The 57,671-nt window shown below is 65.3% G+C and carries 45 protein-coding genes and 1 pseudogene (1 of these 46 cut by a window edge); 39 read left to right on the forward strand and 7 right to left on the reverse strand.

What is annotated here, in order from left to right:
• Positions 1-62 precede the first annotated feature (62 nt).
• The 21 genes and pseudogenes from npdG (at position 63) to V5F77_RS00365 (ending at position 23,392) form a co-directional block, all read left to right on the forward strand.
• On the forward strand, positions 63-728 hold the full coding sequence (gene npdG / locus V5F77_RS00265; RefSeq protein WP_429003309.1) for an NADPH-dependent F420 reductase: 666 nt from the start codon (positions 63-65) through the stop codon (positions 726-728).
• A gap of 7 nt (positions 729-735) precedes the next feature.
• Positions 736-1,503 (forward strand): coenzyme F420-0:L-glutamate ligase, encoded by a 768-nt coding sequence (gene cofE / locus V5F77_RS00270; protein ID WP_429003310.1) that lies wholly within the window; start codon positions 736-738, stop codon positions 1,501-1,503.
• Between the two features lie 8 nt (positions 1,504-1,511).
• The gene (gene cofD / locus V5F77_RS00275) at positions 1,512-2,522 is read left to right on the forward strand and encodes a 2-phospho-L-lactate transferase (RefSeq protein WP_429003311.1); all 1,011 of its coding nucleotides are present in this window, start codon (positions 1,512-1,514) and stop codon (positions 2,520-2,522) included.
• Positions 2,519-3,232: a 2-phospho-L-lactate guanylyltransferase gene (gene cofC, locus V5F77_RS00280; protein ID WP_429003312.1), complete on the forward strand. Its 714-nt coding sequence runs from the start codon at positions 2,519-2,521 to the stop codon at positions 3,230-3,232. The genes cofD and cofC overlap by 4 nt, the downstream gene beginning before the upstream one ends.
• Positions 3,229-5,634 (forward strand): 5-amino-6-(D-ribitylamino)uracil--L-tyrosine 4-hydroxyphenyl transferase CofH, encoded by a 2,406-nt coding sequence (gene cofH / locus V5F77_RS00285; protein WP_429003313.1) that lies wholly within the window; start codon positions 3,229-3,231, stop codon positions 5,632-5,634. The genes cofC and cofH overlap by 4 nt, the downstream gene beginning before the upstream one ends.
• A gap of 129 nt (positions 5,635-5,763) precedes the next feature.
• The gene (locus V5F77_RS00290; protein ID WP_429003314.1) at positions 5,764-7,263 is read left to right on the forward strand and encodes a pyridoxal-phosphate dependent enzyme; all 1,500 of its coding nucleotides are present in this window, start codon (positions 5,764-5,766) and stop codon (positions 7,261-7,263) included.
• A 37-nt stretch (positions 7,264-7,300) separates the two neighbouring features.
• Positions 7,301-8,266 carry a CoA transferase subunit A gene (locus V5F77_RS00295; protein WP_429003315.1) on the forward strand — a complete coding sequence of 322 codons (966 nt, stop codon included), beginning with the start codon at positions 7,301-7,303 and terminating at the stop codon, positions 8,264-8,266.
• The gene (locus tag V5F77_RS00300; protein WP_429003316.1) at positions 8,259-9,029 is read left to right on the forward strand and encodes a CoA-transferase subunit beta; all 771 of its coding nucleotides are present in this window, start codon (positions 8,259-8,261) and stop codon (positions 9,027-9,029) included. The genes V5F77_RS00295 and V5F77_RS00300 overlap by 8 nt, the downstream gene beginning before the upstream one ends.
• Positions 9,030-9,115: 86 nt before the next feature.
• Positions 9,116-10,072 (forward strand): LLM class flavin-dependent oxidoreductase, encoded by a 957-nt coding sequence (locus V5F77_RS00305; RefSeq protein WP_429003317.1) that lies wholly within the window; start codon positions 9,116-9,118, stop codon positions 10,070-10,072.
• A gap of 90 nt (positions 10,073-10,162) precedes the next feature.
• The gene (locus tag V5F77_RS00310; protein ID WP_429003318.1) at positions 10,163-11,437 is read left to right on the forward strand and encodes an ArgE/DapE family deacylase; all 1,275 of its coding nucleotides are present in this window, start codon (positions 10,163-10,165) and stop codon (positions 11,435-11,437) included.
• 247 nt (positions 11,438-11,684) lie between these two features.
• Positions 11,685-12,910 (forward strand): annotated as a pseudogene (locus tag V5F77_RS00315) (diaminopropionate ammonia-lyase).
• 361 nt (positions 12,911-13,271) lie between these two features.
• Complete coding sequence (locus V5F77_RS00320) at positions 13,272-14,144, forward strand: branched-chain amino acid ABC transporter permease (protein WP_429003319.1); 873 nt, start codon at positions 13,272-13,274, stop codon at positions 14,142-14,144.
• Positions 14,141-15,181, forward strand: a complete 1,041-nt coding sequence (locus V5F77_RS00325) for a branched-chain amino acid ABC transporter permease (protein ID WP_429003320.1) — start codon at positions 14,141-14,143, stop codon at positions 15,179-15,181. The genes V5F77_RS00320 and V5F77_RS00325 overlap by 4 nt, the downstream gene beginning before the upstream one ends.
• Positions 15,178-15,969 carry an ABC transporter ATP-binding protein gene (locus V5F77_RS00330; protein WP_429003321.1) on the forward strand — a complete coding sequence of 264 codons (792 nt, stop codon included), beginning with the start codon at positions 15,178-15,180 and terminating at the stop codon, positions 15,967-15,969. The genes V5F77_RS00325 and V5F77_RS00330 overlap by 4 nt, the downstream gene beginning before the upstream one ends.
• Positions 15,962-16,678, forward strand: coding sequence for an ABC transporter ATP-binding protein (locus V5F77_RS00335; protein ID WP_429003322.1), 717 nt, complete (start codon positions 15,962-15,964; stop codon positions 16,676-16,678). Before V5F77_RS00330 ends, V5F77_RS00335 begins: the two co-directional genes overlap by 8 nt.
• A 357-nt stretch (positions 16,679-17,035) precedes the next feature.
• Entirely contained in the window at positions 17,036-18,097 is a 1,062-nt protein-coding gene (locus V5F77_RS00340) for an ABC transporter substrate-binding protein (protein WP_429003323.1), read from the forward strand.
• The gene (locus V5F77_RS00345; RefSeq protein WP_429003324.1) at positions 18,094-18,873 is read left to right on the forward strand and encodes an ABC transporter ATP-binding protein; all 780 of its coding nucleotides are present in this window, start codon (positions 18,094-18,096) and stop codon (positions 18,871-18,873) included. Before V5F77_RS00340 ends, V5F77_RS00345 begins: the two co-directional genes overlap by 4 nt.
• Before the next feature lie 21 nt (positions 18,874-18,894).
• Positions 18,895-19,689 carry an ABC transporter permease gene (locus tag V5F77_RS00350; RefSeq protein WP_429003325.1) on the forward strand — a complete coding sequence of 265 codons (795 nt, stop codon included), beginning with the start codon at positions 18,895-18,897 and terminating at the stop codon, positions 19,687-19,689.
• Positions 19,690-19,723: 34 nt separating this feature from the next.
• A complete protein-coding gene (locus V5F77_RS00355; RefSeq protein ID WP_429003326.1) occupies positions 19,724-20,509 on the forward strand; it encodes an enoyl-CoA hydratase/isomerase family protein in 786 nt (261 codons plus the stop codon).
• Entirely contained in the window at positions 20,509-22,635 is a 2,127-nt protein-coding gene (locus V5F77_RS00360; protein WP_429003327.1) for an acetate--CoA ligase family protein, read from the forward strand. The genes V5F77_RS00355 and V5F77_RS00360 overlap by 1 nt, the downstream gene beginning before the upstream one ends.
• Before the next feature lie 16 nt (positions 22,636-22,651).
• Positions 22,652-23,392 (forward strand): GntR family transcriptional regulator, encoded by a 741-nt coding sequence (locus V5F77_RS00365; protein ID WP_429003328.1) that lies wholly within the window; start codon positions 22,652-22,654, stop codon positions 23,390-23,392.
• Between the two features lie 58 nt (positions 23,393-23,450).
• On the opposite strand, the gene V5F77_RS00370 is transcribed toward V5F77_RS00365, so the two are convergent.
• From V5F77_RS00370 to V5F77_RS00380, 3 genes are all read right to left on the reverse strand, one after another.
• Positions 23,451-24,926: a DUF882 domain-containing protein gene (locus tag V5F77_RS00370; protein WP_429003329.1), complete on the reverse strand. Its 1,476-nt coding sequence runs from the start codon at positions 24,924-24,926 to the stop codon at positions 23,451-23,453.
• Positions 24,927-25,174: 248 nt separating this feature from the next.
• The gene (locus V5F77_RS00375; RefSeq protein WP_429003330.1) at positions 25,175-27,538 is read right to left on the reverse strand and encodes a L,D-transpeptidase family protein; all 2,364 of its coding nucleotides are present in this window, start codon (positions 27,536-27,538) and stop codon (positions 25,175-25,177) included.
• A gap of 113 nt (positions 27,539-27,651) precedes the next feature.
• Positions 27,652-28,329, reverse strand: a complete 678-nt coding sequence (locus V5F77_RS00380; RefSeq protein ID WP_429003331.1) for a response regulator — start codon at positions 28,327-28,329, stop codon at positions 27,652-27,654.
• 188 nt (positions 28,330-28,517) lie between these two features.
• On the opposite strand from V5F77_RS00380, the gene V5F77_RS00385 reads away from it, so the two are divergent.
• From V5F77_RS00385 to V5F77_RS00400, 4 genes are all read left to right on the forward strand, one after another.
• Positions 28,518-30,350: a M3 family oligoendopeptidase gene (locus V5F77_RS00385; protein WP_429003332.1), complete on the forward strand. Its 1,833-nt coding sequence runs from the start codon at positions 28,518-28,520 to the stop codon at positions 30,348-30,350.
• Positions 30,351-30,526: 176 nt separating this feature from the next.
• On the forward strand, positions 30,527-30,682 hold the full coding sequence (locus tag V5F77_RS00390) for a hypothetical protein (RefSeq protein WP_429003333.1): 156 nt from the start codon (positions 30,527-30,529) through the stop codon (positions 30,680-30,682).
• A gap of 471 nt (positions 30,683-31,153) precedes the next feature.
• Positions 31,154-31,453, forward strand: coding sequence for a hypothetical protein (locus V5F77_RS00395; RefSeq protein ID WP_429003334.1), 300 nt, complete (start codon positions 31,154-31,156; stop codon positions 31,451-31,453).
• A 288-nt stretch (positions 31,454-31,741) separates the two neighbouring features.
• Positions 31,742-32,335, forward strand: a complete 594-nt coding sequence (locus V5F77_RS00400; protein ID WP_429003335.1) for a hypothetical protein — start codon at positions 31,742-31,744, stop codon at positions 32,333-32,335.
• Between the two features lie 1,082 nt (positions 32,336-33,417).
• Here the strand turns inward: V5F77_RS00400 and V5F77_RS00405 are convergent.
• The gene (locus V5F77_RS00405) at positions 33,418-34,125 is read right to left on the reverse strand and encodes a L,D-transpeptidase family protein (protein WP_449317016.1); all 708 of its coding nucleotides are present in this window, start codon (positions 34,123-34,125) and stop codon (positions 33,418-33,420) included.
• Between the two features lie 249 nt (positions 34,126-34,374).
• The gene (locus tag V5F77_RS00410) at positions 34,375-36,672 is read right to left on the reverse strand and encodes a transglycosylase domain-containing protein (protein WP_429003336.1); all 2,298 of its coding nucleotides are present in this window, start codon (positions 36,670-36,672) and stop codon (positions 34,375-34,377) included.
• A 196-nt stretch (positions 36,673-36,868) separates the two neighbouring features.
• Here V5F77_RS00410 and V5F77_RS00415 point away from each other — a divergent pair, with 196 nt between their 5' ends.
• Positions 36,869-39,676 (forward strand): [protein-PII] uridylyltransferase, encoded by a 2,808-nt coding sequence (locus V5F77_RS00415; protein ID WP_429003337.1) that lies wholly within the window; start codon positions 36,869-36,871, stop codon positions 39,674-39,676.
• Positions 39,677-39,823: 147 nt separating this feature from the next.
• On the opposite strand, the gene hemA is transcribed toward V5F77_RS00415, so the two are convergent.
• Positions 39,824-41,110, reverse strand: a complete 1,287-nt coding sequence (hemA, locus tag V5F77_RS00420) for a 5-aminolevulinate synthase (protein ID WP_429003338.1) — start codon at positions 41,108-41,110, stop codon at positions 39,824-39,826.
• A gap of 826 nt (positions 41,111-41,936) precedes the next feature.
• On the opposite strand from hemA, the gene V5F77_RS00425 reads away from it, so the two are divergent.
• The 13 genes from V5F77_RS00425 to V5F77_RS00485 all read left to right on the forward strand — a co-directional run bounded on the left by V5F77_RS00425 (position 41,937) and on the right by V5F77_RS00485 (position 56,435).
• The gene (locus V5F77_RS00425) at positions 41,937-43,067 is read left to right on the forward strand and encodes a type III PLP-dependent enzyme (RefSeq protein ID WP_429003339.1); all 1,131 of its coding nucleotides are present in this window, start codon (positions 41,937-41,939) and stop codon (positions 43,065-43,067) included.
• A 135-nt stretch (positions 43,068-43,202) separates the two neighbouring features.
• Positions 43,203-43,763, forward strand: a complete 561-nt coding sequence (locus V5F77_RS00430) for a GNAT family N-acetyltransferase (protein WP_429003340.1) — start codon at positions 43,203-43,205, stop codon at positions 43,761-43,763.
• A gap of 434 nt (positions 43,764-44,197) precedes the next feature.
• The gene (locus tag V5F77_RS00435) at positions 44,198-44,674 is read left to right on the forward strand and encodes an RNA polymerase sigma factor (protein WP_429003341.1); all 477 of its coding nucleotides are present in this window, start codon (positions 44,198-44,200) and stop codon (positions 44,672-44,674) included.
• A 75-nt stretch (positions 44,675-44,749) separates the two neighbouring features.
• The gene (locus V5F77_RS00440; protein WP_429003342.1) at positions 44,750-45,736 is read left to right on the forward strand and encodes a FecR family protein; all 987 of its coding nucleotides are present in this window, start codon (positions 44,750-44,752) and stop codon (positions 45,734-45,736) included.
• A 97-nt stretch (positions 45,737-45,833) separates the two neighbouring features.
• Entirely contained in the window at positions 45,834-48,266 is a 2,433-nt protein-coding gene (locus V5F77_RS00445; RefSeq protein WP_429003343.1) for a TonB-dependent siderophore receptor, read from the forward strand.
• 71 nt (positions 48,267-48,337) lie between these two features.
• Positions 48,338-49,177: an ABC transporter substrate-binding protein gene (locus V5F77_RS00450; protein WP_429003344.1), complete on the forward strand. Its 840-nt coding sequence runs from the start codon at positions 48,338-48,340 to the stop codon at positions 49,175-49,177.
• A complete protein-coding gene (fhuB, locus tag V5F77_RS00455; RefSeq protein WP_429003345.1) occupies positions 49,170-51,143 on the forward strand; it encodes a Fe(3+)-hydroxamate ABC transporter permease FhuB in 1,974 nt (657 codons plus the stop codon). The genes V5F77_RS00450 and fhuB overlap by 8 nt, the downstream gene beginning before the upstream one ends.
• Positions 51,140-52,018, forward strand: a complete 879-nt coding sequence (locus tag V5F77_RS00460) for an alpha/beta hydrolase (RefSeq protein WP_429003346.1) — start codon at positions 51,140-51,142, stop codon at positions 52,016-52,018. Before fhuB ends, V5F77_RS00460 begins: the two co-directional genes overlap by 4 nt.
• Complete coding sequence (locus V5F77_RS00465) at positions 52,008-52,796, forward strand: ATP-binding cassette domain-containing protein (RefSeq protein WP_429003347.1); 789 nt, start codon at positions 52,008-52,010, stop codon at positions 52,794-52,796. Before V5F77_RS00460 ends, V5F77_RS00465 begins: the two co-directional genes overlap by 11 nt.
• Positions 52,797-52,934: 138 nt before the next feature.
• Entirely contained in the window at positions 52,935-53,855 is a 921-nt protein-coding gene (locus V5F77_RS00470; RefSeq protein ID WP_429003348.1) for a metal ABC transporter substrate-binding protein, read from the forward strand.
• Entirely contained in the window at positions 53,852-54,739 is an 888-nt protein-coding gene (locus tag V5F77_RS00475) for a manganese/iron ABC transporter ATP-binding protein (protein WP_429003349.1), read from the forward strand. The genes V5F77_RS00470 and V5F77_RS00475 overlap by 4 nt, the downstream gene beginning before the upstream one ends.
• Complete coding sequence (locus V5F77_RS00480) at positions 54,736-55,593, forward strand: metal ABC transporter permease (protein ID WP_429003350.1); 858 nt, start codon at positions 54,736-54,738, stop codon at positions 55,591-55,593. The genes V5F77_RS00475 and V5F77_RS00480 overlap by 4 nt, the downstream gene beginning before the upstream one ends.
• The gene (locus tag V5F77_RS00485; RefSeq protein WP_429003351.1) at positions 55,590-56,435 is read left to right on the forward strand and encodes a metal ABC transporter permease; all 846 of its coding nucleotides are present in this window, start codon (positions 55,590-55,592) and stop codon (positions 56,433-56,435) included. The genes V5F77_RS00480 and V5F77_RS00485 overlap by 4 nt, the downstream gene beginning before the upstream one ends.
• A 69-nt stretch (positions 56,436-56,504) precedes the next feature.
• Here V5F77_RS00485 and V5F77_RS00490 read toward each other — a convergent pair whose 3' ends face one another.
• Positions 56,505-57,671: the 3' portion of an esterase-like activity of phytase family protein gene (locus V5F77_RS00490; RefSeq protein ID WP_429003352.1), read on the reverse strand. 156 nt of this gene lie beyond the right edge of the window; the window shows 1,167 of its 1,323 coding nt (coding positions 157-1,323); the start codon falls outside the window, past its right edge; the stop codon is at positions 56,505-56,507.

A 57,671-nucleotide genomic window follows, 5' to 3' on the forward strand; every position in this document is an offset into this window, starting at 1 on the left:
CGAATGCGCCTGCGCTCCGCCTCAAGGGATTGTCCCAACTCAAAAAATCAGGAAAAGAGCCCATGCCCGGCGACGCCAAGCCCATTATCGGCATTCTCGGAGGAACGGGCGACCTCGGGTCGGGTCTGGCCAAATCCTGGGCGGCCGCGGGCTACAGCGTGGTGATTGGTTCGCGCAGCGCCGAGAAGGCCGCCGAAGCCGCCGCTGCCATGGGGCCCGGAGCGCGTGGCGCGGACAATATCGGCGCTGCCAGTGCGGCCGACATCATTGTGCTCGCCGTGCCGTTTTCGAGTCATGAGGCGACGCTTCTGGACGTGCGCGAGGCCGTGCAGGGCAAGATCGTGGTGGATGCTGCCGTGCCCCTGGTGCCGCCCAAGGTTTCCACTGTCCAGCTTCCCGCCGAAGGCTCGGCGGCTCAGATCGCGCAGGGTCTCCTGGGCGAAGGCGTGCGCGTGGTCTCCGCCTTTCATAATGTCGGCGCCACCAAGCTGCACGGTGGCGGCAAGGCCGATTGCGATGTGCTGGTGTTCGGCAATGACAAGGATGCCCGCGACCAGGTGATCGTGCTCGCCGGCGTGGTGGCGACGCGCGGCGTAGACGGGGGTGTACTGGCCAATTCCGCCGCCGCGGAGGCCCTGACCTCGGTGCTGATCGGCATCAACCGCCGTTACAAGGTGCCGGGCGCGGGCATCCGCATCACCGGCCTCGACATTCCCGCAGTGGGCTGAACCTGTCATGACCGCGCCCGCTTTGTCCCTGCACGCTTTACCGGGGATTCCCCTGGTGGAGCCGGGCGACGACCTCGCCGCGCTGCTTGGCGCGGCGCTGGAGGAAAGCGGGCTCGGGCTTTGCGACGGCGACATCCTCGTAGTCGCCCAGAAGATCGTCTCGAAAGCCGAGGGGCGCTATCTCGCTCTTGCCGACGTAACGCCCTCTGCGCGCGCGACCGAAATCGCCGTGCGCCTAGGCAAGGACCCGCGCCATGTGGAAGTCGTGCTTGGCGAATCTTCCGAGATCGTGCGGGAGGGGCCGCATGTCCTGGTGGTCGCCCACATCCTCGGCTTCGTCATGGCGAATGCGGGCGTCGACGAATCCAACATCGATCATACCGACGGCGCGCGCGTTCTGCTGCTTCCGCGCGATCCCGATGGCTCTGCCGCGGAATTGAAAGCCAAGCTCGACACCCGCTTCGGGGTCCGCGCCGGCATCGTCATCAACGACAGTTTCGGCCGCCCCTGGCGGAACGGGGTCATCGGCGTCGCGCTGGGTGCGGCGGGCGTGCCAGCGCTGGTGGATATGGTGGGCGCGCCGGACCTGTTCGGCCGCACCATGCGGGTGACGGAAATCGCCGTGGCGGACGAGCTTGCCGCTGCAGGCTCGCTCCTCATGGGCCAGGGCGACGAGGGCCTACCCGCCGTATTGGTACGCGGCTATCGCCGCGTTGCGCCGGAACGCCCTGCCGCAGCCCTGATCCGCCCCCGCGAACGCGATATGTTCCGATGAATGTTCCGATGAACGCGCCCCTCGCCGCGCCGCCGCTCCGCTCCGGGCCCATTGTCGCTTTGTGTGGCGGCGTAGGCGGCGCCAAGCTCGCCCTCGGCCTGGAGCGGGAATTCGGCGCGGACGTATCCCTGATCATCAATACCGGCGACGATTTCGAGCATCTCGGCCTGTTCATCTCGCCGGACCTGGACAGCGTGCTCTACAAGCTGAGCGGCCTCAGCGACGAGGGGCGCGGCTGGGGCCGGGCGGACGAGACATGGAATTTCATGGCATCCCTTGGTGAGCTTGGCGGGGAAACCTGGTTCCAGCTCGGCGACCGCGACCTTGCCGTGCATGTGGAGCGCACGCGGCGCCTGCACCTTGGGGAAAGCCTGACGCAGGTGACGGATTCACTGCGCGCGCGTCTCGGGATTTCCGCCCGCCTGCTGCCCATGAGCGATGCGCCGGTGCACACCCTGGTGCACACCGATGAGGGCATCCTGCCGTTCCAGCGCTATTTCGTGGAGCGCCGCTGCGCCCCGGCCGTCACCGGCTTCGCCTTCGAGGGTGCCCGCACGGCCCAACCGACGCGGGACGTCCTGGCCGCGCTCGCCGCACCTGACCTTCGAGCCGTGGTGATCTGTCCTTCCAACCCCTATCTCAGCATCGATCCCATCCTCGCCGTTCCCAGCCTGCGCGCCGCGCTTGCAGCCGTGCGGGCGCCCATCGTCGCGGTCTCCCCCATCATCGGCGGGCAGGCGATCAAAGGCCCGACCGCCAAGATCATGGCCGAGCTGAAGGTGCCCGCAACCTCGGCGGCCATCGCCTCCCATTACGGTTCGCTGATCGATGGCCTGGTGATCGACTCCGCCGACCGAGACGAGCGGGCGCGGATCGCAACGCCGGTGGAAGCCGTGCAAACCTTGATGAAAAGCGCCGAGGACAGCGCCCAATTGGCACGCGACGTGCTGCGCTTTGCCGATGTGCTGGCTACGGCGGGCGCGGTCATCCATTCCGACAGGAAGGCGGTGGGCCAATGAACCAGCATGTTTCCGCAAGCAGCTTCAATGCGCCCCGCGACCTCTGGGCCCTGGTGCCGGTGAAGCGCTTCGCGCTCGCCAAGCGCCGTCTCGCGCCTCAGCTTTCCCCTGCCGAACGCGCGGACCTCGCCAGGGCCATGCTGCGGCAGGTGCTGGGCGTGCTCGCCTCTTGTCGGGATCTCTCTGGCATCCTTGTCGTCACCAGCGATCCCGAGGCCATGGCGCTCGCCCGCGCCTTTGGCGCACATGTTCTGCCGGATGCGGTAGAGAGCGGTACCAATGCCGCCGTCCGCGCCGGCATGAGCGCCCTCGGCCGGGCTGGCAAGGGTGGCGTGATCGTGGTGCCCGGAGACGTGCCAGGCATCGTGCCGGCGGAAGTGGAAGCGGTGATCGACGCGCTCGCTCACACACCGCTGGTCCTCGTGCCGGCGATGCGTGACGGCGGCACGAACCTGCTGGCCACTTGCCCCCCGGACCGCCTCGCGCCCTGCTTCGGGCCCTCCAGCTTCGCCCGCCACCTGGAGGGCGCGCACGCTGCCGGCATCGTGCCGCAGGTGCTGCACCTGCCGGGCCTCGGCCGCGACATCGACGTAAGCGAGGATCTCGCCGCCCTGCCGGCCGCGTTCACTCCCGCCTTCTTTCCGTCCCGCGCCCGTCCTGGTCCGGTCCCGACCTTGTCTGCGCCGCTTGAGGAGCCGCTGCCCCTATGATTGCGTCTTTCCTCCTCGCCGACCTCTCCGCCGGTGCTCGCCTCTCCACCGAACAGGCGCTCGGCCTAGTGGAACTGAGCGATCTCTCCCCCCTGCTAGCAACTGCGGCGCAGCGGCGCGACCTGGCGCACGGAAATTTCGTCTCCTATTCGCGCAAGGTGTTCATACCGCTGACCCAATTGTGCCGCGACGTCTGCCATTACTGCACTTTCGCCCACGCGCCGCGGAAGGGCGAGCGCGCCTTCCTCTCTCGCGATGAGGTGCTCGCCATCGCCCGCGCCGGCCAGAAGGCAGGCTGCAAGGAGGCGTTGTTCACGCTCGGTGACAAGCCGGAGCTGCGCTACCAGTTCGCACGTGATGCCTTGGCCGAGCTCGGCCATCCCACCACCCTCTCCTATCTTGCCGAGATGGCGGAGCTGGTGTTCCGTGAGACCGGCCTGCTTCCCCACGTCAATCCCGGCCTGCTCGCCTCAGAAGATGTCGCGGCGCTTCGCCGTGTCTCGATCTCCCAAGGCATCATGCTGGAGAGCACCTCCGAGCGCCTCATGGCCAAGGGCGGCGCACACTACGGCTCGCCGGACAAGATTCCAGCGGCACGGCTGGAGACCATGCGCATCGCCGGCGAACACGGCGTGCCTTTTACCAGCGGCATTCTGATCGGCATCGGCGAGACGCGTGCCGAGCGGATCGAGGCGCTCGTCGCACTGCGCGATCTCAACGACACCTACGGGCACATCCAGGAAATCATCGTCCAGAATTTCCGCCCGAAGCCCGGCACCCGCATGGCCGATACGGAGGCGCCCTCCCTCGACGAGCATGTGTGGACCATCGCCATGGCGCGCCTGCTGTTCGAGCCGGCAATGAACATCCAGGCACCGCCCAACCTCAGCCCCGGCGCGCTCAGCAAGCTGGTGGCCGCCGGCATCAATGACTGGGGCGGTGTCTCGCCCGTCACGCCGGACCATGTGAATCCGGAAGCGCCCTGGCCGCATCTGCGGGTTTTGGAATCGGCGACGAAAGCAGCCGGCAAGACGCTAACCGAGAGGCTCGCCATCTATCCCGCCTTTGCCACCCATTCCGGACGCTGGGTGGACGAGGGGCTGCGCACCAAGCTGCTCGACCTCATCGACGGCGACGGCTGGCCGCGCGCCGATGACTGGTGCCCCGGCTCCACCGACCGCCTGCCGGCCAAGGAAGCCGCGCTGCTCAAGCCTTCGGCGCCCGCCAGCACGGACGGCGCACTGGCCCGCATTCTCGACCGGGCCGTTGCCGGCATCGCGCTGGACGAAGCGGAGATTGTGCGGCTGTTCAGGGCGCGTGATGAAGAATTCACAACTGTCTGCCGCGCGGCGGACGACCTGCGCCGCACGGTGAACGGCGATACGGTAAGCTATGTCGTCACCCGCAACATCAATTATACCAACATCTGCTATTTCAAATGCCAGTTCTGCGCCTTCTCCAAGGGCAAGCTGAGCGAGAATTTGCGCGGCCGCCCCTATGACCTGGAGATGGAGGAAGTGGCGGACCGGGTGCGCGAAGCCTGGGCACGCGGCGCGACCGAAGTCTGCATGCAAGGCGGCATCCACCCCTCCTACACGGGGCAGAAATATCTCGACCTCTGCAAGGTGGTGAAGGACGCGGTGCCACAGATGCACATGCACGCCTTCTCGCCCCTGGAGGTGAGCCAGGGCGCCAAGACGCTGGGCGTTCCGATCCCCGACTTCCTCGCCGCCCTGAAGGAAGCGGGCCTTTCCACCTTGCCCGGCACGGCAGCGGAGATCCTCGACGACGAGGTGCGCGCCCATCTGTGCGCCGACAAGATCAACACGCAGGAATGGCTGGACGTGATGCGCGCCGCCCATTCGCTCGGCCTGCGCTCCACCGCCACCATCATGTACGGCCACATCGAGCGCTATGAGCATTGGGCACGCCACATCATCCGTGTGCGCGACCTGCAGATGGAGACCGGCGGCTTTACGGAATTCGTGCCGTTGCCGTTCGTACACATGGAAGCGCCGATCTATCTGAAGGGGCGCTCGCGTAAGGGGCCGACCTTGCGCGAGGCGCTGCTCATGCATGCGGTGGCGCGGCTCGCGCTCCACCCGCACATCACCAATATCCAGGCCTCCTGGGTGAAGCTCGGCCCCGAGGGGGTGAAGCTTGCGCTCGCCGCCGGAGTGAACGACCTCGGCGGCACGCTGATGGACGAGACCATCTCCCGCTCCGCCGGCGCGAGCCACGGGCAGGAGATGACGCCGCGTTCCATGGAGATGATCATCCGCTCCGCCGGCCGGGCGCCTCGCATGCGCACCACCCTCTATGGCGATGCGCCCAAGCTGCATGGGGAGCGCGCCCGCAACGTGAACGCACCGACGGCCTTGCAGATCGCCGCCCAGGGCTGAGAAAACGCGACCGGACGCCGGTTTTGCAGCAAAAAAGATTTGCCATTCCCCAAGTGTATTGTACTAATAATAGTATGATAATATGACATTAGGTCGCCAGATCCGTTTCGGCGGGGGAGTTGTCTTGAGATGAGTGCAGCGCACGTACCCGGATCGGCTCCGGGCATCGTCAATGCTGAGCAGCGGCAGGCCGCGATCCGGCACATGCGGGACGCGGGCTTGAGCCTGCCGACCTTCGGCCAATTGGCCGATCCCTCGACCATTCCCGCCGAGCGTATCGCCGCCTTGGCGAACCTTGACCGCAACGCGCCCGACGGTGCCAATCTGTGGCGCATCCACTGGAACAACGCCGCCGACGGACGCGGCACGGTTTCGGTTCCCGACCACATCGTTCTGCCGAGCGCCCTCACCGGCGTCGCCGCCCCCATCGTGGTGCTGCTGGGCGCGCGCTTCCCGCTCATCGGCGCGCACAAAGTGCTGCCGGCCTATGCGGGCCTCGTCACGCAGCTCGTCACCGGTGCGTTCGATCTCTCCCACCACAAGGCGGTGTGGCCGTCCACCGGCAATTATTGCCGGGGCGGAATCGCCGTCTCGCGCATCATCGGCTGCGCCGGCGTTGCCGTGCTGCCGGCGGGCATGAGCCAGGAGCGCTTCGACTGGCTGGAGAAATGGGTTTCCGACCCCACCCACATCGTCCGCACGCCGGGCACGGAAAGCAACGTCAAGGAAATCTACGACGCCTGCAATGAAATGCAGAAGGATGAAAGCAACGTCATCCTGAACCAGTTCTCGGCCTATTCGAACTATATGGTCCACCGCGCCGCCACCGGCGCCGCCTGCGCCAGCGTGTTCGAAAACCTGAAGAGCCAGGCGCCGGGAAGCCGCCTCGCCGCGTTCGTCTCGGCCACCGGCTCGGCCGGCACCATCGCGGCGGGCGATCACCTCAAGGCCATCTACGGCACGCGCATCGCGGCGGTGGAGGCACTGGAATGCCCGACCCTGCTGGAGAACGGCTATGGCGAGCACAATATCCAGGGCATCGGCGACAAGCATATTCCGCTGATCCACAACGTCATGAACACGGATTTCGTGGTCGCCGTCTCGGACCGCGCCAGCGACCGGCTCAACCTGCTGTTCGGCACCGAGGTCGGCCGCGCCTATCTCGCCGACCGCAAGCAGATCGACCCGGCGCTGATCGCCGCGTTCGACAATGTGGGCATTTCCGGCCTCGCCAATATCGTGGCCGCCATCAAGCTCGCGAAATACATGCGCTATGGCGCGGACGACGTGGTGGTGACCATCGCCACCGACGGCGCCGGCCTCTACGAGACCGAGCGGGCGTCTTATCTCGCCAAGCATTACGGTGGCAGCTTCGATCAGGTCGACGCCGCCGAGAGCTACACCTTTGCCATCGAGGCGGCCTCCACCGCCGACATGCTGGAATTAAGCGAGAGCGACCGCCGGCGCATCTTCAACCTCGGCTATTACACCTGGGTGGAGCAGCAGGGGATCGCCTTCGAGGATTTCGAACGCCGCAAGCACCAATCCTTCTGGGACGGGCTTGCCGCGCAGCTCCCGGTCTACGACCGGCTGATTGAAGACTTCAATGCGGAAGTAAACGCCTCCTAGCAAAGCAAAAGCTTCCAGGGACAAAAAGGAGACGAAGGTGACGGCATCAGGCGTAACGCCCTATGCGCAGTTGCGCGAAGACCTCTCGCAGCGGGACAAGAGCCTGCGCGAGAAGGTCGTGACGCTGGAGGAGGCCGCCTCCTTCGTGCCCGACGGCGCGAGCGTGGGCCTCGGCGGCTCCACCATGTCGCGCACGCCCATGGCGATGATCTGGCAGCTCATGCGCTCGCGCAAGAAGGGCCTCACCTGCTCGCGCAGCATCATTTCCACCGATGGCGATTTGCTGTTCGGCTCCGGCATCTGCGACCACATCATCACCAGCTGGTTCGCCCAAGGCATCCTGTGGGGCCTGTCCAAGGTGATGCGCCACCATGTGGAGAACGGCGGCGCCAATTATGAGGAATGGAGCCACATGGCGGTCGGCATGCGGTTCCGCGCCGGCGGCATGGGCGTGCCGTTCTTGCCGATCCGCTCCATGCTCGGCTCGGACGTGCTGCGCATTCGCCCCGAGGCGAAGGAGATCGACTGCCCCTTCACCGGCGAAAAGTTGCTGCTGGTGCCGGCCCTCAATCCCGATGTCGCCCTGATCCACGTTCAGCGCTGCGACGCCTACGGCAATGCGCAGATGGACGGGCTGCAATTCATGGACATCGACCTCGCCATGGCGGCGAAGCGGGTGATCCTGACCACGGAGCGCATCGTCTCCAACGACCAGATCCGCCGCGCCCCCGACCAGACGAAGATCCCGTTCTTCTGCGTCGATGCGGTGGTGGAAGTGCCCTATGGCTCGGCCCCGCACGAATGCTACGGGCTGTATGAGCCGATGATGAAGCATATGTCGCAGTACGTCGCCCAGGTGAACAAGGCGCCCGTCGAGGGCATGCGCGAATACCTGGAAAAATACGTCTACGGCCCCGCCTCCTGGAACGAATACCTCTCGCTCATCGGCCTTGAGGAAATCCTGGAAGCCAGCCAGCGCGGACGGAGCATCTACAATGACTGAGGCGCATCGCTACACGGCGACGGAAATTCTCGCCATCCTCAGCGCCCGCCAGCTCAAGGACGGGCAAGTGGTGTTCGCCGGCGTCGGCATTCCCCTGCTCGCCGCGACCCTGGCCCAGCGCCTGCGCTGCCCCGGCCTCACCATCCTGTTCGAGGGCGGCGTGGTGGGCGCGTTCGTGGAGCCCGGCAAGCTGCCGCCCTCCACCAACGACCAGCGCTGCACCAAGCGCGCCAACATGGTGCTCGGTTCCACCGACGTGCTGCTGCTGCTCCAGCGCGGCTATGTGGACATCGGCTTCATGGGCGGCGCGCAGATCGACCAGTTCGGCAATCTGAACTCGTCCTTCATCGGCGATCCCGCGCACCCCAAGACCCGCCTGCCCGGCACCGGCGGCGGCAATGACATCTCCTCCCTCACCAACATGATCGTGGCCATGAAGCACGAGAAGCGGCGGTTCGTGGAGCAGGTGGACTTCATCACCAGCCCCGGCTTCCTCCGCGGCGGCACCTCGCGCGCCGACAGCGGGCTGCCGGCGGGCGGCATGTTCCGCGTCATCACAGAGCTTGCGGTGTTCGGCTTCGACGATGCCGAGCGGCGCATGAAGGTGCTCGCGCTCAATCCCGGCGTCAGCCGCGAGGAAGTGCAGGACAACACCGGCTTCGACCTGGTGTTCGATGCCCAGAACGCCATCACCGAGCCGCCGACCGAACACGAATTGTCGACCCTGCGGATGCTCGATCCCGAGCGCCTATTCACCGCCTGACCTCAACTTAAGTCAACGCGTTTTCTCTCCCGCGAACCGACAACCGTTTCGCCCGAAAACGCTCCAGGGCCAATGGAGGAACAAGAATGACCATCCTGTCCAAGACCTTCGGGGTCGCCTCGCGCAACTTCACGGCCTATCCCGAAATGCCCGATGCCCCCGGCCTCGTCGAGTACGGCGTGAAGTGCGAAGAACTCGGCTACGATTCCATCTGGGTGTGGGATCACATGCTGCTCGGCGTGGAGCCGAACTTCCCGATCATCGATTCCCTGACGGTGCTGACCGCCATTGCCGCCCGCACCACCCGCATCAAGCTCGGCACCGGCATCCTGGTCCTGCCGCTGCGCAATGCGGTTGCGCTCGCCAAGCAGCTGTCCAGCATGGACCAGCTCTCCAAGGGCCGCATGGTCATGGGCATGGCGTCCGGCTGGTACAAGCGCGAATTCGATGCCATGGGCATCCCGTTCGAGAAGCGCGGCAAGATCATGGATGAGAATCTGGAGATTCTGAACCGCCTGTTCACCGAAGACAAAGTCGACGGCGAATACATGTTCCACAAGATCTCCGCAGCCGTGATGTATCCCAAGCCCTACCAGAAGCCCCGCATGCCGATCCTGATCGGCGGCTATGTGGACAAGGTGCTGCAGCGCGCCGCCACCGTCGGCGACGGCTGGCTGACCTATTTCTACCGCCCGGAGGACTTCAAGAAGTCCTGGGCTAAAATGCGCAACTTCGCCGAAGAGGGCGGCAAGGATCCCGATGCCCTGCTCAACGCTTCCCAGCTCCCAATCATGGTCGGCGATTCCCGCGCCGCCGTGGAGGGTGAGATGATGGATTGGCTGAACAAGGAATGGGATTTCCCGGCCTACAGCGACTGCACGCGCGAAAGCGCGATCATGGGCAATGTCGACGAGTGCGTCGCCCAGCTCCAGGAGCAGATCGACGCTGGCGTCCAGAAGATCATCTTCGTTCCCTACAAATATCGCCCCGATCAGGTCGAGGTGATCGCGAAGGAAATCATTCCCCGCCTCAAAGCCCTCTGAGGCGGTGCCTCCAGCCCCCGGATCCAGGTCCGGGGGCACTTTCTTTTGTATACCGCGCACACCGCCAAGAATCCTTCCGGAGACACAGCAATGAGCGACCCGAATCGTCAGGCCCTGCTGGACACCATTGATGCCAATCGCGACAAGGCGATCACGTTCCTGCAGAAGATGATCACCATTCCGAGCGTCACAGGCGACGAAGCGGCGATCCAGAACTTCCTCAACGAGTACATGACCAATATCGGCCTTGACGTCGATATGTGGGAGACCGACTGGGAAGAACTAAAGAAACACCCCGGCTATCGCCCCGTCGACCGCGGCTATGAGAACCGCCCCAATATCGTCGCGACCTTCAAGGGCGCCGGCGGCGGGCGCTCGCTGCTGCTGAACGGCCATACCGACGTGATCCCCGTGGGCAACGGCGAAGGCTGGAGCGACAATCCCTGGTCCGGCCTGATCCGGGACGGTCGCATTTACGGGCGCGGCTCGGCCGATATGAAGAGCGGCGTCGCCAGCCACATCATGGCTGTCGAATTCATGAAGGAGCTCGGCCTCCAGCCCAAGGGCGATGTCTACATCAACGTCGTGATCGATGAGGAAGTCAGCGGCCACGGCACGCTCGACACCGTGATCCGCGGCTATAAGGCGGACGCCGGCATCTCCGGCGAGACCAGCGACCTGCACGTGCAGCCCGCCTGCATCGGCCGCATCTGGTTTGAGATCGAGATCAACGGCAAGCCGGCCGGTATTCAGCAGCGCTACAAGGGCATCTCCGGCATCACGCTCGGCAACAAGATTGCCGCCGCGGTACAGGAGCTTGAGGACGAGCGGGTCGCCACCGTCACCCACCCGCTCTACCCTAACGCCCTCGATTCCCTGCCCTGCATCATCGGTAGCTTCCAGGCCGGGAATTATCCGAGCGCCTTCCCCGCCACCTGCCTGCTCAAGGGCTCCATCGGCACGGTTCCGGGCGAGGACCATGAGGGTGTCAAGCAGAGCCTCGTGAAGAAGATCGCCGAGCATGCCGCGCGCGACCCTTGGATGAAAGACCATCCTCCCGTGGTGCGGTTCGTCGGCTATGACGCCGAAGCCTCCGAAATCGCCCACGATCATCCCATCGTCGATATCGTGAGCAAGACATACACGGAAATCTCCGGCCTCCAGCCGATCATCTCCGGTCGCCAAGGCGCAGCGGACACCCGCTTCCTGAACCTCTATGCCGACACCCCGACCGTAATCTTCGGACCCGGGTCCACGGCCGTGATGCACTCGAACGACGAATATGTGTCGATCGAGGACTACATCACCGCCATCAAGGTGATGGCACTGAGCATCTACGACTGGTGCGGTGTCGAGAAGAAGTGAAGCTTCCTTTTCTTACGTCGTGACATCCGGCGGCCGGTTCGAAAGAGCCGGCCGTTTTCTTTGGGTCGCCTTCCTCACGACACGCGGCAGCGCTGGGATGGAGCAGCAACTCGATCTATTCCGAACGCGAGCCAAAGCGCCTCTTACTCGGCATCAGACGCAACATCATTGCATCCAGATCGACGATTCAGAGCGCCGTTCGCGCTCTCCGCACACTAACGTTGCGCGAAGAGCACAGGAACGCGGCATGCTTATTCCCAATGCACACCCCCTTCATGGCCTTCCCTTGGAGGCGCAAGACGCGGACTGTCTGTCGTTGACGGCGGCAGACGAAGTGGAGCGATTTCTCGCCCATCGGCCCGAGCATGTTCCGACCCCACTCCATCTGCTGCCCGCCCTTGCCCGCGAACTGAAGGTGGCTGAGATCGCGGTGAAGGACGAGAGCACCCGGCTCGGCCTCGGCAGCTTCAAGGCGTTGGGCGGTTCCTACGCGGTGATCCGCCTCGTGCTGGAGGAAGCGAGCCGCCGGCTCGGCCGCTCCGTGGACATCGGTGAGCTGCTCATCCCCGACATCCGGGCCATCGCGCAGACCATGACATTTGGCTGCGCCACCGACGGCAATCACGGACGCTCGGTCGCAGCCGGCGCGCAATTGGTCGGCGCCACCGCCGCGATCTTCGTGCATTCCGGCGTCAGCCCCGACCGGGTCGAGGCAATCGCCCGCTTCGGCGCTCATATGATCCATGTTCCCGGCACCTATGACGATGCGGTGGACGAAGCGACACGTCGGTGCGGGGCCGAAGGCTGGACCATCGTTTCGGACACCTCCTGGCCGGCTACGAGCGCATCCCCGGCCTGGTGATGCAGGGCTACACCGCGATGATTCGCGAAGCCCTCGCCGCGATGCCCCAGCCACCCACCCATGTGTTCATGCAAGCCGGCGTCGGTGGCCTGGCAGCGGCCGTGGCCGGACATCTCGCGGTCATCTACGGCGCGTCACGCCCGCGCTTCATTGTGGTGGAGCCGGCACGCGCCGCCTGCCTGCTAGAAAGCGCCAAGGCCGGCAAGCCGGTGAAGATTGAGGCGAGCGAACCCACCATCATGGCGATGCTGGAATGCTATGAGCCCTCGCTCGTAGCCTGGCGCATCCTCTCACGCGCCGCCGATGCCTTCATGACCGTGGACGAAACGGACGCCGAGGGCATCATGCGGCGCCTCGCGCGGCCGCTGCCGGGCGATCCCGCCATTGTCTCGGGAGAGAGCGGCGGCGCCGGCCTCGCGGGTCTGGTGCGGGTGGCGCAGAATGAGAATCTGCGGGCCTTCATCGGCATCAACGAAAGCTCTCGCGTGTTCGTCATCAACACCGAGGGCGCGACCGATCCTGGCCGATACGAGGCGGTTGTGGGCGCCAGCGCTGCTGAGGTTGCCGGCGCATCCAGCGCACCCGCTCGCTCCAGCGACGCGACGGTGTAGAATTCAAGGTCCACGCTGCCACGGGACTTGCAATCCCCCTCACCACTCGTATTATTGTGCTAATAATAATACGTTTGAGTTTTCGGTTGTTTTTCGCTCGCTGCGTTGCAGACGCTCCAAGTCATTCGCACCATCAGCAGACTGACGATGTGCGCCATGCAAGCAGCCGAACACTTCGGACAATAATGATAACCGGTACGCTGTTCACGCAGTGAGGCAGGCCGGATACCTCCAGCGGGAAATTGACGGCGGGTCGGTCCTCCTCCTTCCTCAGCTTCTCGGGATCCATGGGTTCCGCCGTGCCGGCCGCGAACATGCGCAGTCCGTACCGGCCTCGACGGAGCCGCCAGAAGGAACGGTCATGGACCAGTTGCTGCAACATCTTGCCAATGCGCTCATCATGGGTGGCACCTACGCCCTGTTGGGCATCGGGTTGACGCTGATCTTCGGGATCATGCGCGTCGTGAACTTCACCCACGGCGAACTCTACGCGCTCGGCGCCTACATGATGTATTTCATCGCCGGCATGCTGGGGCTCAACTTTTTCCTGGCCATCGCCTTTGCCATCTTTGCCGGTCTGCTGCTCGGCGCGGTTATCGAGCTGGTGCTGCTGCGACCCAAGCGGACCGCCGACATCGACACCACCATGCTGCTGATGATCGGTGCCTGGATCGTGTTGCAAAATGTGGAGACGCTGACCTGGGGCAGCGTTGCCAAATCCATTCCCTCGCCGCTCCCCACCGAACCGCTGGTGATCGGTCCGGTATCGCTCTCCTGGCTGCGTCTTCTGGTGCTTGGCCTCGCTCTGGTGCTGATCGCAGGGACCTATGCCCTCATCAACCGCACCAAGCTCGGCAAAGCGATGCGCGCGACATTCCAGGACAGCAGCACCGCAGCCTTGATGGGCGTGAACATCAACTTCGTCTACACCATGACTTTCGCGCTCGGATCGAGCCTCGCGGCGGCGGCGGGCGCTCTGCTCGGCCCGGTGTTCGTGGTGACCCCCACCATGGGCGACCTCGCCTCGCTCAAAGCCTTCGCCATTGTGATCCTCGGCGGGCTCGGCAGCATTTCGGGCGCCACGATCGGCGGGTTCATCCTCGCCTTCGTGGAGGAATTGGGGGCCGGCTACATCTCGTCCGGCTACCGCGACGCCATGGGCTTCATCATCATCATCCTGGTTCTTCTGTTCCGGCCCACCGGCCTGTTCGCGCGCGTGGAGCGTATCGGATGAGACGCCTGCTTCCTTATCTCGTCATCCTCTTCTTCGCGTCGGTACCGCTTTGGTTGAAGGACCAGTATTTCCTGCACACGCTGGTGGTCTCGGGCATCTTCATCCTGGCCGCGCTGAGCCTCAACCTGCTGCTCGGCTATACGGGACAATTGAGTCTCGGCCACGTCGCCTTTTTCGGCATCGGCGCATATGTCAGCGCCCTGACCACACTCGGGTTCGAGGTCACGCTGTTCGGTCACACCTTCGTGCACGGCCAATGGCCCGCAGTGGTGGGGCTGGCACTGGGCACGGTGATCGCAGGCCTGTGCGGCTATATCATCGGGCGGCTGTCGTTCCGCGTGCGCGGCGCCTATTTCGTCATCGTCACGGTGAGCTTCGCCGAGGTGACGCGCCTCGTCGCCCTCAATTGGGTGGAACTCACCAATGGCCCGCTGGCCCTGCCCGGCATCCCGCCGCTGACCCTCGGCTCCAGCCTCACCGGCTTCGTGACCCTATGGGCGAAATGGCAGAACTATTACGTGGTCCTGTTCTTCATCCTGGTCGGCTACGTCATCATCAAGCGAATTGTGAACTCGCCCTATGGGCGGGCCATGATCGCGCTGCGTGAGAACGAATCCCTCGCCATGTCGGTTGGCATCGACGTGACGCGCTATCTGGTGCTTGCGGCAATCATCTCCGCTGCGATGGCCGGGGCGGCCGGCGGGCTCTATGCCCATTACCTGCAGATCATCGACCCCATGATCTTCATGTTCCTCAATACGGTGACCATGGTGATCATGGTGATCACCGGAGGAAAGGGCACCCTCGCGGGGCCCCTGGTGGGAGGCCTGATCTTCGGCATCGCACCGGTTCTGCTACGCGAGTATGTCGGGCCGGAGGTGCAGTGGATCCTCTATGGCGTGCTGATGATCCTGATCGTCTTCATCCTGCCGCAGGGCATCGTGCCGGCGATCGAGCGCTGGTTCGCGCTGCCGCCCTCGGGGCCCACTTCCAAGGCCGCTCCGATGACGCTGGACGAAAAGGGGGAGCGCGCATGAACGCCTTCGCCAAAGCCAACATCGCGCTGTCCATCGAACATGTGGCGGTGCATTTCGGCGGCCTCGTCGCCATTGCGGACATGAACTTCGATGTGCGCGAAGGAGAACTGGTCAGCCTTATTGGTCCCAACGGGGCGGGCAAGACCACAGCCTTCAACGTCATCACCGGCTTCCTGCGCCCGACCAAGGGACAGGTGACGTTTCGCGGCACCTCGCTCAACGGGTTGAAGCCCCACCAAGTGACCAATCTCGGCCTGGTCCGGACCTTCCAGCGCACCAGCGTGTTCGACAAGAACACCGTGTTCGAGAATGCGCTCATTGGCCTGCATCGCCGCAACCGCGCGACCCTGTTCGGCACCTTGCTCGGCTTGCCACGGGAAAAGCGCGAGGAGGAGAAACTGCGGGAAGAGGCGTGGGACATCCTGCGCCTCGTCGGCATCGAGCAGCAGGCTGGCGAACTCGGCGGCAGCCTGCCCTATGGCGACCAGCGCCTGCTGGGCGTCGCCCTGGCGCTGGCGGCCAACCCCTCGGCCCTGCTGCTGGACGAGCCGGTTTCCGGCATGAACGCCACCGAGACCGCGAACTTCATCAAGATCCTCCGGAAGATCCGCGCGCGCGGCGTCACCATTCTGCTGGTGGAGCACGACATGCCCATGGTGATGGGAATTTCCGACCGCATCGTCGTGCTCAACCACGGCCGGATCATTGCGGAAGGCCCGCCGAGCAAGATCCAGAACGATCCCGAAGTGATCCGGGCCTATCTCGGCCAAGGGGTGAAGCATGCTTGAGATCCGCAACCTCGTCTGCCGCTATGGCAAGGTCACGGCCCTCAAGGGTATCTCCCTCAAGGTCGAGCGTGGGCAACTGGTCGCGCTGGTTGGGGCGAACGGGGCCGGGAAAAGCACCACCCTGCGCTCGGTCTCCGGGCTCGTGCCCGCCGCGAGCGGACAGATCCTGTTTGACGGCGAGGACATCACCCGCGCCTCCCCGGCGCGCATTCTCGGCAAGGGCATTGCGCATTGCCCGGAAGGCCGGCGGGTGTTCGGCCAGATGAGCGTCGCCGAGAACCTGGAGATGGGCTGTTTCCTGCGCTCCGACGGCAAGGCGATCGCGGCCGATATGGCCCACATCTTCGAGCAGTTCCCCCGCCTTGCCGAGCGCCGCCGGCAGATCGCCGGCACGTTGTCCGGCGGCGAACAGCAAATGCTGGCCATCGGCCGGGCGATGATGTCGCGACCCAAGCTGATCTTGTTCGACGAGCCCTCGCTCGGCCTCGCGCCGAACATCGTCGAGCAGGTATTCGAAATCATCCAGGGCATCCGCGCCGCCGGCACCACCGTGCTGATGGTCGAGCAGAACGCCTATGCCGCCTTGGAGATGTGCGACTATGCCTATCTTCTGGAAACCGGCACGCTGGCGCTAGAAGGCAGCGGGCAGGCCCTGATCGCGGATCCGCATGTGCACGAGGCCTATCTCGGCGGTGGCCTGTCCCATTGACCTGTGTTCCAGAGTACGCAGGGCGCGCCGGCACCCTGATCAAAATGCGGGCGGCATAAACGCCATGCCCGCCGGCAAACTTGCCGACACATTGAAGGAGGGGGTTGCGCATGTGGCCTCCTCCTTTTTTATTTCCCTTTGTTTTCCCTGCTGTAACACGCACTACTCTTTTCGCGGGCGACCACGGCACGTTCAGGCGGATGTCTGGCGCGACCTTTTCGGGAGGGCGCGATCTGCCGCCATAAGGCGGCGCTCGCCAAACATGCAGGCGAGATGAAAAAAGCGTCTTGACTCAAATCTAGATGACTAGTCTTCTACTTCTACCAGCGTCGAAGAACGCATCCAGAGGTAGCAACAATGTCATCGCTTCACGCACGTCTTGCGGCGGGCCTTTTGCTCGTCGCGTCCTGCCTCCCAGCCTCCGCGCAGACCAAGGTGCGCTATCTGCTCACCTCTCCGAGCCCGACCGTGGCCGAGGCGCCCCACTCCTCCGTTCCCGAGACGCTCGGGTTCTGGAAATCCCAGGGCCTGGATGTGGAGGTCTCTCCCTTCAGCGGATCGACAGCCGCGGCCCAATTGGTGATTGCCGGCACCGCCGAATTCACCATGGCGAGCCCTGAGGCTCTGCTCTTCGGTCGCCAGGACGGCGCAAAGATCATCGCGGTCTACAATCATGTGCGCGAGCCGATCTATACAATCGCGGTCCTGAAAGACAGCGGCATCACCCAGTTGAAGGACCTGAAGGACAAGACCATCGGCGTGGTCAGCCTGTCGAGCGGTGCCGTGCCCGTGGCCAAGGCGATGCTGCGGTCCATCGGCTTCGATCCCGAGAAGGACGTCAAGTGGCTCCCCATCGGGCTCGGTGCACAAGCGGCCGCCGCCATCAAGGCCAACCGCGTGGACGCGCTCGCTTTGTGGGACTGGAGCTATGCCCAGCTTGAGAATTACGGCCTCGCCTTCCGCCATTTCGAGACGCCGGAAACCTCCAAGCTGCTCAGCCTGATGCTGCTCGGCAACGAGGATTATGTGAACGCCAATCCGACCGTCGCCGAGAAGATGGGCCGCGGCATCGCCATGGGCACCCAGTTCACGCTGGCCAATCCGGAAGCGGCGGTGCGCATCCACTGGCAGAAGTATCCCGCCTCCAAGCCGACCAACATTTCCGAGGAACAGGCGCTTAAGGACGCGATCCACATCCTCCAGGCCCGGCTCGCCAAGTACAAGATCGAAGGCCGCGCGGATCCTCGCTTCGGCGCCTTCACCCGTGAGGAGTGGTTGCAGACGGAGGATTTCTTCTACAACGCCGGGCTGATCAAGTCGAAGCCGGACGTCAGCACCTATTACACCAACAAATTCGTTGAATATTACAATGCCTTCGACAAAAAGGCGATCATCGCCCAGGCGAAAGACTACAAATGACCGGCCAGGGTGCGCCTGCAATCGCAATCCGGGAGGTCAGCAAGACCTTCCGGTCCCGATCGAACGATGTGGTCGAGGCCCTGCGAGAAACCTCTCTCGATATCGAAGACAAGCAGTTCGTCTGCATCATCGGTCCATCGGGCTGCGGCAAGAGCACCTTGCTGCGCATGATCGCCGGTCTTGAGAAGGCGTCGGCCGGCACGATCGCGATCCGTGGCTCCACCATCACCGGTCCGCGCCGCGACACCGGGCTGGTGTTCCAGACTCCGGTTCTGCTGCCCTGGCGCACGATCCTCAAGAACGTGCTGGTGCCGGCGGAAGTGCTGAAGCTGAACCGCCGCGAGGCGGAGGCACGCGCGAAGGACCTGCTCCATCTCGTGGGTCTTGAAAAGTTCATGGACCGCTATCCCGACGAGCTGTCCGGCGGCATGCGCCAGCGTGCCGCCATCGCCCGCTCGCTGATGCACGATCCCGACGTGCTGCTGATGGATGAGCCGTTCGGCGCGCTTGATGCGCTGACACGGGAATCCATGAATCTCGAACTGCTGCGCATCTGGCAGGCGAGCGCAAAGACGGTGGTGCTGGTTACCCATTCGATCGAGGAGGCGCTGCTGCTCTCCGACAAGGTGGCGGTCTTCTCGCCCCGCCCCGGCTCGATCATCGAGGTGGTGGACGTGCCCTTGCCGCGTCCGCGCAGCAGTCGCACCCGCGTCGATCCCGTGTTCGTGGAGCTTGCCGACAAGCTGCGCGCATACTTCGCCTCGGACCCGCATTGAGCGCATCGGAAAGCAAACGCCATGAATTCGCGCCTCAAGCAAATCCTCCATCGCTACGGCCCGCCGCTGGTCGCGGGCATCATCATCTTCGGCCTTTGGGAGGCGCTGCCCCGCCTGTTCGGCGTGTCGGCGCTGCTCATCCCGCCGCCGTCGTCCGTGCTGCGGGCGCTCTGGATCATCTTCGATCGCGGGCTGCTGGTGGGGGCGACCCTCGTCACCTTGTTCGAGGCGCTCTCCGGCTTTCTCATCGGCTCCGCTGCGGCGGTGGCCTGCGCGTTCCTCGTCACCCGCTCCGAACTGATCGAGCGCGCGCTGATGCCCTATCTCGTGGGCTTCCAGGCCCTGCCGAAGGTGGCGCTCGCCCCGCTGATCGTGGTGTGGGTGGGCATCGGGATCGAGTCCAAGATCGCCATCGCCGCGATCATCTCCTTCTTCCCGGTGCTCATCAACGCCATCATCGGCTTCTCGACCATCGAAGCCGAGAAGATCGACCTGATGCGCTCGCTGGTGGCCTCGCGCTGGCAGGAATTCCACATGGTGGTGTTCCCCAATTCACTGCCCTTCATCTTCGCCGGATTGAACGTTGCGATCGTCTTTTCCATCACCGGCGCGCTGGTGGGTGAATTCATCGGCGCCGACCGGGGCCTCGGCAATCTGCTGATGCAGCTGAACTACAATATGGACGTGTCGGGCATGTTCGCGGTGCTGGTGGTGCTGGCCCTGCTCGGCATCGCGCTGCACGCCATGGTGCGCTTCTTCCATGTGCGCCTGGTGTTCTGGGGGAAGCCCAAGGGTCTCCAGGGCAGCGACCATTGACTCTCGAAATAGAAAACAAGATCGGAGAAAGTTCATGAGCGATCCTCTCGTGAAGATCGCGCGCGACGGCCATGTCGTGACGCTCACCCTCAACAATCCGCCCGTGAACGCGCTCTCCTCCGCCGTGCTGGAAGCCTTGATCGCGGCGCTGGACACCGTGGAAGCCGAGGGCGAGGCGCGCTGCGTCATCCTTACCGGCACAGGCGAAAAGGCCTTCAGCGCCGGCGGCGACTTGCGCCAGGAGCGCGATTTCGGCGGACCGGAAGCCGCCAAGGCGTTCCGCGAACTCGGCCGGCGCACGCTGAACCGGCTGGAGGGCTATTTCGTGCCCGTGGTCAGCGCCATCCACGGCTATTGCATCGGCGGCGGCACGGCCATCGGCTGGGTGTGCGACATCCGCATCGCGGCGGACAACGCCATCTTCCGCGCTGGCGATGCCTATATCGGCATGGTGCCGAGCTGGGGCATGGGCCTCACGCGCCTGCCGCGCCTGGTCGGCCGCAACCGCGCGCTCGACATCCTGTTGATCGGCGAGAATTTCGACGCCAAGACCGCGCAGGAGATCGGCCTCATCACCAAGGTGGTGCCACGCGAGAAGCTGATGGAAGAGGCCACCGCCATCGCCCGCCGCATCTCCAAGGCGTCCCCGAATGCGATCCGTGCCACCCGCGAGGCGATCGCCTTCAACATGCGCGAAGGCTGGAGCGCCATGGCGCAGTTCGAGGAGGAGATCTGCCAGCAAGTGTTCTCCCATCCAGACGCCCATGAGGGCCCGAAGGCCTTCACCGAAAAGCGCGAGCCGGTTTTTGCGAGGGTTTGATGGGTATCGAGAGTCTGCTGCGGCCGCGCTCTATCGCCATTGTCGGCGCGTCCGACAAGGTGGGGCCGGGCCTGAACGCCTGGAACGCCCTTCAGCATGTGGGATTTGAGGGACAAGTCCATCTGGTGAACCCCCGCCGGGCCGAACTGCTGGGCCAGAAAGCCTATGCCAGCCTCGCCGAGATCCCAGGCACCGTGGATGCGGTGTTCGTGGCGGTGGGGGCGGACGCGGTGGCCGGCGTTGCGCGCGAGGCGGTGACGAAGGGCGCGGGCGCCCTCGTCATCCTCTCCAGCGGGTTCGGCGAAACCGGGCCGGAGGGCGTCGCAGCGCAGGCGGAGCTGGTTGAAATCGCCCGAGCGCACGATCTCGCAGTGTGCGGCCCCAATTGCCTGGGCCTGCTGAATTTCGCCGGCAAGACCGCGCTGTTCGGCACCTCGCTGCCGGACCAGATCGCGCGTGGCGGCATCGCGGCGGTGCTGCAGAGCGGCTCGGTGGGCATCGCCCTGCTGAATTCCGCGCGCGGCCTCGGCTTCAGCTATGTGGTGACCTCCGGCAACGAGGCCGTGACCAGCGCCGCGGATTATATCGAGGCGTTCCTGGACGACCCGGCGGTGACGACCATCGTGGTGTTCGCCGAGCAGATCAAGAAGCCCCAGCATTTCATCGCGGCCCTGCGGCGCGCGCGGGCGAAAGGCAAGCCGGTCATCGTGCTGAAGAGCGGCCGCTCGGCCAAGGGACAGGAAGCGGTGAAGGCCCATACCGGCGCGGTCGCAGGCAGCGTCGAAGCCTGTGATGCCGCGCTCGCGGACGCGGGCGCGATCCAGGTGTTCTCGCTCGACGAATTGATCGAGACCGCCTTGCTGGTCTCGCAGCTGGCGCAGGTGCCGACAGGGCGCAAGGCGGCGGCGCTCTCGCTCTCCGGCGGGGAAATCGCGCTCGCGCTCGACATGGCGGAGGAGGTGGGCTTTGAATTTGCCCCCATCGCCCCGTCCACGGCGGAAGAATTGACCCGCCTGCTGCCGGATTATGCCCATATCGGCAACCCGCTCGATCTCACCTGGGCCGGCTTGTACGATCCGGAGGTGGCACGCGGCTGCGCCCGTGCGATCACCAGCCAGGAGGACGTGGGGCTGCTGGTGCTGTTGCAGGACGCGCCGTTTGGGCTCGGCGCACAGCAAGCGGCGCGTTATTCCGCGCTGCTGAAATCCGTGGCAGCGGGTGCGCAGGACAGTGGCAAGCCATTGGTGGCGCTGTCCAATCTTTCCGACCAGCCGCATGTGGAGCTGAACGCCGCCGCCACCGCGCTCGGCGTCCCCTATCTGCGCGGGACCCGCGCTGGCATGATGGCGCTCTCGCGCTATGGCCGCTGGGCGGCGGCGCAGGCGCCGGTTCGCGCCGAAGGGCTTTCCGCCCACGCCCCGCTCGCCCGGGCGCGCATGAGCGCGATCCCCGCCTCCCGCCTTGCCACCGAGCGCGAGGCGAAGGAGGTGCTGGCGGCCTATGGCATCGCCGGCCCGCGCGAAATCCAGGTCACGACCGCCGATGAGGCGGTGCGTGCGGCGCAGGCTCTCGGCTATCCCGTGGTGCTGAAAGGCCTGGTGGAGAACCTGGTGCACAAGTCCGACGCCGGCCTCGTGAAGGTGGGACTGAAAACCCCCGACGACGTGCGCCACGCCGCCGAACGCATGCTCGAAGCCGCCGACGCGGTGGGAACCGGCGCGGTGCTGGGCCTGCTGGTGCAGGAGCAGGCATCTCCCATCGCCGAGCTGTTCGTGGGTGCGCGCGTCGATCCCGATTTCGGCCCGCTGATCGTAGTGGGCGCCGGCGGCGTGGAAGTCGAACTCTACAAGGATGTGGCTGTGCGCATCGCGCCCATCACGCGGGGAGAGGCGCTCGAAGCCCTGCACGCCACGCAAGTATCACGTCTTTTGAATGGCTGGCGCGGCAAACAGCCCGCGGACAAGATGGCGGTTGCGCAAACCATCAGTGCACTTTCGATTTTTCTTTCAGATTTCGCCGACGACATCTCCGAGGTGGAGATCAATCCTCTTGCTGTATTTGCGGAAGGGCTGGGTTGCAGCGCACTCGATTGCGTGATTATACCAAAAGCAGCCCGTCCCGATTGAAAGTCCAGTGCGTCCGATGAACGAAAGCAACCTCGCCGCCGCAGACATTGGCCGGGCCGCCGCTTCCTACCGTGAGATCAAGTCGCGCATCATGGACCGCCGCTACGTGCCCGGCGAGAAACTGAGCGAAGTGCGCCTTGCGGCGGAATTGGGGGTGGGCCGTTCGCCCATCCGCACCGCCCTGGCCCGCTTGCAGGGAGAGGGCTGGATCGCCGTTTCCCCCCAGAGCGGAACCTATGTGCGGGGCCTGACGGATGCTGAGATGAACGAGGTCTTTGAGCTGCGCCTGATCTTGGAGCCTGCCGTTGCCGGCTTGGCCGCCGAGCGCATGGCTGACCAGGAACTCTCAAAGCTCCGGCACGCATTCGAAGCCTTCGGTACGGAAATCGCCGAAGGGAGGGTGGAAGAATATCTCGCCCTCGACCTGCAGACCCACCGCGCCATCTACAGTGCCGCCGGCAACCATCTGATCCACGGCATCTTGGTGAACCTGCTGGACAAGGTGCATTGGATCCAGCGGGCAAGCGTTGGCTCGCCGCCACGCCAGACCCGTGCTTTCGGCGAAATCCGCGATCTTCTGGCCGCGCTCGAGTCGCGCGATGCGGATCGGGCCGCAAGCGTCATGCGCACCCATATCCTGCGCACGGCGAAGTTCCGCAACCTGCCAGCCGGGTTGCCCGGCGCGACTGCCGAGGCGGCCGCCCCCAGCAAGGAAAAGCCAGAACCTGCCCGCCGCCGCAGCCGCGCGGCCGGCTGAACCGGTCGCGCGCAAAGGCGCGGTGCTCCAAAAGACCCGAGCGCAGTACACGATGCCGTTAGGGCAAGCGCTCCGTCAGGCGCACATTGGCAGATGCGAACATATAGGTGGGCAGCGAGGCGATGGCCGGGCCCGAGAAGCGCTGGGTCGAAAGCCCTGCGGTCGCATCATAGGAGAAGCCCATCGCGACAACCTCGCGCGGTGCGGTCAGGAAGGCCGTGAACACCCGCATTTCCGGTGCCCGCAGATAGGGTTCTGCGGTCAGGCTGGGCGCCAGGAACATGCGGCCGAAGGGAATTTCCGCAGCTTTGGCCTTTTCACGGAGCCGCGGCTGCGGCCCGGCGGACATCACCAAATTCTGCGGCATGCCGCCCATGGGATCGTTTGCCGAGGCGTAGCCGAGCGCTGGAGCAATTGGTGCGTCGGTGCCGCGGGTGATGACCGCGGGCAACGGCACCGGGGCGAGGCTCGCGGTCTGTACGGGAACGGCTGGCGCGGGGGTATTGGGTCGCTTCAGCGGGAGAGGCGCGAGCGTCGCCTGCGCCGTTACCTGGGCCGTGGCGAGAGTGGCGGCAATCTCGACCGGGCGCGCGGAGGGCAGCGGCGCAGCGGCGACCCTGGTGGGAGCCGGAGTGTCGTCATCGTCCTTGACTGGCGAGGTCTTCGCGGTCGCAACCTGGGTGCGGGCCGGCGGCGCCTCGTCCGCCCCCTCGTCCTCGTCCCCGCCCTTCTTGCCGAATAGCGCGGAGAAGAAATTCTTGATGCCTTTTCCAGCATCGTTGGAGGCCACCATGGTGGGCGCCGACGTACCGCGCGCCTCCAGCTCGGCGACCGCTGCGTTATAATTGACGAGCGGCTTGCCGTCTGCAGGGATATGCACGGTCTTGCCGTCCGGGAACACCTTGACGAGCTGGTCGTGGGTCATGCGCGGCCACATACGGACGCCGCCGGTGTCCATGTGCACGAAGGGGGAGCCGGACGTGGGATAGAAGCCGACGCCGCCGCGTTGCAGGCGGAGGCCGGCGGCGCGCAGATCGGCGAGATTCACGCCGGGAATATAGAAATCCATCGCCTTGCCGCGGGTGTGCTGGCTCTGCTGGGCAACGCCCTTGCTGCGGGCCCGAAGCATGGCGTTGGTGGCCGGTGAGCGATAGCCGCACACCACATGGATGCTCTCCGTGGCGTCGACTTCGCGATAGACCTCCCAGATCAGGTCGAACAGCTGGGGATCCATGTCGGTGGGTTCGTCCTTGCGCCAGTCGCGCAGGATCCAGTTGAGCTTCTTGAGCACCTCGGGGTCGTACCGGCCCTCCTTCTTGAAGGTGAAGGCGCCCTTTTCCCCGGTGTGCATGTTCTGGATGTAGATCGTGCGGGTATCGCCGTTCGCGACCGCATTCTGCAGAGACGTGGCACCGCCCGCCACGACGGCGACGGCGATCGCGAAACACCTTACCCCTCTTGCCAGCGCGGCGCGGGATAGGGTCGGCGATGCGGAACGGGAGGTTTTTTGCAAAGGCTCGAACCCGAGGCTCATATTCATCTCAGTCGCGCAACCGGCTGGTCGCGTGACGCGAAGCTCAACAGAGTCTTATCGGGTTCGGTTAAGGGCGCGTTGACGCCCCGTGCCCCTACCCCAAGCTTGCCCGGTTTTTGATCCGGTTCACAAGGTCACAGCAGCGTGACTAAAGGGCGAGTATGGCAAAAACGTGCTGGTTCCATGTGGCATCATTGTCACATGCAAGCTTGAAGTCAGCCACAATCAGGGACTTGATGGTATACGGGTCAGCGGGCTGCGGACTGAGGCCGGCCCGCCGCCACGGTTTGGCCACCCGATAGGCCGAGCTGCGCTTTGACCTTTTCGTTGATGCCATAGAGGTCGTCGCGCATTTGCAGCCGCCCGTTTTCGACGAAGGCGGTGAAATACACGAGATGCACGGGAATATGGTGCTTGAGGTTGATGTAGCGCTCCGCCCCGCCCAGCATCTTGCCGATGCGCGCATCGGTCCATTCGCCGGAGCCGAGACCGAGGTTGAAGATCAGTTCGCCGAACTTCAAAGGCTCCTGTACGCGGATGCAGCCATGGGAGAAGGCGCGCTTATCCTTGGTGAACAGGCTCTTCGACGGCGTGTCGTGCAGGTAGACCGACTGGTTGTTCGGGAACATGAACTTGATGCGCCCCAGGGCATTGCGATCGCCGGGAGGCTGACGGAAGGAATAGCCGCCGAGACCAGCCTGCCAATTCACCGAGCCGGGATCCACCACACGCCCATTGCGCACCACTTCCATGCCCTGGCGGGCGAGGAAGTAGGGATCCGCTTGGAGCTTCGGCAGCATTTCCTTGCGGGCGATGCTGGGCGGGATGTTCCAATAAGGATTGAGCACGACATATTCCATGTCGTGGCTCAGCAGCGGGGTCGGGGTTTCCGGCTTCCCCACCACCACGCGCGCCTCATGGACCTCGCGACCATCGTCATAGATGCGCACGAGGAACTCGGGGATATTCACCATGACCCGCGTCGTGCCGATGTCACGCGGCAGCCAGCGCCAGCGCTCCATATTGGCAATGATGTCCGAGGTGCGGTCCACGCCGACATAGGACGCCGCCAGATTGAAGGCCGCGACCGTACCGGCGCCGATGACGCCGTCCGGCTCAAGCCCGCTGCTGGCCTGGAACATTCTCACGGCGTCTGCAAGATCGGCGTCATAGCGGCGATCGCCGGCGGCGCGCAGACCAAGCCGGGTCCGCAACGCAGGCACGCGTGGGTCGATGTCGCCGGGCCTCAGGGTCGGCCCCGGCGCAATGCGCACCACCGGTGTCGAAGGCAGGGTACGGCTCGCGGCCAGTTGCGCCTTGAGCGCGCGATAGCCCTCGTGTGGGGGATTGTAGGCTTGCAGGGCGGCGCTCGCATCCGAGGTGGTGCTGAGATTGGAGAGCACCTCGTGCGCATCCGGGAAGCTCCGGGTCGGCTCCAGAAACTTTGAGATCCGGCTCGGATCGAACCGTCCCGCCTGAGCGTGCCGCGCATAGAGAAGGGCGGATGCGGCCAGCTTGAGTTCGGCCCGAGCCAGGGCCAGCGGGTCAGCGCCGGACGAGAGGCGGGGCCGGGCATAGTCGGTCGGCTCCAGCCCATCCTCGGCCGCGGCGACCAAGCGGGTCAGCACCGCCTTGCCACGCGTATTGAAGCCCGTGGCATCGACGAATACCGGCGCATCCATGCGCGCCGCATAGAAGCTGAGCAGGGCTTCCTGCTCCTTCGCCGAGCCGACCAGGGCATCGGCACCGGGCACCGCCAGCAGTTTTGCGATCTGCTCGGAGATGGGCGCGAGCGGATCCGCCGCGACCGCCGCAGGAGCAGGAGTAGCGGGCACGGGATTGGGGGCTGCGGCCTCATTGGGCACCTGCGCCGGGGTGGCCGGCACAGCGGGGGCTGCAGCCTGGGCCGGGGTGGTATCCACCGGCGGATGCGCGGGCATCGAAGCGGAGGATGATGAAGAGGAGGATGGGGAAGCGGCGCCGGCGGGCGCGGAATCGCTGGCCTGGGCGGCGCTGGTGGCCGACGCCTTTTCGGGCGCGACCGCATTGCGAACCGGAGGAGCCAGGGCGGCAGGCGGGGCCGTCAGTTGCTCGGTCGCGGGCTGGGCCATACGATCGATGGCGGCCTGCGGATCCTCCTTGGCAGCCTCGGCCGCAGGCGCGACGGACTTTGTGTCTGCGGCAGGCGTCGTGGCGGCAGGCGTCGTGGCGGCAGGCGTCTCGGCCACAGCCTTCGGCTCGGGCAAGGTCGCTTCCGCCGGCGCGGGGCGGATCGCATCGAGAATGCCTTCAACGCCCTGCGCCTGGGGTTTGGCCACGACGCTGGGGGCGGACGGCTGCTCGGTCGCGAGCTCGGCAGCGCTTGCCGGCGCTTGCCGCTCCGATTGCGGGCTCGCGGCGCCGGGCGCCGGGATCTGGCTGGAAACCGGAGCTGCGACGGAAACGCCTGATGATGCAGCACTTGGAGCCGGGCTCGGCGCGGATGGCGATGCCGTGCCCATGCCGGCATCGCCCATGACCGGGCTTTCCGCGATGCCGGCGGGCGCGCCGGCGATCAGCGCGCAGGCGAGGATGGCGGCTGTGGCAAATGCCTTCTTGTCCTGACGGCCCATCGGGGCTCTCCAATCCCTTGCCAACGCCAAACTTCCGCCCGAAGGGGAAGGTTGCGCGAGTGCCGCCGCGCATCAACTCACAAGCGTTGGCGTGTCGGTTTTTTCCACGTTTGCTACTCGGCAGCAACAGCCAGCGGGTGGTAAGGTTCCGCTACAGCTAGGCCGAGCGCGTTGAGCCGGCGATAGAGCGTCGATCGGCCGATGCCGAGCCGGCGGGCCACTTCGCTCATGCGCCCGCCATAAAGGCTCACCGCCGCGCGGATCGCTTCTTCCTCGATCTGCACGAGGGACCGCGCATGCCCTTGCGGGTCCAGCAGAGGCACCTGCGGAACGCTCTCTTCGCCCGCGGGCGCAGGCGCTTCGACGGGGGCCAGCGTCACGACATTGTGTCGGGACGCGCCGGCCTCCTCGTCGCGCCGGATCAGGCGCGCCAAGGTGACCGCATTGGTGATCGCTACCTGCAGGCGCACCGCGCCCACCGGCTTGACCACGAAGTCCCGTGCGCCAAGGCGGACCGCCGAGGCCACGGCTTCGAGCCCGGCGGCGGTGACGCAGGCCACCACGGGAACCGAGCAGCCACGCGCCTTCAAGGCGCCCAGCACTCCGAGCCCGTCCAGGCCCGGCAGGACCAGATCGAGCAGGACGCAGTCGAACGTCTCGACCGCGAGCCGCGCCAGGGCGGCGTCGCCGTCGCCGACGCTGGTGCACTCATAACCGAGATGGGCAAGGCTCGATTCGAGCCGGCGGCGTTCGAGAAGATCGTCTTCCACCAAAAGGATGCGAGGGGTCATGGCAATCCGATACGGCTGATTCGCCAAGCTTCGGCCAAGATGGTTAAGACAGATGTAACCTTCGCCGGCCCGGCCGCGGTTCGCTGGCGGGATCCAACCCGCCACGTCGCCGTTGAGGGGGCAGGCCCCACGCGCTATGACGTGCGGTGCAAAAGAGCGTTCGCCCTTTTTCCTGTTCTGGAGGTCTCATGCCCGGTTCCGCGACATTCGCACCCGCCGCCACCGCCGCCGCACCCGGCGCCGAGGCGCTGCCCGAATGGAACCTCACCGACCTCTATGCCGCCATGGACGCCCCCGAGCTGAAGGCCGACCTTGAAAAGGCGGACCTGGACTGCAAGGCGTTCGAGGAGGCCTACAAGGGCAAGCTCGCCGCCCTGCTCGCCGCCGCCGATGCCGGGGAGAAGCTGGCCGAGGCGCTCAAGCGCTACGAGGCCATCGACGACCTGCTCGGCCGCATCGCCTCCTATGGCAGCCTGGTCTATGCCGGCGATACCTCCGACCCCACCCGGGCGAAGTTCTACGGCGACATCCAGGAGCGCCTCACCGACGCCTCCACCCATCTGCTGTTCTTCACGCTGGAGATGAACCGGCTGGACGATGCCGCCCTTGAAGCCGCCATGGCAGTGGCCGCGCTCGGCCATTACCGGCCCTGGATCGAGGATCTGCGCGCCGACAAGCCCTATCAGCTCGAGGACCGGATCGAGCAGCTCTTCCACGAGAAGTCGAACCCCTCGCGTGGCGCCTGGAGCCGGCTGTTCGACGAGACCATGTCGGCCCTGCGCTTCACGGTGAACGGGCAGGAGCTGGCGATCGAGCCGACCCTCAACCTGATGCAGGACCCGCAGGAGAGCGTGCGCAAGGCGGCCGGCCTCGCGCTCGCCGACACGTTCGGCAAGAACCTGCGCCTGTTCACCCTCATCACCAACACCTTGGCCAAGGACAAGGAAATCTCCGACCGCTGGCGCGGCTTCACCGATGTCGCCGCCTCCCGCCATCTGGCGAACCGGGTGGAGAACGAGGTGGTGGATGCCATGGTGGCGGCCATCGGCGCCAGCTACCCGCGCCTCTCCCACCGCTATTATGCCTTGAAGGCCAAATGGTTCGGCAAGGACAAGCTGGAGTTCTGGGACCGCAACGCGCCGCTGCCCAAGGTCGCCACCCGCGACATCGGCTGGAGCGAGGCGCGCGACACCGTGCTCGGCGCCTACCGCACCTTCTCGCCCGCCATGGCCGACATCGCCGGCACCTTCTTCGAGAAGAACTGGATCGACGCGCCGGTGCGCCCCGGCAAATCGCCGGGCGCCTTCGCCCATCCCACCGTTCCCTCGGCCCACCCTTACGTGCTGCTGAACTACCAGGGCAAGCCGCGCGATGTGATGACGCTTGCCCATGAGCTGGGCCATGGCGTGCACCAGGTCCTGGCCGCCCGGCAGGGCGCGCTGATGGCGCCCACCCCGCTGACGCTGGCCGAAACCGCCTCCGTGTTCGGCGAGATGCTCACCTTCCGCCGCCTGCTGGCCCAGGCCGAAACGCCGCAGACCCGCAAGGTTATGCTGGCGCAGAAGGTGGAGGACATGATCAACACGGTGGTGCGCCAGACCGCCTTCTACACCTTCGAGCGGCACATCCACACCGAGCGGCGCCAGGGCGAACTGACCGCCGAGCAGATCGGGGCGATCTGGATGCAGGTGCAGACCGAAAGCCTCGGCCCGGCGATCCATCTCGGCGCCGGCTACGAGACCTTCTGGACCTACATTCCCCACTTCATCCACTCGCCTTTCTACGTCTATGCCTATGCCTTCGGCGATTGCCTCGTGAACTCGCTTTATGCGGTTTATGAGAAGGCGGCGGACGGCTTTGCCGAGCGCTATCTCGCCATGCTCTCCGCCGGCGGCACCAAGCACCATGCCGAGCTTCTGGCCCCGTTCGGCCTGGATGCCCGCGACCCCGCCTTCTGGCAGACCGGGCTCTCGCTGATCGAGAGCATGATCACCGAGCTGGAGCAGATGGAAGCGGCCTGAGGGCTTTGCGAACATTCGGCGGGAGGCGCGCCCCTCGCTTCGCCCCCGCCGCACCTTTGCTCGATCCTGAACCGGCGGGGCCGCTTGAGCGCGGCGCCGCCGTTTTTGCATGCGGCCCCGCCCGCCCCGCGCCGCCGCGCCCGAGGCCCTCGTCCGGGCGGGCCGACCGGATCGGCATGGGCGTTTTGGAATTCAAAGTCGTTTTGAAAAAAAATCCGGCGCCAAAAACCGGGATCGCCGCCGCCCCGACCCGCCCCGACCGCCCGCAAACCCAATGTTTGCGCCAAATGTTTCATGTGAAACATTTTCCCGGCCAAGAAGAACAGGCTTGAACATCGGCTTATTCGCGATGTTCCGCGGGGAAAAGGGGATGTTCTGGAGGAAGTTTTTTTGGGGGGTCTGGGTGAGGGGCTGTCTGGTGGGATATATGATGGACTTTTTCCCTGCGGATGCGAGTGACCGCCTTGCGCCGCTATGCCCGTCGTTCACACGAGCGGATTTGCTCCCTTATAGCGGTCGATCCGCTTCGCAAGCGACCGGGATGCTTGCCGCCCCCCTTATCATCCGTGGGCTGTTTATCCTGCTGAGGGGATGAGGCGAGGTCGAGCGTTCGGCTTGCGCCTTGGCCTGCTCGAGCGTTTCGCCGCCCCCAACGCCGCCCCGGCTGTCATGAGCGGTTATGTTGCTTAATGCTCCCCGGCAACGTCAATTTTATCACTCGATCTTGACGCCAAATATGAGTTGGTTGCATTCTATTTAAATGTGTAAATATCTACACGGCGCACGTACGCGTGGAGTAAGGCATGATGTCAGACGTTGAGAAATTGTCTTCACTGCTTTATCGAATCAACTCTAGCAAAGGCGACTGGATCGCAGAATTCGTTGCGGCTGCCATTTTTGAGGACGGGAAGCTTCGTGGCTTCCCAATGCAGCCAATTTTCGAGAATCTGACCGTTCAACAATTCATGGACTTCTTGAGTGCGCAAAGTCTAAAAGTACAGCTGGGCGAGCCCGGCGCGAGAGACATCTGGTTAAATCATTGGCCCTCGAATGGTCCTCACGGTTGCCGCTCGGAACCAAATTTTACTTGTATACCAACCTGAGAGCATTCTTCACTTGGCTCGGTCGCAGGGTCGCTGTCAGCCTCCTCCCCAACGCCTTGGAAAACCCTGGGTCTCGGTTAAGTTGACTCAGGAAGGGCACGAATGTTTAGTAGAAAACCTGTGGCGAACACGTGTGACGATCTTGTTGTGCTGCCAGCGCAAAACAACGGGCGCGTTCGGAACCAGAATTAAGACTAGAAGCCCATACCGCCACTAATTCTAACGCCAGAACATCGCTTGATTTAGCAGTAGAACCGAACCGATGCCCCCCGTCAGGAGGACACTTCGTTGACTGATGAATATGTTCAAAAAAATTCACTTTCATTCTCTGAATTTGTATCGCTGTCAAATCAGTCGGCGGAATTTAATCGTGGGCTCGCGGATGCAAAACTTCGCGAAATGTCGGGATATTTTACCTGGAGGTCGGAAAGTCCAGACTATGTTTACTTCGGTTTAAGTCCTTTCGCTTGCCCGAATACTCCCATTTACAAAGATGACATCGAAGCGATTAGGCCTGACGCTACCTTCCAATGCGGTGGGCCTTCCGGACAAATGTGGAGTGGAGTGATACTCTTAAAGGCGCGCTCGAACTTTGATTACTTCGAATTAAATCGGAGCTTCTTGGACGCGCTGCCGTTTGAAATGGATCAAAAATCTTTAGAGCACACCAATACATTTATTTGGTATTCTCTCGAATCTAATCTTAGGAAAGAGGCCCAAGGATTTCTGTGGGGGAAATGGTGCGATAGTATGAGTGACGTATGCACGGGTGTTGGGCTATATAAGCCTATAGACACGAGATACTTGATTCGATTTTTTCGTGTAGGATATTGTGCAGGAACGCAAATATTCCTTGCCGAAGTCCCAAAGTATGCCGCATAGCGTAAGGCGATTTTCTTGCCAAGATTCAATGAAAATGCTCGAGTTGCGTTAGAACGACGTAATCGTGAATTTATACTCGACGCGTAGCAAATGCCTTTTTAACCGTATGCCACACCACAAACCGCAATTTCATGGATCAAACTGCCCCAAATTGAAGCGCTGGGTGGAGGCATCGGAGTGCGGTAATGGTTCTAAAAGAGATTCGCGGGGAGCCATGCAGGAGAGCATCCTGTTATATTTTTCGCCATAGCAGCGGTTGGCAACATACCCATTTTGAGGGGCTGTGTTTACGTCCTATAGCGAAGTGTCGCTCGCTTTCGCCGCTCTACTGGCGTTTGCCATTTTGACCTTTCCGTGGTGTTTGTCGCTTTGCCACTTGCTCACTGTGGGATGGTAACTCCCTACGAAACGCTATTCATCATGATGCCGCTGTGTGGAATTTTGGGATACGTTCAGTGGGCGCGCGTCCTACCAGCCTTCTACAGAAGACGGCGCTAGTTCGGCTGCGCGGATTAGCCGGGCTTGAGGCGCAGTAGGGATTATTGCCTAATCTCCGGTTAGTGCTGATAGCGGCCGTGGGCGGGCCTCGGCGGTTCAACCGCTTTTGTCAATTTTTGTTCAGGAAGCGGCCAGTCCGCAAACGGCCCCTTTTCGGACGTTCAGTCGCACGCGTGTCAATGTCTGCGGTTGACGTAAGGCTGCTTCTGCAGGTGGTTTGGTGTCCCCCTCCCCAGCCCTCCCCCGCATGCGGGAGAGGGGGCGCCGAGAGAGCGGGAGAGAGCAAGAGGGAGAGCGGGCGCCGTCATCCTGCCTTCGCACATCCCCCTACCCCTCGCGCACCGGCTTGCCCTCCCCCCTTGCGGGGGAGGGATGGGAGGGGGGTGTCTTTCCGATTGTCCGAGATAGGGTGGTCTTGACCGCGCCAATACCCCCCTCCCCAACCCTCCCCCGCAAACGGGAGAGGGGGTGTCGAGAGAGCGGGAGGGGCCGCCGAGGGGGCGGGAGAGGGGAACGGTGCGGGTTTGACGAGAGATTTTTGCGCGGCCCGCGCCGGCGCGGGCCGGACCGGGAATCGACCGGCGCTAAGCCGTCAGGACGACCACCTTCGTTTTGACCGGCGTGCGGTCATACAGCTCGATCATGTCCTGGCTCAGCAGGCCGACGCAGCCGCTGGTGACGCCTGAGCCGATCGATTCGGGGTCGCTGGACGCATAGATCGTGTAGAGCGTGTAAACCCCGTTCTGATAGAGATGAAGCGTGCGGGCGCCGAGCGGGTTGTCGAGGCCGCCCGGCATGCCGTTGGCCCATTTGGCCGCTTCGGGCTGGCGCTTGATCATCTCCCGGGGCGGTGTCCAGGTCGCCCATTCGCTTTTGCGCCCGACATAGGCGTCACCGCTCCACAGGAACCCGGCGCGGCCGACATTGGCCCCATAGCGGGTGGCGGTTCCCTCGTCCTCGACCCGGTAGACGTAGTAATTGCTGGGATCGACGATGATCGTGCCGACCGCTTCCTTGGTCTCGTAGGGGACGGTCTTGCGGAAATATTTCGGATTGACCTTGGCGACTTCGACCGCCGGAATCGGGAATTTCTCATTGGGCAGCGGCCCGTAGACCTTCTGCGCCTCGGCAAGGCTCATGTAGTCGGATGACGCGCAACCGGTCAGCCCCAGGGCGCCGAGGCTGACGGCCGAGCCGACCAGAAACGACCGGCGGCTGAGAAGCCCCGCCCGTCCGGGCAGAGCCATCTCGCTCCTCTTGCCGGCATCGGCATTCTGATCGTCCATCATCATGATCTGGCTATGTCCCATTTCGTATTCCCGGCGAGACATGACTCCGGCATTGCCCCGCTGAGCGTCGTGCTGCGGTGAATTTGCCGTCACTCGGCCCGGCTGGCAAGCTCGTGCTGCGCAGGCAGGGTTGTCATGTACCAAAGTTGTCATGCACTAAAAGAGCCAGGGGCCGACTGTTGGCCCGCCGCCCCCTGTACCACACGTTCCCCACCCCGCCCCCCGCACGCGATAGAGGGGCGACGTCACCCCTCACCGTCTCCCACCCAAAAACGTATCCACGAACCAGCGGTCCAGCGTCATGGGTTCCTGCTGCTGGGGCTGGGGTTGCCCGGGGATCTGGCCGACCACCGCGGGCGGCGCCTCGTCGGGGATCACGCCGGGCGGAAAGGGCTGGCCGAACCCGGGGGAGCGGGCGCCGCCGGGCAGTTCCGCCAGGGGCACCCCCTGGTGCGCCACCTTCATGTAGCGGCTCCAGATCTCCGCCGGCAGATTGGCGCCGGACGCCTTCTTGGTGGGCGAGGAATCGTCATTGCCGAGCCACACGGCGGTGACGAAGCGGGCGGTGTAGCCGACGAACCAGGCGTCGCGATAATCCTGCGACGTGCCGGTCTTGCCCGCCGCGTCCCAGCCGGGAAGCTCGGCCCGCCGGCCGGTGCCGGAAATCAGCGTCTCCTCCATCATGTGGTTCATCATGGAGACGTATTCCGGCGCGATCACCCGGCCCGGCCCGGAGGTGGTGCGGGCATAGAGCATCTTGCCGTCAGCCCCCTTCACGCTGTCGATGACATAGGGAATGACGCCGATGCCGCCATTGGCGAACGGCGTATAGGCCGAGGCCAGTTCCAGCACCGAGACTTCCGAGGTGCCGAGCGCGATGGAAGGATTGGGATCGAGCGGAGAAACGATGCCGAGCCGCTTGGCGGTAGCGACGATCGCCTTCGGCCCCACTTCCAGCGCGAGCCGCACCGACACCGTATTGAGCGAGAGGGCGAGCGCGGTCTGCAAGGTCACGGGGCCGCGATATTCGTGGCTCGCGTTCTCCGGCCGCCAGCCCTTGAGCTGGATCGGCCCATCCTCGCGCACCGTGTCGGGGGTAAGGCCGCGCTCCAGCGCCGTGAGATAGACGAACGGCTTGAAGGCCGAGCCGGGCTGGCGGCGCGCCGTCACGGCGCGATTATACTGGCTGTCCTCATAGGAGCGCCCGCCCACCAGCGCCTTCACCGCCCCGTCGGTGTCGAGCGAGACCAGCGCCCCCTGCCCGACGCCGTATTTCCCGCCCGACTTCGCCAAGGTGTCGGTGACGGCGGCCTGGGCGGCGGATTGCAGGCTGGCATCGATGGTGGTGCGCACCGTCACGTCGCCGGACAATTCGCCCACATAGGAATCCATCTGGTCCATCACCCAATCGGCGACATAGCCGATGGATTGCGGGCCGGTGGGCTTGGCGACGGTGGCCGGGCGGGCGAGCGCGATCTTCGCCATGTCGGCGCTGATCAGCCCCTGCTCGCGCATGGCGCCGAGCACCAGGGCCGCGCGATCCTGGGCGGATTTCAGATTGCGCGTCGGCGCCAGGCGCGAGGGCGCGTTGACGATGCCGGCCAGCATCGCCGCTTCCGACAGCGTCACATTGCGCGCCGACTTGCCGAAATAGCGCTGGGCGGCCGCTTCCACCCCATAGGCGCCGGAGCCGAAATAGACCCGGTTCATATAGAGGTCGAGAATCTCCGACTTGGAGAATTTCTTCTCCAGCCACAGCGCCAGCACCACTTCCTGGATCTTGCGGGAGAAGGTGCGTTCCTGGGTCAGGAAGAGGTTTTTCGCCAATTGCTGGGTCAGCGTGGAGCCGCCCTGCCGCACCCGGCCGGAGGTGAGATTGGTGATGACCGCGCGGGCAAGGCCCAGCGTGTCGATGCCCCAATGATCATAGAAGCGCCGGTCTTCGATGGCGATGAACGCATTGGGGAGATAGGCGGGCAATTCCTTCAAGGGCACGGCGGCCCCGCCCATGTCGCCGCGCGTGGCGAGCGGCTTGCCGTCGGCCGCCTGGATCATCACGGTCGGCGGGCGCTTCGGCACCATGAGGGTCTGCATGGAAGGCAGCTTGGAGGCCTCGTAGGCGACGATGCCGGCCACCGCCAGCAGCCCCCACAGGCCGAGGATGAGCCCCCATTTGATCAGGCCGAACAGCGAGAACAGGCCCCGCCGGCGCCGGCGGGGCTTGGCGCGGGCGCTCTCGGCCCTGCGGCCGCGCGCGGGTTCAGCGGCGCGCTCGTGTCGGGTTTCGCTGCGCACGCTGGCGGCGCGGGACGGGCGACGGGCGACGGCGCTGTCCTCCTCATCATCGTCCGCGTCGCGGCCGAAATCGGGCTCGGCGCGCGTGCGGGCCTTGCCCTGCCCCGGCGCGGCGCGCGGTCCGCCGCGCGGCCTTTCCTCATGGGGAATGCCGCCCGGCCGGTCCGCGGCGTCGAGGCGAATGTCGAACAGGCTCTCCGGGCGCTCCAATAGAGGCTCCCGCCGTTCCCCTTCGCCTTTGCCTCTCCACGCCATTGATCATCCGTCCGCCGCTCGATGAGCAGACCTAAACGACCTTCGATTGCGGCCATTTAAGGGGCGGTTAATGGCGGGGGCGAAAAACCGTCCCCTCCCACGCCGCAGCGCGCCGTGACGGCGCCGCGCGATTGGGCTAAAGCGGATCATCGGCTCGCTTCCGGGCCGCAAGAATTCAGGCCGCCCGGTATCTGGCATGAGCACACTACGCATTCCCAAGGGTCACCGCACCATCGGCGAACCGTTCCTCGGCCGCCTCATGAAGTCCGAGGTTCTCGAGATCGCCAAGGCCCATGCAGGACGCGAGGTGGACTTGCGACGGGCCGTGGTGGCCCGGTTGAAACAGGCCCTCCAGCAAGGGAATGTGGAGGCCGAGCGGTTGCTGATGGAGGACGGCTGTGGGCGCTGCTGCGCGGTGCGCCTCTCCGCGCTGCAGGATGCGATCATCGCCGCCGTTCACGAAGTAGCGACCAGCGTCCTCTACCCCATCGACAACCCCTCGCGCGCCGAGCGCATGGCGGTGGTCGCGGTGGGCGGCTATGGGCGCGGCATGCTGGCGCCGGGCTCGGACACCGACATCCTGTTCGTGCTGCCGTACAAGCAGACCGCCTGGGGCGAGAGTGTCGCCGAGGCCATGCTCTACATGCTGTGGGATCTCGGCCTGAAGGTGGGCCACGCCACCCGCTCGGTGGACGAGTGCCTGCGGCAGGCCCGAGCCGACATCACCATCCGCACCTCGATCCTGGAAGCGCGCTTCCTGGTGGGCGACAAGGCGCTGTTCGACGATCTCGAAACCCGCTTCGACAAGGAAGTGGTGGAAGGCACGGCGGCGGAATTCGTCGCCGCCAAGATGGCCGAGCGCGAGGAGCGCCTGCGCAAGGCGGGCCAATCGCGCTATCTGGTCGAGCCTAATGTGAAGGACGGCAAGGGCGGCCTGCGTGATCTGCACACGCTGTTCTGGATCGCCAAATACGTCTACCGCGTGCGCTCCACCGGCGAACTGGTCTCCAAGGGCGTGTTCACCCGCGAGGAGGCCCGCCTGTTCACCCGCTGCGAGGATTTCCTGTGGTCGGTGCGCTGCCACCTGCACTTCCTCACCGGCCGGCCGGAGGAGCGCCTCTCCTTCGATCTGCAGCGCGAGATGGCCCAGCGCCTCGGCTATACCGAGCATCCCGGCCAGCGCGACGTCGAGCGCTTCATGAAGCATTATTTCCTGGTGGCGAAGGATGTGGGCGATCTCACCGCCATCCTCTCCGCCGGGCTGGAAGCGCGCCATGAAAAGCCGGTGCCGGGCCTCAAGGGCATGGTGGACCGGCTGCGCAGCAATGGCCGGCGCACCAAGCTGAAGGACAGCGCGGACTTCGTCATCGACACCGAGCGGCTCAATGTGGCCGACGATCAGGTGTTCGCCCGCGATCCTGTGAATTTCCTGCGCATGTTCCACATCGCCGACAAGCGCAACCTCGCGCTTCACCCGGACGCCATGCGCCTCGCGGCAAGCTCGCTGACACTGATCGACCACAAGCTGCGCGAGAACCCGGAGGCGAACCGGCTGTTCCTGGAGATCCTGTGCTCCAAGAACGTGCCGGAAACCGTGCTGCGGCGGATGAACGAGGTGGGCGTGCTCGGCCGCTTCCTGCCGGAATTCGGCAAGGTGGTCGCCATGATGCAGTTCAACATGTACCACCATTACACGGTGGACGAGCACCTGCTGCGCTGCATCGGCATCCTCTCGGAAATCGAGCGCAACACCAACCCCGAGAATGCGCTCGCCAACGAATTGATGGCGACGCTCAAGCCCCAGCGCCACCTGCTCTATGTGGCGCTGCTGCTGCACGACATCGCCAAGGGCCGGCCCGAGGACCATTCCATCGCCGGCGCCCGCGTGGCGCGCCGCGTGTGCCCGCGCCTCGGCCTCAGCGCCGCCGAGACGGAAACCGTGGCCTGGCTGGTGGAGCAGCATCTGGTGATGTCCACGGTGGCCCAGTCGCGCGACCTCTCGGACCGCCGCACGATCGAGAATTTCGCCGCCGTGGTGCAGAATCTCGACCGCATGAAGATGCTCACCATCATCACCACGGCGGATATCCGCGCGGTGGGGCCGGGCACCTGGAACGGCTGGAAGGCCCAGCTCCTGCGCACGCTCTATTACGAGACCGAGCCGATGCTGACGGGCGGCTTCTCGGAGGTGGATCGCGGCAAGCGGGTGAAGATGGCGCAGGCCCAGCTTCGCCATGCCCTGAGCGACTGGAGCGAGGAGGCGGTGAACGTCTATTCGGCGCGGCACTATCCCTCCTATTGGCTGCGCACGGACCTCGACACCAAGGTGCGGCACGCCCGCTTCATCACCGAGATGGAAGCCGCCGGGCAGACCCTCACCACCCATGCCGATGTCGAGCCGGAGCGCGGCATCACCGAGCTGACGGTGCTGGCCCCCGATCATCCCAAGCTGCTGTCGGTGATCGCCGGCGCCTGCGCGGCGGCGGGCGCGAACATCGTCGATGCGCAGATCTCCACCACCACCGACGGGCTGGCGCTGGACACCATCGCCATCCGCCGCGCCTTCGACCGCAACGAGGACGAAGAGCGGCGCGCCCAGCGCATCCAGGTCTCGATCGAGAAGGCGCTGACCGGCGAGGTGCGCCTGCCGGAAGTCATGGCGCGCAAGCTGCCGAAGGCGCGGCGCACCTTCTCGGTGGAACCGGAAGTGACGGTCAACAATGCCTGGTCGAACCGCCACACGGTGGTGGAGGTGTCCGGCCTCGACCGGCCCGGCCTGTTGTTCGAACTCACCAATACGCTGTCGCGGCTCAATCTGAACATCGCCTCGGCCCATGTGGCGACGTTCGGCGAGCGGGCGGTGGACGTGTTCTATGTCACCGATCTGATGGGCGCCAAGATCACCGGGGCCGCACGCCAATCGGCGATCCGGCGTGCGCTGATCACGGTGTTCGAGGGCTCGTTCGACGAGGAAGAGCCGCCGCGCCGGGCCATTCCGGCCTGAGGCCAAGATACCCCAAGAGGGCGAACGCCGCTTGCGGCGCGCTGGAAGCAGCGCGCTCAGGATCAACGCGCACGCCACTGCCGCTCAAAACGAAATCGGCCGGGACAAGCCCGGCCGATGAGGAGATGCGCGCTTAAATCTCGAAGATCAGCCGCCGGCGATCGGCAGCGGGATCGCGGAGGCGGCGGCGCCCGCGACCGCCCGCATCGGACGCTCGGCAACACCGGTGCGCACGCGCGGCAGATCCAGGCGCGACCACACGTCGGTGAGGGCTTCCGCCAATTGGGCGATCAGCTTGTCGTCGTGATAGGGGGTCGCGGTGATGCGCAGACGCTCCGTGCCGCGCGGCACGGTGGGATAATTGATGGGCTGGATATAGATGCCGTGCTCGGCCAGCAGCACGTCGCACGCGGCCTTGCAGGCCTTGGCGTCGCCCACCATGACCGGGACGATATGGGTCGGGGTTTCCATCAGCGGCAGGCCGGCGGCGGTGAGCGCCGCCTTGACCTTGGCCACCTGGGCGCGCTGACCGTCGCGCTCGGCCTGGGAATTCTTCAGATGCCGCACGGAGGCCGTGGCGGCGGCGGCGACCGCGGGCGGCAGGGCGGTCGTGAAGATGAAGCCCGGCGCATAGGAGCGCACCGCGTCCATCACCACCCGGCGGCCGGTGAGATAGCCGCCGATGACACCGAACGCCTTGCCGAGCGTGCCTTCGATCACGTCCACCCGGTGCATGACGCCCTCGCGCTCGGCAACGCCGCCGCCGCGCGGGCCGTACATGCCGACCGCATGCACTTCGTCGAGATAGGTCATGGCGCCGTAGCGCTCCGCCAGATCGCAGATGGCGGCGATGGGGGCGATGTCGCCGTCCATGGAATAGACGCTCTCGAACACCACCAGCTTGGGCCGGTCGCCTGCCGCCTGAAGCAGCTCTTCGAGATGGGCGAGGTCGTTGTGGCGGAAGATGGCCTTCTGCCGCCCGCCGCGCCGCACGCCCTCGATCATGGAATTGTGGTTCAGCTCGTCCGAGATCACCACGCAATCGGGGATCAGCTTGACGATGGTGGAGATGCCGGTCTCGTTCGAGACATAGCCGGACGTGAACACAAGGCCCGCGTCTTTGCCGTGGAGATCGGCGAGTTCGCGCTCAAGCTGGACGATTTCGTGGCTGTTGCCCGAAATGTTGCGCGTGCCGCCGGCCCCGGCGCCGCGCTTCGACACCGAGTCGCGCATCGCTTCGATGACGACGGGGTGGCATCCCATGCCGAGATAATCGTTGGAGCACCAGACGACGATTTCACGCGGACCGCCGCCCGAATGCCAGATGGCACGGGGGAAGCGCTCGGCCTTGCGCTCGATTTCGGCGAAGGTCCGATAGCGACGCTCGCGACGCAGGGCGTCGACAGCGACGCTAAAGAATTGATCGTAGTCCATGGAAAACCCAGTCAAGGGGTGCAACACAGGGCGAAGTTCATCGGCAAACGCGAATTCGTCTAATCGTAGACGGCCACATTGCTCTCTCCCTTGACCTCGATCAAGGGGTGTGCCTGACGCGCGGCGATCCAACGCATTTTATGCATTCGTTTTAGCAATTCGGCTCGCGATCCCGTGAACACGGGACGCACCTGCCCAAGCGTCGACAAACCCTTGGCGCTCAAACGTTCAGTCGCCTAATAATTGTGTCGCAAAATGGAACGGAAATTCATCAAATTGCCGCTTGCGAAGGCGGACGTTTTCTCATACATCCACCTCTGCCCAATTTCGCACGTGCCTGTGGTTGCGTGCCGATCGGCGGAAGTCCGGACAAGAGGCCGGAAAGCCGCCAGGACGATCGGTAGCCGGAGGGAACCGGCCCACCCTGCTCTCAGCAGGGGACGTGACTTGAAGCAACGACGTAGCGGGCTTTTTTGGTCTCGGTCGGCCCTCCAAAGGTCGGCGTTACTAAAGAGGCACTACATCTTGCCGGCCGTGCGGAGCGGGACTTCCCTCTCCAAGCGCGCGCATTTCTAAAACACCCTAGCTGTGGCTCGCGCCCTGGCCGGGAAGGAAATGCCGTTCGGTTCGATGATGCGGCCGGTTTGTGACCGGCGAAGCGGGTACGGCCCGTTGGGAGAATGGCGCGTCCAAACCGCCCTTGTCCCGCGTGTGCGTGCCCCGGGCAGGCCCCGACTCGCGGCGATGGCGCCGCGGCAAAGGCCTTCCCGTCCTGTCGTCGCGCGGGCAACCGCGCTTCACGAGGCTTCAGGTCACGGAGGACACCATGACCGATCGCATCCGCGAATTTCTCAAGACCCGACGCGAAGACGGCCCCTGCGTCGTGGTTGACCTCGATGTCGTGCGCGCCAATTACGCGGCGTTCAGCCATGCCCTGCCCGATACCCGCGTGTTCTATGCGGTGAAGGCCAATCCCGACGCCGCCATTCTCATGGCGCTCGCGGAGCTTGGCTCCTGCTTCGATTGCGCCTCGGTGGGCGAGATTGAAATGGTGATGGCCGCCGGCGCAGGCGCCGAGCGCATCTCGTTCGGCAACACCATCAAGAAGGAACGCGACGTCGAGCGCGCCCATAAGCTGGGCGTGCGCCTGTTCGCGGTCGATTCCTACGAGGAAGTCGAGAAGATCGCCCGCGTCGCTCCCGGTGCCAAGGTGTTCTGCCGCATCCTGTGCGACGGCGCCGGCGCTGAATGGCCGCTGTCGCGCAAGTTCGGTTGCGAACCCGAAATGGCCGCCGACGTGCTGGAGCACGCCCATCGCCTGGGCCTCACCGCCCATGGCGTCTCCTTCCACGTGGGCTCGCAGCAGAAGAATGTGAACGCCTGGGACCAGGCGCTCGCCTCCGCCGCCGGCATCTTCCGCGAATGCGCCCTGCGCGGCATCTCGCTCTCCATGGTCAATCTCGGTGGCGGCTTCCCCACCAAATATCTCCAGGACGTGCCGGCCGCTGCCGCCTATGGCGAAGCGATCTTCGATTCGCTGCGCAAGCATTTCGGCAATGAAATTCCGCAGACCATCATGGAGCCGGGTCGCGGCATGGTCGGCAATGCCGGCCTGATCGAGACCGAGGTGGTGCTGATCTCCAAGAAGGCCGAAAGCGATACGCTGCGCTGGGTCTATCTCGACATCGGCAAGTTCGGCGGCCTCGCCGAGACCATGGACGAGGCGATCCGCTATCCCCTGCGCACCCCGCGCGACGGCGACGACACCACCGCCTGCGTGCTTGCCGGCCCGACCTGCGATTCGGCCGACGTGATGTATGAGAAGACCCCGGTTCACCTGCCGGTGTCCCTCGCCATCGGCGACAAGATCCTCATCGAGGCTTGCGGCGCCTATACCACCACCTATTCGGCGGTGTCCTTCAACGGCTTTCCCCCGCTGAAGTCCTACGTGATCTGAACCTCACGCTTCCGTACCGACCCGCTGCCCTCGCTTGAGAGGGCGGCCAGTGCCGCGCCGCACCCCGCCGAGGGGGACGCGATTGCGCGCGGGTCGGCGTCTTTCGGCTTTCCGGTTGTGGCACAGGAGGTGCTGATGACTGAGATCGTTGCTGAAAAATGGGAAGAGATCGCCGCACGCGAGGCGCTCTTAGACCTGTGCCTGGGGCCGGCCCGGTTCGAGAAATCCTCGGAGCGGCTGCGGGAAGACCGTCTGCCGGCGGACGGATTGTCGCTGGCCACCCACGGGCCGGACGGGCGCCTCGCGGCGACCGTGCGGCTGTGGCATGTGACGGCGGGCCCCGGCAAGCCGGCCCTGCTGCTCGGCCCGCTGGCGGTGCATCCCTGGTTCCGCGCGCGCGGCCTCGGGGGCGACATGATGCGCGCCGCGCTGGCCACGGCCGAGGCGCAGGGCCACGGCGCCGTGCTGCTGGTGGGCGATGCGCCTTATTACCAGCGCTTCGGCTTTTCCGCCCGCCTGACCGGCGATCTCTGGATGCCCGGCCGCTACGATCCCAAGCGCCTGCTGGCTCTGGAGCTGAAGCCCGGCGCGCTCAACGGCGCGCGCGGTCTCATCAGCCCCACCGGCGCGATCGAGGCCAAGCCCTCGCTGGCCGACCTCATCGCCCGCGCCGAGGGGATGAAGCGCTCCGCCTGACGCGCTCTTCCCACCTGCGGGGCGCCTGTTTTTTCAGAATAGCGGTCTCCGGGTCCACCCCGGAGACCCACGAAGGCCGCATCGCCTTGCCCCCGCACACGACGGCCTAAGATTTCGGAGGTATTTGGAAACCGTAACACCTGACCGAACCCGGCCGCAGTGCCGCCTCGCCGAACCGCGGACACGTCGGATATGTTTCTGTCCGGGCAGGACTGTTAGGCTCCACTGCTGCCCGCTTCACCACTAACCGCAAGCAGGAAAACCGATTTTCGGACTCGGCCACGCGCGCCGCGCAGCCGACCTCCGCCCACCTTAGATTCACTCTAAATTATTGATATTGCAGCGCTATTTTTAGTCACGTAAGTGTGAGACCGAGATTGAGCGTCCCCCAATGCGGCGGATGAGGTTCCCACACCGTGACTTCCGAGCTGAAAATGGCGTTCCAGGCCCTTGGGCCTGAACTGAGGGGCTATCTCAGGCGCCGGCTCGGCGACCCGCATCTGGCGTCCGATCTGGTGCAGGACACGTTCTTGCGCGTGATCGAGCGACCCGAAACCCGGGTGCAGGATTTCCGCGCCTATCTCTACACCATCGCCCGCCATCTCCTGCTCAACCACCAAAAGCAGGAGGCGCGGCGCCGCACCGAGAGCGTGCCGCACGAATGGTTCGGCGACATCGCCGCCGACGCGCCGACGCCCGAGGATGCCGCCGATGCCAGGCTTCAGCTTGAGCGGCTCCAGCGCTTCGTCGGGGAGCTGCCGGTCCGTACCCAGCAGATTTTCGTGCTCAATCGCATCGACGGGCTGACCCATGTCGAGGTGGCGCGCGCGCTGAAGATTTCGGAAAGCGCGGTGCAGAAACATCTCGCGATGGCAATCCAGCACATGACGCAACGGCTCAGATCGCGCTAGATCATCCAAACTTTACGGTGTTTCGCCCCGTCGGTTGTCTTCACTCGCGAGGACCGCAACCGATGGCGCTGTTTCATGGATGACGACGTGAACGAGGATCGATCGTCGGACGCGGACCGGCGCGCCGCCGAATGGGTGGCCCGCCTCGACGGACGACCGCTCGATGATGCCGAGCGCGAGGCGTTTCGGCGCTGGCTGGAGGCCCATCCCGACCATCGCCCGGCATTCGACGAGGCACACCGGGCCTGGCGCAGCCTGGATCTGCTGCGGGCGGATCCTGGCCCGCTGCGCAGCGTTCCGCGCCCCTCCGCCAAGACGCGCGTCAGCCGCGCGGGGATGGCCGGCATCGTCTCCGTGCTGGTGCTCGGCCTGCTGGGCCTGCGCTATCAGATCGGCGATCCCTGGATCGCCTTTGCCGCCGACTGGCGCACTGAGCCGGGACAGGTGCGGCAGGTCGAGCTGGACGACGGCAGTATGGTCGATCTTGGACCCGACAGCGCCCTCGCCTTGCATTTCAGCGCGAGCGAGCGGCGGGTGACGTTGCTCGCGGGCGAGGCCTTCTTTCAGGCCGCGCCACGCGCGGGGGCCGAGCGCCGCCCCTTCGTCGTCGACGCCGCCAATGGCACGACAACCGCGCTCGGCACGCAATTCCTCGTCGAGGAGCGCGACGGCGGCGCCCGGATCACCGCCGTCGAACATCGCATCGAGGTCGCGCTGCACACGCCGGAGCAAGCCACGCAAAGCGCCGTGCTCTCCCCCGGCGATACCGTTCAATACCACCTTCGCGGCGGCCTCGGCCGGGTCGACACGGTCGATGTCGAGCAGGTCACCGCTTGGCGAAAGGGATTCCTGGTGTTCGATTCCGTGCCGCTGGAAGAGGTGGTGCGCCAGCTCAACCGCTACCGGCGCGGCCGCATCATCGTCGCCAATCCGCAGCTCGCCCAGCGCCGCGTCAGCGGCGTGTTCGCGACCCGCGATCTCAACGACGTCATCCGCACCATCACCGCAGAACTCGGCGCCAATGCCTCTTCGCTGCCGCCGCTGGTGACCCTGCTCTATTGAGCGCGAACTTTTTTTACGGTGTTTCGCCCTCCCGGTTGTCTTCCCCCCAAGAGCTGCGTCGCGCAGGGCGCGCCGACACGACAGGGGTAAGCGGGATATGGCTGAGAAGAAGCATGGCGCGGGTGCTCCCGCGCGACGTCGCGGGCTGGCGGTCGGTCTGGTGTCCGGGCTTCTCGCCTCGGTGGCGCTCCCTGGTTTCGCGCTGGCCCAGCAGCCGAGCGCCCGCGCCGCGGCCCCCGCCCGCATCGCCTTCGACATCCCCGCGCAGGATCTCAATCGCGGCGTGCTGAAATTCGCCCAGCGCGCCGGCGTGCAGGTGTTCTACGACACCGCCAAGCTCGGCGGGCGCCGGTCCTCGGCGGTCGCCGGCACCTTCACCCCGCAGGAAGCGCTGGATCGCATGTTGGCCGGCACCGGCCTCGTCTATCGCTTCACGGCCCCGAACCAGGTGACCATCCTCGATCCCAACGCCGCCGGCGCGGGCACCAACGGTGGTGCAGCGGCCGGCGCGATCGAGCTTGGCACCATCGATGTGCAGGGCAGCGGGACGGTCGGCTATGTCGCCGCCAACAGCACTGTCGGCACCAAGACCGATACCCCGCTGATCGAGACGCCACAGTCGATCACCGTCGTCACCCGCCAGGAACTCAACGACCGCAACGTGCAGACCCTCACCGAGGCGGTCGCCTATACGCCCGGCGTGCGGACCGGGCAGAGCGGCTTCGACCCGCGCTTCGACGCCTTCTCGATCCGTGGCTTCGACGTCACCTATAACGGCATCTATCGCGACGGGCTGCGCCTGCCCGGCGCCAATATGTCGATCTTCAAGGTCGAGCCCTATGGCGTGGAGAGCGTGACGGTGCTGCGCGGCCCAAGCTCGGCGCTCTATGGCCTCGGTTCGCCTGGCGGCCTCGTCGACATCACCTCGAAGCGCCCGGTGGACAAGAATTTCGGCGAAGTCGAAGTCCAGGCCGGCAATTATGATCTCTGGCAGGGCCAGTTCGATGTCGGCGGGCGGCTCGATAAGGATGGCGAGTTCCTCTACCGGCTCACCGGCGTGCTGCGCGATGCGGGCGCGCCCAACACGCTGGGCGGCGGGGTCAACGATATGACCTTCATCGCCCCGGCGCTGACCTGGAAGCCGAACGACCAGACCAAGATCACTTTCCTCGGCGAGTATCAGGACTCCGAGACGCCGGCCTCCCTGCCCTATTACGGCTGGACCGGCACCGGCAATCAAAGCTTCCGGCGCAGCTATGGCGACTACAATAGCCAGCAGCAGACGCAATACCGGCTGGGCTACCTCGCCGAGCACGAGTTCGACAGCATCTTCACGATCCGCCAGAACCTGCGCTATGGCAGCGCCGATACCTCGGTACGCTATAATGGCGTCTCGGTCGTCGACACCGCCACCAGCACCGCCAGCCGCTACACCGGCTATGTCCACGACATCATGGACTCCTTCGTCGTCGACAATCAGGTGCAGGCGGATTTCACCGCCGGCGGCGTCGAGCACAAGCTTCTGGTCGGGCTCGACTATTCCTATCTCTCGCTCGACGGGGGCATCGGTTACGGCTCGGCCTCGGATGTCTATCTGCCGACCGGCCAGGCGCTCGGACCGACCTATGATCCCGAGCTGAATGCGTCACGCTACCGGCAGAAGCAGAACCAGCTCGGCCTTTATGTCCAGGAGCAGGCCAAGCTCGCCGGTTGGATCCTGACCCTGACCGGCCGCAAGGACTGGGTAAATACCGAGAGCGACGATCTACTCGATGGCAGTTCCGAGTCGATCACCGACAGCGCGTTTACCGGGCGCGTCGGCCTCACCTATCTCTTCAGCAACGGCATCGCGCCCTACGTCAGCTATGCGACGTCTTTCGCGCCCAATCTCGGCGTGGACATCAACGGCACCGCCTTCTCCCCCACCACCGCCAAGCAGATCGAAGGCGGGGTGAAGTATCAGCCGGCCGGCTTCGACGGCTATTTCGCCGCCTCGATCTTCCAGATCAACCAGGACAACGGCCTCGTCACCGACGACGAGAACCCGCTCTACCAGGTCCAGACCGGCGAGGTGCGCGGGCGCGGCTTCGAATTCGAGGCGGTCGCCAATGTCGGGGCGGGATGGAAGGTGCGCGGCGCCTATACCTATCTCGACCTCAAGAATGTTGCAGGCACCGCCGAGACCATCGGGCTCACGCCGTCCGGCACGCCGGAGCACAGCTTCTCGGTCTGGGGCGACTACCAGTTCCAGCCGGGTACCCCGCTCGCCGGGCTCGGCGTCGGGGCGGGCGTGCGCTACATCGGCGCGTCCTGGGGCAATTCGCTCAATACGTTCCAGAACTCGGCCGCTACCCTGGTCGATGCCAAGCTCAGCTATGATTTCGGCTATCTCAATAACCGCCTGAAGGGCTGGAGCGCGCAGGTCAACGCCCAGAACCTGCTGGATGAGGAATATACCACCTGCGATGTCGGCTATTGCTATCTGGGCGCGCCGCGAACCGTTATCGCCGGGTTGAAGTACCGCTGGTAGGGCCCGCCGTGCCCATTGCCAGCTCTGGCACGACGCGACGCGGCTTGCTCAAGGGGGCGGCCGCGTGCGCCATGCTCGCGTCGCGCCCCGTGCGCGCGGCCGGCGTGCCGAGCCGTATCGTCTCGCTGGATTACGGCCTTGCCGAAACCCTGCTGGCAATGGGCGTGACGCCGGTGGCCATTGCCGAGGCCGACGAATGGTCCCGCTGGGTGATCGAACCCGCGTTGCCGGCGGGCGTAGTCAATCTCGGCACCGCGCTGGAAGCCAATATCGAGCTGCTGCACGCGCTGCGTCCGGACCTGATCCTCTCGACCCCCTATCTGGCGCGAGTGGAAACGATGCTGGCGCGCATCGCCCGCACCGAAACCTTCGGCATCTACACGCCCGAGGGGGGGGATCCCTACCGCCTCAGCGTCGCCGCCACCCGCCGGCTCGGGGGCATGCTCGCGCGCGACACGCAGGCCGAGCGGCTGATCGTCGAGGCCAACGCGGTGATGGAGGCGACCCGCGCCACCCTCGCGCCCCATGCCGGCACGCCGCTTTTCGTGGTCAATTTCATGGATACGCGCCATGTCCGGGTCTATGGCGCCAAAAGCCTGTTCGACGATGTGATGACCTTGTGCGGCCTTACCAATGCCTGGCAGGGCACCACCAATTATTGGGGTTTTGCCACCGTCGGCATCGAGCAATTGGCGCGCGCGCCGCAGGCGCGGCTGATCTATCTGGAGCCGATCGCCGCCGACGTGCTGACGCGGCTGAACGGCTCGCCCTTGTGGAACAGCCTCGGCTTCGTGCGCGAGCACCGGGTGCAGTCCATGCCCGCCGCCTTGATGTTCGGCATGCTGCCCTCCGCCATGCGGTTCGCCCGGCTGCTGGGCCGGACGCTGCCCAAGGCAGCCGCCAATGGGTGAGCGGATGCGGTTTGGTCCGGCGTCCATCGTCGCGGTGCTGGCGCTCGCCGCCGCCGCGCTGAGCCTGTCCACCCTGGCACTGCGGCTGCCCCTGGGGCTATGGCTGCAAGCGCTCACCGCGCCGGATATGCTCGACGTGCGCCAGATGCTGGTGCGCTACAGCTTCGCGCCACGCCTTGCCACCAGCGTGTTGTGCGGCGCCGCTTTGGGCCTGGCCGGCGCGTTGCTGCAATTGGCGCTGCGCAATCCGCTTGCCTCCCCCACAACGCTCGGTATTTCCGCCGGCGCCAATCTCGCCCTCGCCATGGCCATGCTGCGGGCGCCGGCACTGCTCGCCTTCGGGCGCGAGTGGACCGCCATGGTGGGCGGAATGGCCGCCGCGCTCATCGTGCTCGCCCTGTCCTGGCAGAAGCGGCTCTCGCCCCTCACCGTGGTGCTGGCGGGCATGGTGGTGAGCCTGTATTGCGGCGCGCTGGCCGCAATGCTGGTGTTGTTCAATACCCATTATCTCGCCGGCCTGTTCATCTGGGGTGGCGGCTCGCTGAGCCAGCAGGATTGGGGGATCGCCGGGTTCCTCGCCCCCCGGCTGGCGCTTGCCATGCTCGCCGCCGCGCTGCTGGTGCGGCCCCTGACCTTGCTGACGCTGGACGACGACCACGCCCGCAGCCTCGGCCTGTCGGTGCCACTAACCCGGCTCGCGGCGCTCGCGCTCGCCGTGGCGCTGACCGGGTTTGTGGTCAGCACCGTGGGCATCATCGGCTTTGTCGGATTGGCGGCGCCTGCACTGGTGAATGTCGCCGGTGCCCGGCGGGTGGCCGCGCGCCTCATCTGGTCCACCTTGCTTGGCGCCGCACTGCTGTGGGTGACCGACCAAGGCGTGCAGCGGCTTGCCGGCGCCTATGGCGAGATGCTGCCAACCGGGGCGATCACCGCGCTGTTCGGCTCGCCCTTGCTGCTGTGGCTGCTGCCGCGCCTGCGCCTGTCGCTGCATCTCCCCTCCGGGCTGGGGGAGGTCGTCAGCCGGGCCCGGCATCCGCTGCTGCTGATCTGCGCCCTCGGCATCGTGCTGGCGGGCATGGTCGCGCTGTCGCTTACCATCGGGCAGGGGCTGGAGGGGTGGGACCTCTCGGCCGACCTGCTGGACTGGCGTTGGCCGCGCGCGCTCGCCGCGCTCTCGGCGGGCATCATGCTTGCCTGCGCCGGCGGCATCCTCCAGCGCATGACCGGCAACCCGATGGCGAGCCCGGAAGTGCTCGGCGTCAGCGCCGGCGCCGCCTTCGGGCTGATCGCCGCGATGTTCACTCTGTCCGAGGTGGGGCGGAGCGAGCAGATTGGCGCGGCAACACTTGGCGCCCTGCTCGCATTGCTGGCGATGCTCGCGTTCGGACGCGCCAGCGCGGCGGTACCGGAGCGCGTGCTGTTGGCCGGCATCGCGCTCGGCGCGATGTTCGACGCGCTGGTGACGGCGCTGATGGCGAGCGGCGACCCGCGCGCCGCGCAATTGCTCAATTGGATGACCGGCTCGACCTATGGGGTGGATGCCACTGATGCAACCGCCGCCCTGGTCGCCGCGCTCGCGACGCTGTGCGCGTTGCCGCTGCTGGCCCGCTGGCTCGATATCGTGCCGCTGGGCGGGGCAACCGCGACCGCGCTCGGCCTGCACCCGCGTCGCAGCCATGGGCTGCTGCTGATCGCCACCGCCGCGATGACGGCGGTCTCGACGCTGGTGATCGGGCCACTGACCTTCGTCGGCCTGATGGCGCCGCATCTGGCGCGGTTCCTCGGGCTTCAGCGCGCGTTGCCCCAATTGGTCGGAGCCGCGCTCATCGGCGGCATCATCATGGTCGCGGCGGACTGGCTCGGGCGCACGATCGCCTTCCCCTGGCAAATACCGGCGGGCCTGGCCGCCACCTTCATCGGCTGCCCCGCCCTTATGTACCTTCTGGCCCGGAGACAAAGCACATGACCCAACCGGCGCTCATACCCGACACCGTTCAGTTCGACCTCGCCCCGGCTGCGGGCGGCGAGCCCTACCGCATCTATCTCTACACCCCTCCGGGCGAAGCTCCGGCCGATGGCTGGCCGGTTCTGTACCTGCTCGATGGCAATGCCGTCATCGGCACGGCGGTGGACGCGGTGCGGGTGCAGGCGCCCTACACGCTCGGCACCGGCGTACAATTCGGCGTCATCGTCGCCATCGGCTATCCCACCGACGGCCCCTATGACAGCGTGCGCCGCTCCTGGGACATGGGCCCGCCCCCGGGCCAGAGCTACCCGCCGCACACCGAGAATGGGCCGGATGTGCGCACCGGCGGCGCCGATCATTTCCTCACCTTCATCGCGGACGAGCTGAAGCCCGAAATCGCCCGCCGCGCGCCGGTAAGCCACCGGCGGCAGGCGATCTTCGGCCACTCCTTCGGCGGGCTGTTCGTGTTGCATGCGCTGTTTCAGCGGCCCGATGCCTTTGCCGCCTGGATCGCCGCCAGCCCCGCCATCTGGTGGGAAGGCGCGGGCATCGTCACCGCCGCGGCAAGCTTCGTCGCGGCGGAGCAAGCCGGGGGCGGGACAGGTAGAGGCGGCCGCCTCCTGCTGCTGGCCGGCGAATATGAGCAGGCGCTTGCCCCGTTCCAGATCGGCGCGGCGGATGCGCAGAAACGTCTCGCCAGCTTTGAGGAAAGCCGCATCGTCGACAACACGCGGATGATGGCCGAGCGCCTGACGCCGGTTTCCGGGCTCTCCACAGACTATGTGTTCCTGCCCGGCGAGACCCACATGTCGGTGCTGCCCGCGTGCATCAACCACGCCGTTCGCTTTGCTTTCGGAGCGATCCATGACGCCTGAAGCCGACGCTCCGCTGTTCCGGATCGAGCACGCGAGCTTCGCCGCGAACGGGCGCGCGCTTGTCGGTCCCATCACCCTCACACTTCCCGCCGGGGCGCTGATCGGCCTGATCGGGCACAATGGATCGGGCAAATCCACGCTGCTGAAGATGCTGGCACGCCAGCATCCCGCGCAGGGCACCATCCACCTCAATGGTCGCCCGCTGGCGCACTGGGGCGCCCGCGCCTTCGCCCGCGAGGTGGCATACTTGCCGCAGACCACGCCGGGCAGTTCCGGCCTGCTGGTGAAGGAGCTGGTGGCGCTCGGCCGCTATCCCTGGCACGGCGCGCTCGGCCGCTTCGGCATGAGGGACCGCGCCAAGGTGGCGCAAGCGCTTGAGATGACCGATCTCACCTCGCTCGGGGACCGTCTCGTCGACACGCTTTCCGGTGGGGAGCGGCAGCGCGCCTGGATCGCGATGCTGGTGGCGCAGGATACCAAATGCCTGCTGCTCGACGAGCCGATCTCGGCCCTCGACATCGCCCATCAGATCGAAATCCTCACCATGATCCGGAGCTTGGCGCAGACCCGGAAGATCGGCGTCGTGGCGGTGCTGCACGACGTCAACATGGCCGCGCGGTTCTGCGACCACATCGTCGCGCTCCATGGCGGCGGCGTGATCGCACAGGGCCCGCCCCTCGAAATCCTGCAGCCGGCACCGCTGGAGGCGATCTACGGCATCCCCATGGGCGTGATCGCGTCACCAGAAACGGGCCTGCCGCTCTGCTATGCCCGCTGAAAGGAGAGCGCCGCCGAGATTGCCGCGCGGCTGCCGCTTCTCCGGGGGCAGTCCGTGTTGGCGATATTGCTAATGAGTTGCAATTGCGAGTCTGTCATGCAATCTTGCGAACAGTTCGCAATTGCAAGAAGGCAGGCCATGGCCACTCCTACCCGCCGCATCATCCTTGCCGGCATAGCCGGCGCCATGGCCTTCGGCGTGCTCGCGGATCCCTCGTTTGCGCAGGACAAGTTCAAAGCCGTCACGACCTTCACGGTGATCGCCGACATGGCGCGAAACGTGGCCGGCGATGCCGCCATCGTGGAATCCATCACCAAGCCGGGCGCGGAGATTCACAATTACGCGCCGACACCGGGCGATATCATCAAGGCGCAGGGCGCGGGGCTGGTGCTGTGGAACGGGCTCAATCTCGAATTGTGGTTCGAGAAGTTTTTCCGCAACCTCAAGAACGTGCCGAGCGTGGTGGTCTCCAACGGCGTCGAGCCGATGGGCATCGCCGAGGGCCCCTATACCGGCAAGCCCAACCCGCACGCCTGGATGTCGCCGACTGCGGCGCTGATCTATGTCGACAATATCCGCGACGCCTTCGTAAAGTACGATCCAAAGAACGCCGCGACCTATACGGCCAACGCGGCCGCTTATAAGCAGAAGATTATCGATGCCGTCGCGCCGATCCGCGCCGAACTCGCCGCGATCCCCGAGCAGAAGCGCTGGCTGGTGTCTAGCGAGGGCGCGTTTAGCTATTTGGCGCGGGATTTCGGCCTGACGGAGCTTTATCTCTGGCCGATCAATGCCGACCAGCAGGGCACGCCGCAACAGGTGCGCAAGGTCATCGACAAGGTGCGGGCCGAGAAAATCCCGGTCGTGTTCAGCGAAAGCACCATCTCGGCCAATCCCGCAAAGCAGGTGGCCCGCGAGACCGGTGCCCGCTATGGCGGCGTGCTCTATGTCGATTCTCTCAGCGAGGCGGACGGCCCCGTGCCAACCTATATCGACCTGCTGCGCGTGACGTCCGAGACCATCGCCAAGGGCCTGGCTGCGCAGGATCCGGCGCAATGAGCGCGCCTCCCCGTTCCGCCACCTTCGTTCCCGCTCTCCCGGAACCCGGGATCAGCGTCCAGGATCTCACCGTCACCTATCGTAATGGGCACACGGCGCTGCGCGATGCCTCCTTTGCCATTCCATCCGGCACCATCACGGCGCTGGTCGGCGTCAATGGCAGCGGCAAGTCAACCCTGTTCAAGGCGATCATGGGCTTCGAGCGGGCCTCGAAGGGGTCGATCTCGATCCTCGGCCTGCCGGTTCGCGAGGCGCTCAAGCGCAACATCGTCGCCTATGTGCCGCAGAGCGAGGATGTGGACTGGAACTTCCCGGTGCTCGTGGAAGACGTCGTGATGATGGGGCGCTACGGCCACATGAACATGTTGCGCCTCGCCAAGGCGCAGGATCATGCGGCGGTCGCGGCGGCGCTCGGCCGGGTCGGCATGTCCGAGTATCGCAAGCGCCAGATCGGCGAACTCTCGGGCGGCCAGAGGAAGCGGGTCTTCCTCGCCCGCGCATTGGCGCAGGATGCCCGCGTCATCCTGCTCGACGAGCCCTTCACGGGGGTCGACGTGAAGACCGAAGACGCCATCATCGAGCTTCTGCGGTCGCTGCGCGACGAGGGACGCGTCATGCTGGTCTCGACGCACAATCTCGGCAGCGTGCCGGAATTCTGCGACCGGACCGTCCTGATCAAGGGCACCGTGCTGGCCTATGGCCCGACGCGGGAAACCTTCACCCAGGCCAATCTGGAAAAGACCTTCGGCGGCGTGCTGCGCCATTTCGTGCTCGACGGCGCGCCCGCCGGTCAGCCGCAGGCGGTGCATTTGATCTCCGACGACGAGCGGCCCTTCGTGGTCTACGATTCCGGCGGCACGCAAGCGGCGGAGCCAGAGCAATGATGCTTCTGCTGGAGCCGTTCGGATACGGCTACATGGTCAATGCCATGTGGGTCAGCGCCCTGGTGGGCGCGGTGTGCGCCTTCCTCTCCGCCTATCTCATGCTGAAGGGCTGGTCGCTGATCGGTGATGCCCTGTCCCATGCCATCGTGCCCGGCGTTGCCGGCGCCTATATGCTCGGCCTGCCCTTCTCCCTGGGCGCCTTCTTCTCGGGCGGCCTCGCCGCCGGCGCGATGCTGCTGCTCAACCAGCGCACCCGGCTGAAGGAGGATGCCATCATCGGGCTGATCTTCACGTCGTTCTTCGGCCTCGGCCTGTTCATGGTGTCGCTGTCGCCGACCTCGGTGAACATCCAGACCATCGTGCTCGGGAACGTCCTCGCCATAACCCCCGGAGACACGCTGCAGATCGCCATCATCGGCGGCGTCTCGCTCGTGGTGCTCCTGGCCAAATGGAAGGACCTGATGGTGACCTTCTTCGACGAGACGCATGCGCGCTCGATCGGCATCAACACGACGCTGCTGAAGATCGTGTTCTTCACGCTGCTGTCGGCCTGCACGGTGGCCGCGTTGCAGACGGTCGGCGCGTTCCTGGTGGTCGCCATGGTGGTGACTCCCGGCGCGACCGCCTATCTGCTGACCGACCGCTTCCCCCGCCTGCTGGTCCTCAGCGTGGCGATCGGCGCGCTGACCAGCTTCGCGGGCGCCTATCTCAGCTATTTCGTCGATGGCGCCACCGGCGGCATCATCGTCGTGCTGCAGACCCTGATCTTCCTGGCCGCTTTCTTCTTCGCCCCCAAGCACGGCATGCGCGCGGCCCGGCGGCGCGCGGCGCAAGCGCTGGAGGGAACGCCATGACCGGCATCGTCGAGACGCTGGCGCAGCCGTTCCAGTTCGAGTTCATGCGCAACGCGCTGGCGATCTCCGTACTGGTGGCGGTGCCGACGGCGCTGCTGTCCTGCTTCCTCGTCCTCAAGGGCTGGTCGCTGATGGGGGACGCGATCTCGCACGCCGTGCTGCCGGGCGTGGTCATCGCCTATATCGCCGGCCTGCCGCTCGCGCTCGGCGCCTTCACCGCCGGAATGGGCTGTGCGCTTGCCACCGGCTTCCTGAAGGAGAACAGCCGCATCAAGCAGGACACGGTGATGGGCGTGGTGTTTTCCGGCATGTTCGGGCTCGGCCTCGTGCTCTACACCAAGATCGAAACCGATATTCACCTCGACCACATCCTGTTCGGCGACATGCTGGGCGTCGGCTGGGAGGACATCGGCGAGACTGCGCTCATCGCGGCCATCACCGGCGGGATCATCGTGCTAAAGTGGCGCGATCTACTGCTGCACGCATTCGACCCCGCTCAGGCCAAGGCCATCGGCCTGCCCGTGCGCGTGCTGCATTATGGCCTGCTGTGCCTGCTCTCGCTCACCATCGTCGGAGCGCTCAAGGCCGTGGGGATCATCTTGGTGATCGCCATGCTGATCGCGCCCGGGGCCATCGCCTTTCTGCTGGCCCGCACGTTCGGCTCCATGTTGGTCACCGCCACCGCCATCGCCGTTTTGGCATCGCTGGGCGGCGTCTATCTCAGCTTCTTCATCGATAGCGCTCCCGCCCCGACCATCGTCCTGCTGATGAGCATCGGTTTTCTCTGCGCCCTCGGCTTCTCCAGCCGGAAGGCGGGGCAGGCAAGCGACCAGGGGGCGTGAAAGACGCATCGGCGCGGGCGGGGCGCGCAGCCGCGCCTTCTCGCGAGGTCGCGCCTCAGGCCACCGGCCTCATTTCAGCACCGGCTTATCAAACCGCACCCGCCGCATCTGGGTGGTGTCTCCCTTGATGCCGAAGTCGCTGTCGTTCACCAGAACCAGTTCGCGATCGCTCAACACCGCGACCCCCTCGATCTTGGCCGGCAGGTCCTTCAGCAGGTCGCTGTCCAGGATCAGCGTCTTGGCGAGCGGCGTGATGCCGTTGCGCGCGAAATCGCTCGGGGCGATTTGCTCCAGGGTCGGCGGAGTGCTTGCCGCGTCGATGCCGGGGGGCAAAGTGGCGGCGCCCGCAAGATCCACCAGGAACAGCTTGGTGGTCTTGTCGATGCGCTCCAGCACCAGCAGGCGGTCGGGCCCCACCGCCACCATCTCGCTCATCTTCACGTCCGACTGGTCCTGCTTCTTTTCACTCGCATCCGCCTTGAAATCGGCGGGTGCGCTGGCGCGATAGGCATAGGAGCCGACCACCGCGCCGGTCTTTCGGTCGAGCTTGATCAGGCGCGCCAGCGGCGAGCGGTCGGCTGCCGCCGTATCGGGATTGGCGAGCGCCCCTTGCATCAAGGCGTAAAGAAAGGCGCCATCGGGGGACACCGCGAGGCTTTCAATGCCATGATTGAGGGCGCGCCGCGCCAGGATGGCGGGAAGAACCGGGACGACCTCATAATCGGCACCCTTCAGCCGGTCGGCGAGCCCCTCGGGCACCAGCCGGCGGCGGATCGTGCCGTCCGGCGCCACCTCCACCAACGAGGGGCCATATTCCTCGCTGACAACGAAGCTGCCGTCGTCCAGGCGCACCAGCGCTTCGGTGTCGAGGCCGGACGGGTCCTTGGCGATCGGTTCGCCGGTCACGCTGAACGCGGCCTCTGCGGACGCAAGATCATTGGGCAGGCCGGTGATCGCCTTGCCGGAGCGCCCCTTCAGGGGAAGGCTCTCCAGCACATCCACCGTTCCGCCAGCGTCGATCCGCAGCTTGTAGATGGTGGGCGTGAAGGCCGGCAGGGGGAAGATTTTCCCGTCTTTGTCGCCCTTGCAGATGTCGTTGGTACCGCGCCCAGTGATGTCCTTCGGCTTCTTGCAATCCACGTTCGGCCCCCGGTCGGTGATCGCGAAGATCACCCCTTCCGGGTCGGCTTTCGCGCGGAACAGGCCGGAGCCGAGGCCCACATTGAGGTTCAGCGT

This window comes from Roseixanthobacter psychrophilus, from assembly GCF_043195195.1.
Taxonomy (GTDB): domain Bacteria; phylum Pseudomonadota; class Alphaproteobacteria; order Rhizobiales; family Xanthobacteraceae; genus NCEH01.

What these genes read in the sequence shown, in the direction of transcription:
- npdG (WP_429003309.1), top strand. Translation starts at nt 63, where the DNA reads ATGCCCGGCGACGCCAAGCCCATTATCGGCATTCTCGGAGGAACGGGC.
- cofE (WP_429003310.1), top strand. Translation starts at nt 736, where the DNA reads ATGACCGCGCCCGCTTTGTCCCTGCACGCTTTACCGGGGATTCCCCTG.
- cofD (WP_429003311.1), top strand. Translation starts at nt 1,512, where the DNA reads ATGAACGCGCCCCTCGCCGCGCCGCCGCTCCGCTCCGGGCCCATTGTC.
- cofC (WP_429003312.1), top strand. Translation starts at nt 2,519, where the DNA reads ATGAACCAGCATGTTTCCGCAAGCAGCTTCAATGCGCCCCGCGACCTC.
- cofH (WP_429003313.1), top strand. Translation starts at nt 3,229, where the DNA reads ATGATTGCGTCTTTCCTCCTCGCCGACCTCTCCGCCGGTGCTCGCCTC.
- V5F77_RS00290 (WP_429003314.1), top strand. Translation starts at nt 5,764, where the DNA reads ATGAGTGCAGCGCACGTACCCGGATCGGCTCCGGGCATCGTCAATGCT.
- V5F77_RS00300 (WP_429003316.1), top strand. Translation starts at nt 8,259, where the DNA reads ATGACTGAGGCGCATCGCTACACGGCGACGGAAATTCTCGCCATCCTC.
- V5F77_RS00305 (WP_429003317.1), top strand. Translation starts at nt 9,116, where the DNA reads ATGACCATCCTGTCCAAGACCTTCGGGGTCGCCTCGCGCAACTTCACG.
- V5F77_RS00310 (WP_429003318.1), top strand. Translation starts at nt 10,163, where the DNA reads ATGAGCGACCCGAATCGTCAGGCCCTGCTGGACACCATTGATGCCAAT.
- V5F77_RS00320 (WP_429003319.1), top strand. Translation starts at nt 13,272, where the DNA reads ATGGACCAGTTGCTGCAACATCTTGCCAATGCGCTCATCATGGGTGGC.
- V5F77_RS00325 (WP_429003320.1), top strand. Translation starts at nt 14,141, where the DNA reads ATGAGACGCCTGCTTCCTTATCTCGTCATCCTCTTCTTCGCGTCGGTA.
- V5F77_RS00330 (WP_429003321.1), top strand. Translation starts at nt 15,178, where the DNA reads ATGAACGCCTTCGCCAAAGCCAACATCGCGCTGTCCATCGAACATGTG.
- V5F77_RS00335 (WP_429003322.1), top strand. Translation starts at nt 15,962, where the DNA reads ATGCTTGAGATCCGCAACCTCGTCTGCCGCTATGGCAAGGTCACGGCC.
- V5F77_RS00340 (WP_429003323.1), top strand. Translation starts at nt 17,036, where the DNA reads ATGTCATCGCTTCACGCACGTCTTGCGGCGGGCCTTTTGCTCGTCGCG.
- V5F77_RS00345 (WP_429003324.1), top strand. Translation starts at nt 18,094, where the DNA reads ATGACCGGCCAGGGTGCGCCTGCAATCGCAATCCGGGAGGTCAGCAAG.
- V5F77_RS00350 (WP_429003325.1), top strand. Translation starts at nt 18,895, where the DNA reads ATGAATTCGCGCCTCAAGCAAATCCTCCATCGCTACGGCCCGCCGCTG.
- V5F77_RS00355 (WP_429003326.1), top strand. Translation starts at nt 19,724, where the DNA reads ATGAGCGATCCTCTCGTGAAGATCGCGCGCGACGGCCATGTCGTGACG.
- V5F77_RS00360 (WP_429003327.1), top strand. Translation starts at nt 20,509, where the DNA reads ATGGGTATCGAGAGTCTGCTGCGGCCGCGCTCTATCGCCATTGTCGGC.
- V5F77_RS00365 (WP_429003328.1), top strand. Translation starts at nt 22,652, where the DNA reads ATGAACGAAAGCAACCTCGCCGCCGCAGACATTGGCCGGGCCGCCGCT.
- V5F77_RS00370 (WP_429003329.1), bottom strand. Translation starts at nt 24,926, where the DNA reads ATGAGCCTCGGGTTCGAGCCTTTGCAAAAAACCTCCCGTTCCGCATCG.
- V5F77_RS00375 (WP_429003330.1), bottom strand. Translation starts at nt 27,538, where the DNA reads ATGGGCCGTCAGGACAAGAAGGCATTTGCCACAGCCGCCATCCTCGCC.
- V5F77_RS00380 (WP_429003331.1), bottom strand. Translation starts at nt 28,329, where the DNA reads ATGACCCCTCGCATCCTTTTGGTGGAAGACGATCTTCTCGAACGCCGC.
- V5F77_RS00385 (WP_429003332.1), top strand. Translation starts at nt 28,518, where the DNA reads ATGCCCGGTTCCGCGACATTCGCACCCGCCGCCACCGCCGCCGCACCC.
- V5F77_RS00390 (WP_429003333.1), top strand. Translation starts at nt 30,527, where the DNA reads ATGGGCGTTTTGGAATTCAAAGTCGTTTTGAAAAAAAATCCGGCGCCA.
- V5F77_RS00395 (WP_429003334.1), top strand. Translation starts at nt 31,154, where the DNA reads ATGATGTCAGACGTTGAGAAATTGTCTTCACTGCTTTATCGAATCAAC.
- V5F77_RS00405 (WP_449317016.1), bottom strand. Translation starts at nt 34,125, where the DNA reads ATGATGATGGACGATCAGAATGCCGATGCCGGCAAGAGGAGCGAGATG.
- V5F77_RS00410 (WP_429003336.1), bottom strand. Translation starts at nt 36,672, where the DNA reads ATGGCGTGGAGAGGCAAAGGCGAAGGGGAACGGCGGGAGCCTCTATTG.
- V5F77_RS00415 (WP_429003337.1), top strand. Translation starts at nt 36,869, where the DNA reads ATGAGCACACTACGCATTCCCAAGGGTCACCGCACCATCGGCGAACCG.
- hemA (WP_429003338.1), bottom strand. Translation starts at nt 41,110, where the DNA reads ATGGACTACGATCAATTCTTTAGCGTCGCTGTCGACGCCCTGCGTCGC.
- V5F77_RS00425 (WP_429003339.1), top strand. Translation starts at nt 41,937, where the DNA reads ATGACCGATCGCATCCGCGAATTTCTCAAGACCCGACGCGAAGACGGC.
- V5F77_RS00430 (WP_429003340.1), top strand. Translation starts at nt 43,203, where the DNA reads ATGACTGAGATCGTTGCTGAAAAATGGGAAGAGATCGCCGCACGCGAG.
- V5F77_RS00435 (WP_429003341.1), top strand. Translation starts at nt 44,198, where the DNA reads ATGGCGTTCCAGGCCCTTGGGCCTGAACTGAGGGGCTATCTCAGGCGC.
- V5F77_RS00440 (WP_429003342.1), top strand. Translation starts at nt 44,750, where the DNA reads ATGGATGACGACGTGAACGAGGATCGATCGTCGGACGCGGACCGGCGC.
- V5F77_RS00445 (WP_429003343.1), top strand. Translation starts at nt 45,834, where the DNA reads ATGGCTGAGAAGAAGCATGGCGCGGGTGCTCCCGCGCGACGTCGCGGG.
- V5F77_RS00450 (WP_429003344.1), top strand. Translation starts at nt 48,338, where the DNA reads ATGCTCGCGTCGCGCCCCGTGCGCGCGGCCGGCGTGCCGAGCCGTATC.
- fhuB (WP_429003345.1), top strand. Translation starts at nt 49,170, where the DNA reads ATGGGTGAGCGGATGCGGTTTGGTCCGGCGTCCATCGTCGCGGTGCTG.
- V5F77_RS00460 (WP_429003346.1), top strand. Translation starts at nt 51,140, where the DNA reads ATGACCCAACCGGCGCTCATACCCGACACCGTTCAGTTCGACCTCGCC.
- V5F77_RS00465 (WP_429003347.1), top strand. Translation starts at nt 52,008, where the DNA reads ATGACGCCTGAAGCCGACGCTCCGCTGTTCCGGATCGAGCACGCGAGC.
- V5F77_RS00470 (WP_429003348.1), top strand. Translation starts at nt 52,935, where the DNA reads ATGGCCACTCCTACCCGCCGCATCATCCTTGCCGGCATAGCCGGCGCC.
- V5F77_RS00475 (WP_429003349.1), top strand. Translation starts at nt 53,852, where the DNA reads ATGAGCGCGCCTCCCCGTTCCGCCACCTTCGTTCCCGCTCTCCCGGAA.
- V5F77_RS00480 (WP_429003350.1), top strand. Translation starts at nt 54,736, where the DNA reads ATGATGCTTCTGCTGGAGCCGTTCGGATACGGCTACATGGTCAATGCC.
- V5F77_RS00485 (WP_429003351.1), top strand. Translation starts at nt 55,590, where the DNA reads ATGACCGGCATCGTCGAGACGCTGGCGCAGCCGTTCCAGTTCGAGTTC.